Raw genomic sequence first — 56162 nt, forward strand, 5'->3', positions numbered from 1 at the left:
TACTAGGACACTCCGGCGCCTTGCGAGAGCACGCACCAGACGCCGCGGGCCCCGCCCAGAGGGCGGACGACGATACTTTGCGGACACTCCCTAGCGAGGGGCGGGGCCCCGGGGCTTGTCGGGCACGTTGTCGAAGGTTCCCGGCACCGGCAGGGTGCTCCAGCGGCCGGCCGGCCAGGCGATGACGACAGCCCTGCCGACGACCTCGTCGACCGGGACCATCCCCCGGTTCGGGTCGTCCTGGTGGTAGCGGGAGTCCGCGGAGGCCTGGCGGTGGTCCCCCATCACCCAGATCTTGCCTTCGGGCACGGTGACCTTGAACCGGCCGCCGTCCTCGTCGTCGCTGCAGGGGGTGTTGCCGGGGAGGACGTACGGTTCGTCCAGGGCGGTGCCGTTGACCTTCACCGGCCCGTCGCCCTCGCACTCCACGGTGTCGCCTCCGACGCCGATGACCCGCTTGATGAGGTCCTTCTCCTCGGCGGAGGGCATCACGCCGACGAAGCTCAGGACCTTCTGCACGGTGTTGGGCGGGTCCACGGGCACGTTGGCGAGCCAGTCCGAGGGGTCGTGGAAGACGATCACCTCACCGCGCTCCGGCTCCGATCCGAACCAGGGTGTCAGCTTGTCCACGAGGACCCGGTCGCCCTGCTGAAGGGTGTTCTGCATGGAGTCCGAGGGAATGGAGAAGGCCTGCACCAGGAACGTCTTGATGAGCAGCGCCAGCACCAGGGCGACGCCGATGAGGAGCGGCAGCTCCACCCAGAACGGCCGGTTCTTCCGTGTCCTCGGCCGCCGTGTGCCCGCCCGCCCCATGTGCACCGCTCCTCGCCCGTGTACCGCGCGCCCGTCCCTGGGGGAACGGATCCGGTGATCCACTCTATGGGGCGCGGTGAGCGGTGAGCGACGTCAGACAGGTCCCGCGCCGACCGGAGGGACCGTCGCGCCCTCGCCGGCGCGGACGGCTTCGACCACGCTCTGGTGAAAGGTGCGGCTCTCCTCCTCGGAGGGGCACGGCACGGGGCTGCCGGTGAGGGTGAACCAGTCCGACGACCCGCTGTACTGCACAGCCACCGACGCCTGTCCGTCGGACCAGGTCGTATGCACCGTGAGGTCGCCGCTCAGGATGCCCGCTTCTTCGGTGCGCACCCCGCCGGTTCCCGCGAAGACACCGCTGGTCGTCCAAGATGCCCAGCTCATGACGGTCACCTTTCGGACGATGGCAAGCCTGTCCAGCCGACTTCTTCCGAGTATGGCACCGCCGGTGGGACTGCGCACGGGTGTGCGCGGGCCCCGTCCCGCCACGTGTCCTGCCACCGGTCCTCAGGCGCGTTCCAGCATCCCTCGGACGAAGGCGGCCTGGCCCGCGTGCTGGAGATCCTCGGCGATGACGCTGATCAGCCGGACCCCGAGCGTCACCGGGGGTGACCAGCCCTCGTCGACGATCCGGTCGAGGGCGTGGCCCTCCAGCCCCGCGACGAATTCCAGGGTCCGCTCGTGCACGGCGTCGAAGTAGCCGAGGAGGGGTTCGGCGGAGTCCACGCGGACGGCGGCGACCTCGTCGGCGCTGTGCCCGTAGCCGGTCGCCGTCTCGTCGAACGGCAGTCCGAAGGTGTCCGCCCAGCCTTCGGTGAGCCAGATCTGTCCGGTTCCGGCGGCGTCGGCGATGTGGTCGTCCTGGACGCGGGTGAGATGCCAGACCAGCCAGGAGATGGAGTTAGCCCCCGCGTCGACGCGGGCGTTGAGGTCGTCGGGCGTGAGTCCTTCGACCGCCGCGTGGACCGCTTCCCCGACCCGGTCGAACGCTTCGGCCAGCATGCCTGCGGTGTTCATCCGTCCACCTTCGCCGGAGAAGCCCGTTGCTCCCGGGTGCGACACACCGCCGGGCCGACGGTGTGCCGCCGTACGATCCGCTCATGGTCCGAAGCAGCGCGCAGAACGTCGATCAGTACCTCGCCGAGGCCCCGGAGGCCCGCCGGGCGGCGCTCACGGCGCTGCGCGCGCTGTGCAGGGAGGAGCTGACGGGATTCCGCGAGGTGATGGCGTACGGGATGCCCGCCTACGAGCGGGACGGGACGGGCGAGATCGCCTTCGCCGACCAGAAGCAGTACATCTCGTTCTACCTGATGCGCACGGACGTCCGCGACGCGTTCACGGGCCGGCTGGCCCTCCACGACATGGGCAAGGGCTGCCTGCGCTTCCGCGATCCGCGGAAGATCGACTTCACGCTCGTCCGCGACCTGCTGCGGGCGACGGCGGCGACCCACGGCACGGCCTGCTGACCCGGGGGCACCGCCGGCCGAGCGTCGCTCAGCGCAGGCCGTGCAGCCAGTCGGTCAGCAGGCGGTTGACCTCGTCGGGGCGTTCCTGCTGGATCCAGTGGCCGCAGCCTTCGAGGATGTGGGCGGCGGACAGGCCGGGGAGGGTCCGCGGGTAGGCGTCGATGGCGTCGGACATCCAGGTGGTGGAGGCGTCCAGGGCGCCGCCGATGAAGATCGAGGGCTGGGTGACGGGTGTTCCGTCCCAGGCGGCGAGGTCCTCCCAGTCCCGGTCGACGTTGCGGTAGCGGTTGAGGGCGCCGGTCAGACCGGTGCGTTCGAACTCCTCGGCGTAGACGTCGAGGTCCCGTTCGTCGAGCCAGCCTGGGAGCGGGCCGGCGGGGAAGCGGTCGGCCATGCGCGCGCCCGGAGGTACGAAGAAGAGGCCGGGGTGGCCCGCGGGGGCGGGGGTGTCTCCGGAGAGTCCCGCGTAGAAGCCGGCGAGCCAGCCGCGTACGTCCGGTTCGATCTCCGCCTCGGCGCGGCCGGGGGTCTGGAAGTAGCTGACGTAGAACTCCTCCTCGCCTCCGATGCCCGCGAAGCCGTCGGTGGGGCGGGGGCCTCCCCGGGGCGTGTACGGGACGCTCAGCAGTGCGACCGCCGTGAAGACGTCCGGCCGGAGCAGGGCGCTGTTCGCGGCGATGGGCGAGCCCCAGTCGTGTCCGACGACCGTGGCGGTCTCCTCGCCGAGGGCGTGGACGACGGCGGTGTTGTCGGCGACGTGGGCGAGCATGCGGTAGGCGTCGGTGGCGGCGGGTGCGGAGGAACGCCCGTAGCCGCGTACGTCGATGGCGACGGCCCGGTGTCCGGCGGCGGCCAGGGCGGGGAGCTGGTGGCGCCAGGAGTACCAGGACTCGGGGAAGCCGTGGACGAGGAGCACGAGGGGGCCCGTGCCCTGTTCGACGCAGTGGATCCGGCCGCCGGGGACGTCGACCGTCCGGTGCGTCGCGCCCGGCAGGAGGGCGGAGGGGCGGGCGGCACCGTCTGCGGACGGCGTGGGTACGGGGGTGGGCTCCGGCATGGCTCCTCCTCGGGCGCCCGGTGCGGGCGGGGCGGTCGTGTCGCTTCGGCGGGCGGCCGGGCCGGGGCCCGGCCGCCCGCTCACGATCATTCGGCCGGTGCGACCGCCCGGACAAGGCTATTTGCCGTTCCGGCAAAACAACGGGTGCGCGGATCGGCTTCAGACGAGCAGGCTCAGCAGGTGCGCGCAGGCGGTGGCCTCGTCCGGGTGGCGGGCGACGACTTCGTATGTTCCGCGCTCGAAGGCCCCGGTCTCCCAGTCTCCGTCCCGGCCGCGCCGGACGAAGAGGAAGTCCGGCGGGGTGGGAACGGGCTCGTGGACGCCCTCGATCCGGTAGTAGCCGCCGGGGATCCGTGCCTCGACGAGTGCGGCCTGCAAGGCCCGGCGGTCCATGGCGGGTTACGCGCCCGCAGGCGTCAGGTAGGCGTTGTCCAGCAGCCACTTCACATTGAGCCGCTGTCCCTCGCCCGGGTCGAGGAACACGGCGTCGAGCTTGATCTGCTGGCCGCCGCCGGGCTGCTCGAACCACGGGGCGATGCCGCCCTGCCAGACCCAGAAGGGCTTGGTGACCTTGTAGACCCGGTAGTCGCAAGGGCTGGCCGCGTCACGGGTGTTCAGGTTCTGCGGGGGCAGGGCACGCTCGGCGTAGGCGTCACCCGCCGGGGCGAGGTAGCCGCCGTACTCCGAGCCGAAGCGGTCCAGGCGCTGGCCGGCGCGGAGCTTCACGGGCTCCTTGTCGATCTCGCCGTTCACCTCGGCGAAGCCGTCGTTGGGCGGGTACTTCCAGCTGCCGGTGTCCGCGGGCCCTTCCCAGTACTTCTTGAGGAAGTCGTTGGGCGTGAGGTCGCCGGTGCGCTGCCAGCCCTTCAGGAGCGGGCCGACCGGGGCGAGCCGCTTGTTCGGCAGCCACTTGGGACCGAGGCGGGCGTCGCCGCGGAACTCTCCGGTGCAGGGTTCGTGACGTTCGGCGGCGGGCGCGGGCCGGGCGGGCCCCGGTGCGGCGCTCGCCGCCGGGGCGGAGATCAGTCCGGCGGTGATGCCGAGCGCGGCGAGTACGGTACGCATGCGGTTCATTCAGGAGTCCCCTCGAGCACTGATGATCAATCAGGACAGCTGACGTAGGGTAACCGCTCGACTACCCGAGGCTGTCGCGCCATGCCGTTTTCCGGCCACCGCGAACAGCACCGCGCCCCGGCCGCGACGATGCGCGACCGGGGCATGGTGGAGACAGGGCGTGTGCACCGCCCGAAGCGGCGCCTCCTAGCCGACGTTGACGTCGATGCAGGCGTAGAAGGCGTTCGAGGTGTCCGCGATGTTCCAGACGGCGAGCACCTTCTGCTGGCCGGTCTTGTTGCCGAAGTCGACCTGGTGGGTCACGGTCGCGCCGGGCTGCGCGCCGCCGTCGTCGAATTCGGCGATCTTCTCGCCGCCCACGAAGTACTGCCAGGTGCTGGTCGAGTGGCGTGCGGTGAGCTTCCACTCGAACTGCTGGGAACGGTTCACCGGAGTGACCGACCAGCCCTTGGAGTCGTCGTCCAGCTCGGCGAAGCCGCTGTTTCCGCCGCTGCAGCTGGTGAGCCCCTTGGGGCCCTCGACGCTCTGCGGTTCGTACTTGATCGCACCGCAGCTGACCGTGCCGGCGGCACACTGCGCCTGCCTGCTCGGCGGGTTGGAGATGTAGCCATGGGCACTGGCGGAGCTCGCCGGAAGGCTCAGGGCGAGGACCGGGGCGAGCATGGCGCCGACGGCGAGCGCGGTCTTCCTTTTCGCGTGCATGTTTCTCCTTCACAGGAGACCGCACCGCGCGGTGGCGGGCCGTGGGGGGCCCGGCTTCGGCGGCGAGGCCTCGCGAGTGTGGGGCCAAGAGGCGCGAAGGGCTGCAAGTCCCTTGCCGGACAAGCCTGATGACAGGTGTCCGGAAAGGCCTTGCACTTGGACTAGACCATACCCATCGACGCGTTCACGTCAAGGGCGGTGCGCGGTGGGCGGCTCGCCCCTCCGAGCCGCGCGGGTGGCCGCGCGCATCCCGCGCGGCCACCCGTGTGACGCGATCACCCCTGGTCGTCGCCGTACCGGACCGTGACGCGCTCGAAGCCGAGGGAGCCGAGCAGCCCCTTCAGCATGTCGGCGGTGTTCTTCTCCGCGCGGGCGGTCAGTTCGCTCTCTTTCGCCGCTTCCGAGATGTGGTGGACGGCGAGCTTGTTGACCGCCTGCTCACTGCCGGGATTGTCGGAGAAGAGGTCGCCCAGCCGGTCGAGGAGACCGCGCTGTTTGGACACCGCGTAGGAACGGTCGGGATCGAGGGCCGGTTTGCCCAGCACCGCGTGCGGCAGCCGGAGTTCGGCGGTGGTGCGGTCCTCGTTCACCACGACTCCGCTCCCGGTGACCTTGCCCAGGTCGACGGAGGCGCCGACCGTACCCGCGCCGACGAACAGGGTGCGGGTACCGCGCAGGGCGTCGGGGACGAACTTCGCGTCCTTCTCCAGATCGACGACGACCTGGAAGTTGCCCGAGGCGGCCTCGTACGCGCTCATGTCCTGGATCGACTTGAGCACGGCGGGGCCCGACCGGTCGTGGGTCTCCTCGCCGAAGAGGTCGTCGAGACCCGGCAGCAGGCTGAGCCGGCTGCCCGCGAACAGCAGGACCAGCACGGCCGCCGCGATGCCGAGGACCTTCGGCCATGCCCGGGAAGGGCGGGCGTCGCGCTTTTCGTCGCCGTGCGGCGCGGGCTCTGTGGTTACGTCGCTGGACGTCATGTTCAGCGTGTGACCCGCGACCGCTGCTTTCAGTCCGGCTGCTCCCGAATCCCGACGGAACTACCTTACAAAATGGGCCTGTTCCGGTACGGCCGGGCAGACACGAGGGGGTCCGCCCGGCGGTCGGGTCCGTTCAGCGCGGCGCGGCGGCCACCCGTACGCGATCGCTCTCGCCCTCGGTCAGGAACGACGCCAGCTCCCTCCCCCGGTCGGCCACGGCATCGCGGTCGGCCCGGGAGAAGGACCGCAGGGGTTCCACCGCGACCACCCCGTCGGTGGCGCGCCAGGTGGCCGCCACGCGGCCGTCGACCAGCACGACACGCTCGCCGGCGACCGAGAGGCCGCGGTGGGCGTCGTCGATGATCCGGCCGCGGTCCTGATAGCCGAGGATCGCGTTGTCGAAGGCCGGCAGGAACCGCACCGGGGCGGGAGTGTCCGGGTCCGGGCGCGGCCCTTCGGGCAGGTCGAGCAGCTCCCGTCCCCGCTCGTCGCGGAAGCGGACCAGCTCGTCGCGTACGGCGGCCACCGCACCGGGCAGTCCGGCCAGGCCGGACCAGGCGCGCAGGTCGGCCGTCGCGGCGGGTCCGTGGGCGGCCAGATAACGCCGGACCAGTACCCGGCCGACCGGGTCGGCGCCGTCGGGGGCGGGCGGATCGACCGGACGGCACAGCCAGGAGGAGAGGGCGACGTTGCGCACCCCGCCCTTCGCCCGCCACAGCCCCCGGGGCGGCGCCTGCGCCATCGGGACGAGAGCGGCGACCACCATCTCGCCCAGGGGGCGGGGCCCCGGACCGGGCCAGCGCCCGGCGAGCGCGGCCACGATCTCGGCCGCTGTACGGGGTTCCCCGTCGGCCATCAGCTCCCGGGCGTCAGCGGCGAGTGCGTCGAGGTCGACCCCTTTCAGCTCGTCACGGTAGACCCCGAGCACGCGTTGGCGCAGCATCGCGTCGTGACGGGCCCGCCAGGCGAGGACGTCGTCGGCGGTGACGAGGTGGACCGTGCGTCGCATCAGATGGGTACGCACCACGCTCCGCCGGGTCAGCAGGTCCGAGAGGACCGCCGGATCGAAGGCGGTCAGCCGGGACCAGAGCCCGACGAAGGGCTCCTGCGGTTCCTGCGCCTGGAGGCCGCAGAGGTGGGCCACGGCGTCCACGACCGGCAGATCGGCCCGGTCGAGCAGCAACTGGCGGGCCAGCATGGCGCGGTTGAGCGCCCGGTTGTCGAGGACGGTCACCGTGTGGTCTCTCCTTCTCGGTCGCCTGCCGTCGGTTTCCGCGCCCCCGCGCGGTGCGCCGGTGGTCAGGTCGCCTGCCGCCCGTCGAGCGTCTCGCGCAGGATATCCGCGTGCCCGGCGTGCTGGGCGGTCTCGGTGAGGACATGGGTCAGCACCCGCCGTACGCTCCACTGGCCGCCGGGTTCGTTCCAGGGTGCCTCGGGGAGCGGGTGCGTCGCCGAGAGGTCGGGGACCGCGAGGATGATCTTCTCGCTGCGGGCGGCGACCTGCTCGTAGGCGCCAAGAACCCCCGCCGTCGTCTCGCCGGGCAGCATCCGGAACTCCTTCTCCCGCTCGATCGCCCACTTCGGGAACTCAACGGCGGTGCCGACCGCCAGGTCGTCCCAGGTGACTCCTTCGGGCAGCGCGAAGGACATCGCCGACGGGCCCTCGGTCACGAAGTTCAGCCAGCTCTCCTCCATGGCCGTGACGTGCTTGACGAGGCCGCCCAGGCACAGCGCGCTGACGGTCGGGCGCGCACCGGCCTGTTCGTCGCCGAGGTCCTCGACCGTGCGGATCAGGGCGGCCCGCGCGGTGGCGAGGGCGGCGATCAGGTCGGTGCGCTCGGCGTCGGGAGAGGTGGAGGCCGTGGTCATGGTGATCGGGTTCCTTCCGGTGTTCCTGTCGTGCGGTACGGGTCAACCCTCGCAAGGGAAGAGGCCAGGGTGTGGCCTCTTCTCGGGTCATACTGGCGTCATGCCGAAGACTTCAGCGCGACTGCTGGCGCTGCTCTCCCTGCTCCAGGCGCGCCGGGACTGGCCGGGCCCGTTGCTGGCCGAGCGGCTGGAGGTCAGCCCGCGCACGGTGCGGCGTGACGTCGACCGGCTGCGGGAGCTGGGGTATCCCATCGCGGCGTTCAAGGGACCCGAGGGCGGATACCGGCTGGACGCGGGCGCGCGGTTGCCGCCGTTGCTGTTCGACGACGACCAGGCCGTCGCGCTCGCCGTAGCGCTGCGGACGGCCGCCGCGACCGGCGCCGGGATCGGGGAGGCCGCGGCCCGCGCGCTCACCACCGTCCGGCAGGTCATGCCCGCCCGGCTGCGCCACCGCGTCGACGCCCTGCGGATCACCGCTGTCGAACGCACGGGAGGCCCGCCGCGGCCGCAGGCCGATCCGCGGGTGCTCGTGGCGTTGAGCACTGCCGTGCACGCCCGCGAGGTGCTGCGCTTCGACCACTCCCCCGCGTACGCGCCAGCCACCGCCGATGCCCCGCCCGCGGTGCGGCGGGTGGAGCCGCACCGCCTGGTCACCTGGGGCGGGCGCTGGTATCTCGTCGCCTGGGACCTGGACCGCGAGGACTGGCGGACCTTCCGCGCGGACCGGATCACCCCACGCACTCCCACGGGTCCCCGGTTCACGTCGCGCGAGGTGCCCGGAGGTGATGTGGCCGCCTTCGTCGCCGCCCGGTTCCAGGGCTCCGACGCCCCCGGCGCGTGGCCCTGCCGCGGCGAGGTGATCCTCGACGCGCCGGCCTCCGCGGTGGCCGGCCACGTCCGCGACGGGATCGTCGAGGAGCACGGCCCGGACCGCTGCCGCGTGGTCCTGGGCGCCTGGTCGTGGCCGGGGCTCGCCGCCGAACTGGGCAGGTTCGACGTGGACATCGAGGTCGTCGGGCCCGACGCACTCAGGGACGCCTTCGCTCAATTGGCCCGCCGCTGTGCCGACGCGGCGGGGGCCGGGCCGGGGCCCGCCGGCCCTCAGGAACCGACGAGACGCGTGTCGTAGGTGTCGTCGGTCGTCGAGGCGGTCACGGACGAGGCGATGTGACCCGCCAGGCCCAGCACCAGGAACAGCACCACGAGCCATTTCGCGGCGCTGCTCAGGACCAGCGGGCGGGTGGCGGAGCGCGACCGCTCCGGGGCCACGGCGAGGTCGTCGTCGCCGAACAGCCCCTTGGGGTAGGCGGGGGTGAGCATCATGACGTACGCGGAGAACCGCATCCGGTAGCGCAGGGTGGCCGCCGTCGCCTCGAACAGCGGCCGGGGCATCCGGCCGAGACACAGCGTGATCAGCCACCAGACGAAGGCCAGCGCCCACCACCCGTAGACGGCGAGGCTCTGCACGATCGCCGCCGGGATCATCAGGAAGACACGGAACAGCACCGCGAGGCGGTTGAGCGGGGTGGGCCGCACCTCGATCTGCACCGGATAGTCGGCCGGCGGGGTCAGGGCGAAGGGCGGGTAGCGGTCGATGAGCAGCATGTCGCTGGCCGAGACGCGCATGTCGTAGCCGAGGACGCCGGTCAGGAAGCGGAAGACAGGGGCGGGCAGCCGTCCCAGCAGCAGTGCCGCGAACCAGCCCACAATGACGGTGAAGAACGCCGCGATGTGCAGGACGAACAGCACGATGAAGTGCGGGACGAGCAGCAGCAGTCGCAGGAAGACGGTCAGCCGCCGCTGGCGGGCCGGTTCGACGATGTCCAGGACGGGCCGGAACTCGTCCGCGTCCGTCTCCTTGCGGCCCGGGCTCCACTGGCCTTCGGCCATGTCGCTTCTCCTCGGCAGGGAATCCGTACGGCATCCGCGCGCAGGACGTGTCCCCACCGTGCGTCCGCTCCGGGCCGCCCGCAAACGGCCCGGCCCGAACGGGTGCCCGGGCTCAGCGGCCGCGGAGGCGGTCGAGCAGGGAGCGGACGGAGCCGGACCCGGTGGCGCTGCGACCGGCGCCCGCCGGGCCGTCGGTCCTCCCGGTGCGGGAGCCGCGCTTCTTCGCCGGAGTCGCGGCCGCCGGCTTCGGTCGAGCCCGTTGTCCGGCCTTGCTGCGTGCGGCCTTCGTGGCAGCGGTCTTCGTACGGCTCGCCTTGGTAGCAGCGGTCCCCGTACGGTCGGAATTCCTGGCAGCGGTCTTCGTACGGCTCGCCTTGGTGCGCGCGGCGGGGCTCGGCGCGCGCACCGGCTCGGCCTCGGGCTTCTCCGCCGACGGGCCGGGAGAGCCCGAGTCGTCGGTGTAGACGTAGTAGCGGTGGCTGATCCGGCGGCCCAGCACGAAGTAGCCCAGCAGCGCGCCCGCCGTGTTGAGGATGACGTCGTCGATGTCGAAGGCTCGCCCCGCGACCAGGGCCCCCTGGATCAGTTCGACGACGGCCATGGCGACGGCGGTCAGCAGCGTCGTCCGGATCATGCGCAGGCGGCGTGGCACGAAGAACGGCAACAGGAGGCCGAACGGCACGCCGAGCAGCAGGTTTCCGCCCGCCTGCTTGACCGCGCCGAGGAAGGTGTAGTCCTCGGCGTACTGGCGCAGGGAGCGCCCGGGGCGGAGATTCGAGGTGACGAGGTCCTCGGAGGCAGGTGAGGGCGTGAGCGTCACCTTGGCCAGGAGGACGGAGAACGCCACCAGTCCCAGCAGCACCACCGTCAGGACCGCCCCGCGCACCAGCACACGTGCCCATGTCCCCTGGCGTGTACGGGGATTCGCCTCTGCTGTCATGGCCGACGGATGCCCCCGACCGGCCGGAACACACGCCGGACGGCCCCATGGAGCGGAAATCTCACGCGGCCGTCCACGCCCGCCTGCGACGATGTGCGCATGAGCGCACGTAAGAAGAGGGACCTGCTGGAAGAGGCCGACCGGTTGCGTACGGAGGGCCGGCCCGAGGAGGCGCGCGAACGGCTCCTCGCCCTGACCACCGAGTACCCCGACGACGCGGAAGTGGCCTACCGGACGGCGTGGATCCATGACGTACTGGGGCTGGAGTCGGAGGCGGTGCCCTATTACGAGCGCGCCCTGGCCAATCCGGAGCTGGCCGCGGAGGATCGGAGCGGGGCGCTCCTGGGGCTGGGCAGTACGTACCGGGTCCTCGGGCGGTACGGGCAGGCGGTGGAGACGCTGCGCCGGGGCGTCGAGGAGTTTCCGGACGACGGCTCGTTCCGGGCGTTCCTGGCGATGGCCCTGTACAACACCGACGAGCATCACGAGGCGATGCGGCTGTTGCTGGAGCTGACGGCCACGACGAGTAACGACCCGTACGTCCAGCGGTACCGGCGGGCGATCGAGCACTATGCGAAGGACCTCGACGAGACCGTGTGACCCGTACGGGGTCATGGCGGTCGTCCGCGGCGCGCCGCTACGCGGGGGACGCCCCGGTCCGGGAGCGGCGGGTGCCGAGAATGCTCGGGTGCCCACCGCTCCCCCGGCTCCTCCGCCGTCCCCGCCATCCGCCCCCTCCTCCGGTGTGCCCCGGGCGGTGGTGGCCTCGGGTGCTCTGGTGCTGGAGACGGTCCCGTGCCGGGGCGGCCGGCCGCGGCCGGGCAAGGGGAAGCCCCGGCCGGATCGGGGGAATCCAGCCGGGGCGGCTTGAGTGCGGGTGTGAAGGGCGTCGCCTCTCGGCGGAGCGCTCCATGGGGCTTCGGCGGTGCGATGTTCCCCATGGGCTACAGGTGAGGCCCGGGGACACGGTCCCCCTCACTTCCACGTATAGATGAACGATAAACCATCCTGGGCCGTTCCCGGGAATCCGCCCTCGCGGATGTGATCCACGGCACGGTTGTCCGGGCCTCTCCCCTGGTCAGCGCGGATGGTCAGCGCGGACTCGGTCAACTCGCGGACGTCTCGCCGGTGCCGTAGCGGCGCCGGAACTGTTCGACGCGGCCCGCCGTGTCGAGCACCTGGCGGCCGCCGGTGTAGAACGGATGGCTCGCCGACGAGGTCTCCACGTCGATGACGGGGTAGGTGTTGCCGTCCTCCCATGCCACGCGCTCGCCGGAGTCGGCGGTGGAGCGGGTCAGGAAGGCGACGTCGGCCGCGCGGTCGCGGAAGACCACCGGGCGGGACACGGGGTGGATACGGGACTTCATGGATGCGTTCCTTCCTCACCGCGGATTGCGGTGACGTACAGGGGGACGGACTTCTTCCGGACGGTCAGCGGACCTCGCGGAACAGAACGTGCCGACCGGCGGCGGAGTCGAACTTGCGCAGCTCCAGCCGGTCGGGGTTGTTACGGCGGTTCTTGCGCGTCACATAACTCCGGCCCGTTCCCACGGTGGACCGGAGGGTGACGACCGGCCTGGTCTCGCTGCGTGCCATAACGCCTCCCGACGCTTCTGCCGACCCCACCCCCCTATCGGGAATGGGATTCGTTTTCGTTCTGGTGAGGTAACGCGGGCCGCCCGCTCGGCATTCCCGGCCCTTCGCGCACCGTTTTTCAGAGACACACCCGCGCTGCTCTGCCGGCGGCAGAACACCGGCCGGACCGGGCTCGACGATCACTACAGTCCAGTCCCATGACGACGGTTACGACGCGTACGGTCGAGTATCCGGCCGACGGTTTGACGATGATCGGGCACCTCGCACTCCCGGCCGGTGACGACCGCCGGCCCGCGGTGCTGCTCGGACCAGAGGGCATGGGGCTCAGCGACGTCGAGCGCCGCCGGGCCGATGCTCTCGCCGAACTGGGATATGTAGCGCTGGCCTTCGACCTTCACGGCGGGCGCTATCTGGGCGACCCCGAGGAGATGCTGGCCCGTTGCCTGCCGCTGCTCGCCGATCCCGACCGGATGCGGGGCATCGGCCATGCGGCGCTGGACGTGTTGCGCACCGAACCGCGCACCGACCCCGACCGGATCGCCGCCGTCGGCTACGGCACCGGGGGCGCCGTCGGGCTGGAACTCGGGCGCGGCGGCGTCAGCCTGCGCGCGATCGGGACAGTCAACGCAACTACCACGGGCCGACCGGGCGAGTCGGCGCTCATTCGCTGCCCGGTGTGGGCCGGGGTCGGGTCGGAAGACCCCATCATGCCGCCCGCGCAACGGAACGCGTTCACCGCCGAGATGCAGGCCGCGGGCGTCGACTGGCGCCTCACGGTCTACGGCGGCGCCTTGCACGCCTTCCACCACCCGCCGGTCGACCATCCCGTGGTCCCCGGCGTCGGCTACCACCCACGGCACGCACAGCGAGCCTGGCGCGACGTCGTCGACCTGCTCGCCGAGTGCCTGCCCGTGAGATCTGGAGACGCCGGTGCGAGGGGCAGTCGTTCAGCTTGATCGGACTCCCGGGGCATCGATGCAGAGCGGCGGCGGCCGGCGGCGCCCGGGCCCACGAGGTGCTGTGCCTCAATGAGGAAGACCTCCACCCGGCGCGTACCTCGGTCAGGCCCCGACCCACACGGTCAACCGGCTTCAAACGCAAGCCTGTTCGGATGGCGGCCACCCCGGAGAGCCGCTGGCATATGCCAGAAGCAAGAACCCGTCGAGTGTTGCCAAAGCTCTTACGGGCCGCCGCGGCCTGTGCGACAGTCGGTAGCGATCCACCCTTCAGAACCGGCTAGGCCGCGCCTGTATCGGAGTACGAGATGCCGTCCCCCCTCTCCGCGGACCGCCCCGCACCACAGCTTCCCGCGTATGACGCCGTCGACGCCCTGATCCACCGGACGCGCCGGCTGCGCGGGGACGTGGACGCCGTACGGCGGGACGCCGTCGTGTTCGACGAGGACGACCCCCAGCTACGCTGGCAGCGCGCCCTGTGCGAGCTTGCCGTGCAGCACCTGGACGACCTCGGCGAGCACCTGGGCCAGCTCCGGGCGGGTCTGCCGGACCGCTGCTCCGCCGACACCCCCCGGGCTGTCGGGGCCCCGGACGACCCGGGCGCCGGTTCCCTGCTGAACCGGGTGGGCAGCGCCGAGTGGAACCTCCTCACCGACGAGTCCTGCTGGTCCGAGGAGCTGTACGAGATCTTCGGCAGGCCGCCCGGCTCCACCCCCCTCTCCCTCGACGACCTGCCGTCCGTACTGCTGCCCGAGGACCAGCCGGTGCTGACCGCCATGGTGACGGGCTGCCTCGTCGACGGCCGGCCGATGGACGGCGAGTTCCGCATCATGCGGCCCGACGGCCGCACGCGCACCCTCCACATGACGGGCGAACCCGTCCTGGACGCCGAGGGCTGCACCGCCTCCATGTGGGCGGTCCTGCGGGACGTCAGCGAGCTGCGGCGCAGCGAGCAGGCCGTGAGCAGAAACCGCGCGTCGGTGCGGCGCGAGGAGCACATCGAGCGCGCCGAGCACCGCATGGCCGTGGAGCTCCAGGAAACCGTCCTCCCTCCGTGGCGCGGATCTCTGCGACTCCCGACGCGGGGCCCCGGCGCCCTGGACATCGCCGCGCACTACCTCCCTTCCGAGTCGAGCAACCTCATCGGCGGCGACTGGTACGACGCCATGGAGCTGCCGGACGGGCGCACCCTCCTCACCGTCGGCGACCTCACCGGGCACGGCATCCCCGCCACCTCGGCGATGGCGATGATGCTGGGAGCGCTGCGCGGCATGGCCGTCGCCGGCATCGAGCCGGGCGCGCTGATGGAGCACCTCAACCAGGTGGTCGAAGCGTCGATACAGCCCGCGCTGGGCAGCGCCCTGTGCTGCCGCTTCGACCCCGACTCCTCCGTTCTGTCCTGGGCGCAGGCCGGACACCCCGCGCCGCTGCTCTTCCGCCACGGTTCGAGACGGCTCCTGCCCCCGCCGGACGGCATGCTGCTCGGCGCCGCGTCCAACGTCGTCTTCGAGCAGGACGAGGTACGGCTGTACCCCGGTGACGTGCTCGTACTGCACACCGACGGCCTGACGCGACGCGGCGACCGGGGTGCGGGCCCGGAGGCGTTGCTCGCCCTCGCCCCCCGGTTCGCGGACGCCCGTACGGCACAGGAGTGCGTACGGAGCGTCGTCGAGGAGTTCGGCGGGACCGAGCGCCTGGACGACGCGTGCGTGCTGGTCGCCCGCATCGGGGCGTGAGGAAGCGCGGACGTATCAGGGCGTGACGGAACGCGGAGTGGCGCCGCCGGCTCAGATCTGCGTGCCCTTGGCCTTCTTCTGGCTCGGCGGCATCGAGAGCTCGATCTCCTCACGCAGATCCTGGATACCCGCGTATCCGGCGAACTGCCCGGTGAGCCGGTACATTTCGCGGAGCCGGTCCCAGGTGCGGTGCGAGGAGGTCTCCCCCATCGACACCAGCGCGAGCCGGGCGTACCGGTCGGCCTGTTCGGGGTCGTTGGCGATGAAGCAGGCCGAGGCCAGCGAGATGTAGTCGAAGATCTTCGACCTCTGGCGCTCCTTGACCCGCAGCTCCAGCGCCTGCTTGGCATGGCGCTGGGCGATGACCGCGGCCCCCCGGTCGTGCTCGGCCAGGGTACGGAAGGCGAGCGCCTGCATCCCGTGCATATCGGCCTCGTCGAACATCTGCATCCAACTGGGCGGCGGCACATCGCTCTTGTCCGAGACGAAGAGCTCCTCGGCCTCACCGAGGGTGCGCCGCATGGCCTGCCCGTGCCCCATCGACGCCTGTGCCCAGGCCTCGATGGTGCGCAGCATCGCCTGCGTACGGGGCAGGGTCTCGTCGCCGGAGCCGGACTTGGCGAGCTTCATCAGGTCGAGTGCGTCGTCGGGGCGGCCCAGGTGCACCATCTGGCGTGCCGCCCGGGAGAGTGCCTCTCCGGCGCGCGGCCGGTCGCCGCCCTCGCGGGCCGCGTGGGCGGCGATGACGAAGTACTTCTGGGCGGTGGGTTCGAGGCCGACGTCGTGGGACATCCAGCCCGCCAGGACGGCGAGGTTGGCGGCGACGCCCCACAGGCGGCGCTGGAGATGGTCGGGGTGGCGGTAGGCGAGCATGCCGCCCACCTCGTTGAGCTGGCCCACGACCGCCTTGCGTTGGAGTCCGCCGCCCCGGGACGCGTCCCAGGCGCGGAACACCTCGACCGAATGCTCCAGGGCCTCGATCTCCTCGGAGCCGACCGGTGCGGCCTCGTACCGGTCGAAACCGGCGGGATCGGCGTGCAGGGGATCGTTGGTACGGGGAGCATCGGCCGCCAGAGCGGGGTCGCTGTGCAGCCAGTCGTACATGGGGCCGGCGATGGTTGAGCCGGCGGCGAGCGCGGCGCCCGCACCCACCAAGCCGCGACGGTTGAGCATGAGGTCCATTCCCGTGAATTCGGTGAGGACCGCTGCCGTCCGTTCGGGCGCCCACGGCAATTGATCGGGATCGTGTTCCGTCCCGGAGTCACGCCGCTTCCCCACACGCCCGCGTCGGCCGAACCCGAGGTCCTCGATGGTCACGACACGGCCGAGCCGCTCGGTGAACAGAGCCGCCAGCACTTCGGGCACGGGATCACGGGGGGACTCCCCCATGTCGATCCAGCGCCTGACACGCGAGGTGTCGGTGGCCAGCTGCGGGTGGCCCATGGCCGCCGCCTGCCGGTTCACCATTCTCGCGAGTTCGCCCTTGGACCAGCCGGCCAGGCCGAACAGGTCAGAAAGGCGGGTGTTGGGTTCTCCGGTCACTTCAAGCCCCCAGGTTCTCGGCTGACTTGACACTAACCCCCTGTCAGATGCGCTGTGACTATTCGCCAGGGTTCGCCAGGGTCCGCCAGATGGTCTGCCACCCGCGCTCCGGTGTCAGGTAGGAAAGCGCCACCCCGCCCGGCAGCCCTAGGTACTCCCCAGGGTGCCGAACGGCCGTCGGCCGGGTTGGCGCACGTACCTTGTCGGCGCACGAAGGGATCTGTCTCGCCCATGTACACAGCATCGTCCTCCGTGTCCGCCCCGCCCCGTCCGCTCCGCCCGATGGGCGCGGGCGGCGGGCCCTATCTCGCTCCTCACGCCGGCGCACCGGCGCAGGGTCCGGGCCGGGCCCGACGGGCCGCGGGACCGGGCGCCGGACCGCTCAGCGGAAGGATCGACCTGTCCGGGCCCCAGGGCGCGCAGGTAAGGATGGCCATCGCCTCCGTGCAGCGCATCTGCCCCGAGTTCAACCCGGTCCAGGTGCTGCGCCGCAGCGGCCGTTCGGTCCTGATCGTCGGAACGACCGGGCGGGCCACCGCCGTCGCGAAGTGTTTACTGGACCACTCGCCGGCGTGGACCGAGCGGTTCCGGCACGAAATAGCGGCATACCGCGCGTTCGTCCGGCACCGCCCCCCGGTTCGGGTGCCCCGGCTGATCGCGGCGGATCCGGAGAACTGCACGCTGGTGATCGAGCGGATGCCCGGCCGGGTCGCCGCCCTCACCCGGCACCCGGTGGAGGCACCGCCGAGGGCCGACATCCGGGCCGCGCTCGGGGCGATCGCCCGCGTGAACGCCTGGCGGCCGCCGCCCGGACTGTTCGAGGCGCCGCTCGACTACGCGTCGCGGATCGCGCGCTACCACGAGCTTGGTCTGTTCACCGACCGTGACCTCGGCGACCTGCAGAAGCTGCTGCACGGTCTGGCCCACGCGGGCGGCAAGCAGGGCATGGGGCAGTTCTGCCACGGGGACGCCCTGCTCTCCAACATCCTGCTGTCGCCGACCGGGCCGGTGCTCGTCGACTGGGAGCACGCCGGCTGGTATCTCCCGGGGTACGACCTGGCGACGCTGTGGGCGGTGCTGGGCGACGCCCCGGTGGCGCGACGCCAGATCAGTCAGCTGGCCCAGGCCAGGGGGCCGGCCGCGCGGGACGCGTTCCTGGTGAACCTGATGCTGGTGCTGACCCGCGAGATCCGCAATTACGAGACCGCGGTCCAGCGCACCATGCGCGAGGCGCCCGCGGCGGGTGCGGGGGCCGACCGGCCCGGCGCACTCTCCTCGGGCGAGGAGCAGCGGCTGCTGCTGCGCAGGCTGCACGACGACTGCGCCATGGCGCGGCGGGCGGTGCGGGCCGCGGTCGGCACACGCTGAGACCGGACGGCGAAGCGGGGATACGGCCCGCCTGCCGAGAACCACGGTGACCAGACCACTGTGAAGAAGAAGCGCGCTGCGGGACCGGTGCCGACACACCGGTCCCGCAGCGCGCTGTCGTGCGTTCCGGGGCCTTTACGCCCCTCCCGGTCGAGCTGATGCCGACGCTCCCGGGCCGAGTCGCCCGAGGCTCCGTACGGCGGCGACGAGAGCCCTTCCGGGCCGTATCTCCCCGTGACCGGGCGTTGACCCTGTGCCGCCCCGGGGTCCCCCGCGGGTGAGGCCCGCCACGAGACCCACGTCACCTACGGCCTCCGGTAGTAGGCGCGAGCCCTCCCGTGCGGCGTAACGAACCGCCCATATGGCTCATAAATTGGCATCTCACGATGAAGAGTAGTAAAGGCGGTCATTGCTTCCCATGTCGGTGCCCGCTAACCATGGATTCCGGCAAGCACCGAGTACGAGCCAGCGTCGATCGCCCACCGGCGAGCCCGCGGCCCGGACATCCCGGTTCCTGCCGACGCGGCGCGAAGGCCGCGAAGCCCGTCCCCCATAGGAAGAGCTCACGCATGCCCCGCATCTCCACCCTGCGCATCACCCGCTCGCACAAGATCGCCACCGCCGTGCTCGTCGCGGCCGGTTCCGTCAGCGCCATAGCCGCCACCGGCGGCCCGAGCGAAGCGCAGACCACGGCGACCCGGTCCTCCATCTCCGTGGAGCCGGTCGCCGCCGCAGGCATCCCCACGGCGAAGGACGCGGCGGCCAAGAAGGCCGCTCAGGAGACCGCCGCCAAGGAAGCCGCCGCGAAGAAGGCCGCGGCCGCCCGCAAGGCGACCGCGGAGAAGGACGCCGCAGAGGCGCGCTCCGAGAAGCAGGCCGCCAACCGCTCCACCGAGCGCAAGGCCCCCGCGCCCAAGAAGTTCGCGAACAACCTCGACGGCTGGATCCGCGAGTCGCTCGACATCATGAAGAAGAAGAACATCCCCGGCTCCTACGAGGGGCTGCACCGCAACATCATGCGCGAGTCCAGCGGCAACCCGAACGCCGTTAACGACTGGGACATCAACGCGCAGAACGGCATTCCCTCCAAGGGTCTCCTCCAGGTGATCCAGCCCACCTTCGACACCTACCACGTCAAGGGCACCCCGAAGAAGCTCACCGACCCGGTCGCCAACATCACCGCCGCCGCCAACTACGCCGCGGACCGGTACGGCTCGATCGACAACGTCGACTCCGCCTACTGAGCGACCGGCTCCCGAACGACCGACTGACGAACGACCGCCTTCCGAGCACGCACCAACGCTGCGATTATGTGACTATTCGCCGTCGTGCGTGCTCCGTATGGCCGAAGGGTAGTGCTGCGCGGACACCACCGGTCCGCGCGTTTCCCCGCGTGGAGGCTTCTGGAAAGGCCTGACGCACATGGCACAGCCCTTCTCACTGCCGGACTTCTATGTTCCGTATCCGGCGCGGCTCAACCCTCACGTGGAGGCGGCACGCACGCACACCCGGGCGTGGGCCCGCTCCATGGGGATGCTGGAGGGATCCGGCATCTGGGAGGAGAAGGACCTGGAGGCGCACGACTACGCCCTCCTGTGCGCCTACACCCACCCCGACTGCTCGGCCGAGGCGCTCTCCCTGGTCACCGACTGGTACGTGTGGGTCTTCTTCTTCGACGACCACTTCCTGGAACTGTTCAAGCGCACGCCCGACCGGGAGGGCGGCAAGCGGTATCTGGACCGTCTGCCCGCGTTCATGCCGATGGAGCGCGGCGCCCCGACGCCGGAGCCGGAGAATCCCGTCGAGGCAGGCCTCGCCGATCTGTGGGCGCGCACGGTCCCCTCGATGTCGGACGCCTGGCGGGCCCGGTTCGCGGAAGCGACGGAGAACCTCCTCAACGAGTCCCTGTGGGAGCTCGCCAACATCCACGAGGGCCGCATCGCGAACCCCGTCGAGTACATCGAGATGCGCCGCAAAGTGGGCGGCGCGCCCTGGTCGGCGGGTCTGGTGGAGTACGCGGCCAACGCCGAGGTGCCCGCTTCGGTGGCCGACGCCCGCCCGCTGCGGGTGCTGCGGGACGCGTTCTCCGACGGGGTGCACCTGCGCAACGACCTCTTCTCCTATCAGCGTGAGGTGGAGGACGAGGGGGAGAACAGCAACGGCGTGCTGGTGCTGGAGAAGTTCCTCGGCTGCTCCACGCAGGAGGCCGCCGAGGCGGTCAACGACCTGCTGACCTCACGGCTCCAGCAGTTCGAGAACACCGCGCTGACCGAACTCGGCCCGCTCTGCGCCGAGAAGGGCCTGGACCCGGCGCAGACCGCGGCCGTGCTGGCGTACGTCAAGGGTCTCCAGGACTGGCAGTCCGGCGGCCACGAGTGGCACATGCGCTCCAGCCGCTACATGAACGGGGGCGGCGCGGGCGAGGCCGTGGCCGGCTTCGGCATGTCCGCCGCCTCCATCAGGTTCACGCTCCGCTCGGAGACCGCCCGGGCCCGCAGCCAGAGTCATGTGCCGTACCAGCACGTGGGTCCCTCGCTCCTGCCGGACTTCGACCTGCCGTTCGGGACGACGCTGAGCCCGCATCTGGAGGGGGCCCGGGTCCGGATCGTCGACTGGGCGCGGCGGATGGGCATCCTGGAGGCCCAGCCGGGCGTGCCGGGTTCGCACATCTGGGACGAGCGGCGGATCGTCGCGATCGACCTGCCGCTGTGCGCGGCGGGGCTGGATCCGGACGCGACCCCGGACGAACTGGACCTGTCCTCGGGGTGGCTGGCCTGGGGTACGTACGGCGACGACTGGTTCCCGGTCGTGCACGGGCGGGCCCGGGACCTGGCCGGGGCGCGGCTGGCCAACGAGCGGCTGTCGCTGTTCATGCCGCTGGACGGCGGGGGGACGCCGGAGCCGGTGAACGCCCTGGAGCGGAGTCTGGGCGACCTGTGGCGCAGGACGGCCGCTCCGATGGACCTGAGCGGGCGGCGCACCTTCCGGACGGCGATCGAGTCGATGACCGAGAGCTGGCTGTGGGAGCTGGCGAACCAGGCGCAGAACCGTATCCCCGATCCGGTGGACTACGTGGAGATGCGGCGGGCGACGTTCGGTTCGGACCTGACGATGAGCCTGTGCCGGCTCGGGCACGGCAGGAAGGTTCCTGACGAGGTCTACCGCAGTGGTCCGATGCGTTCCCTGGAGAACGCGGCGGCGGACTACGCGTGCCTGATGAACGATCTGTTCTCGTACCAGAAGGAGATCGAGTACGAGGGCGAGGTCCACAACGGCGTCCTGGTCGTGCAGAACTTCTTCGGCGTGGACTATCCGACGGGCGTGGCGATCGTGCACGACCTGATGAACTCGCGGCTACGGCAGTTCCTGCATGTCGCCGAGGTCGAACTACCGGTGCTGTACGACGACTTCGGCCTCGACGCCGAGGCCCGGGAGATCCTGGCTGGCTATGTGCAGGAGCTCAAGCACTGGATCGCGGGGATCCTGATCTGGCACCGGGGCTGCCGCCGCTACCGCGAGGAGGACCTGCGACAGGGCAACGACACCCCCTGGCATCTGAGCGGCCCCACGGGTCTGGGCACCTCGGCAGCGCGGGTGACCCGGATGATGGCCCAACTCGCGGGCAGCCCGGCGTAGTCCTCCGGGACGCGGCCCGCCGTACGGAGGAACGGACGGCGGGCCGCGACCGGTGGCGGAACCGGTCGGGGCGACGGCTCAGAGCAGGACGTGCCGGAGCACCGCCTCGAACTCCGCCGCCGTCGGCGGGGTGTCGGTCAGCAGCCCCTGGAGCAGCAGGCCGTCGATGACGCCCTTGAGCACCCGTACCCGGACCGGGTCGCCGGTGTAGCGGCGGCCGTACGCGGCGATGGCCTCCAGCCAGTGCCGCGTGGAGCCGCGGAGCTCCGGGCGGCGGGCCGCGAGCAGGTACAGCTCGTACTCCGCGAGCAGCCGTCCGGGGCCGTTGACGACCTTGGCCAGCAGCTCCGCGAGCGCGGTGATGCCCTCGGGGCCGCCGTCGGTCTCCTCGGCCAGCCGGAGCATGCGGTCCGCGTCCTGTTCCATGCAGCGGGTGAGCGCGCCGGTGAGCAGGTCGTCGATGCTCGTGAAGTGGTAGGCCGCGGCGGTGGCGGGCAGGCCCGCCTCGCGCGCGACCGCCCGGTGGCTGACGCCCGCGACTCCTTCCCGGGCGACCACCTGGAGCGTGGCCTCGATGAGTTCCTCCTTCCGTCGCTCGCCTTTGAGCAGGCGTCCGTCGGTCTGCGGTGCGTGCACGGTGCCTCCGGGCGTCGTGGTGGACGGTACGGCGGGTGTGCGGCGGCACGGGCCCGTCAGTGCGCGGGCCTTCCCGGAGCCTCGGCCGGTTCCCCGGCGTCGCGGTCCGCACGCTCCTGGAGACTCCGCTCCAGCGGACGCCGGGCGCACAACGCCGTCAGCAGGGCGGCCGCGCCCGCGGCGACGGCGACGACGAAGCCGCCGCCGGGACCGAAGCGGTCGACGATCGCTCCCGACACCGCGGCGCCGGACGCGACGCCCACGCTGAGCCCGGTGATGGCCCAGGTCATGCCCTCGGTGAGTGCGGCCGGCGGCACCGTCCTCTCCACCAGCCCCATCACCACGATCATGGTAGGCGCGAAGAAGAGACCCGCGAGGAACACGGCGGCGGACAGCGAGACGATGTCCCCGACGAGCAGCAGGGGAAGGGCCGTGAGCGCCGTCCCGGCGGTGCCGATGACGAGCAGCCGTGGCAGCGGCGTCGTGAGCTTGAGCGTCCCGAAGACCAGCCCGGCGACGGCGGATCCGGCCGCGTAGACCGAGAGGACGATTCCCGCGCCGGCGGGTGAGCCCTGCTGTTCGGCGAACGAGACGCTCACGACGTCGACGGTGCCGACGATGGCGCCGCCGGCCGCGAGTGTGAGGGCCAGCAGGCGGAGCGCTCCGCCGCGGATCGCCGAGCCGCTTCGCGGGTGGCCGGCGGCCGGCCGGACCACCGGGGGCTCGGTGCTCTTCTGCGGGACGAACATGAGGACGCCGAGTATCAGCAGCACCCCGGCGACCAGCGGCCCGGCCTCGGGGAACAGTGCGGTGCACAGGGCCACCGAGAGTGCGGGGCCCACGACGAAGGTGAGTTCGTCGACGACCGATTCGAGCGAGTAGGCGGTGTGCAGCCGGTCGGGGGCCTTGAGTGCGTGGGTCCAGCGGGCACGCACCATCGCCGCCATGTTGGGCATCGCGCCGGCCACCGCCGCGCAGCCGAACAGGGTCCAGGAGGGGGCGTCGTACCGGGCGCAGAGCAGCAGCGCGCCGAGCGCGATCACGCTCAGTCCGGCGACGGGCGGCAGCACCCGGCTCTGGCCCCGGCGGTCGACCGCCCGGGAGATCCGCGGACCGCACAGGGCCATGGACAGGGTGAAGGTGGCGGAGACGGCTCCGGCGAGACCGTAGTCACCGCGCATCTGGGACACCATCGCGATGATGCCGATGCCCGCCATGGACAGGGGCATGCGGGCGACGAACCCGGCGACGGAGAAGGCCCTCGATCCGGGCGTCCGGAACAGGGCGCCGTAAGGGTTGGCCATGCGCGGACCTCCGTGGGCAGACGTAGGGGCGACCCTTCGCGATGAACGATCAATCAACTTGAACGATCGCTACAACTTGAACAGTCGTTTAGTTTTCTACCCTAGCCCCTTCTCCCGGACCGCCGCCCACCCGGGCGGGGGAATGGCCGGATACGCGCCCGGACAACGGAAAAGGCCGCCCGGACGAATCCGGGCGGCCTTGCGCAGGGACGTTTCAGCCCTGCTGGAACAGCTCTGCGGGCAGCGGCTTGAGCAGGGTGTACAGATCGTCGGTGATCGGCCGGTCCCAGCTGGCGATGGTCACGAGGACACCGTCGCTGCGGTCGAACTGGACGCAGGCGATACGGCTCTCGGAGAGCTTGACGCGGCGGACGATCAGCAGGTTGTCGCCCTGCATGACGGGGACGTCCTCGGAGCTGACGACTTCGATCGGCTCGTCGTTCTCCAGGGCGAGGAGCAGTTGGGCCACCTCGAAGGGAACCTGGCCCTCCTCGGTCTCGCGGGCGGGCGAGCCTTCCGGGAGATTGCCGATGATCATCGCCGGGCCCCGGCCGCCGTACAGGTCGTAACGGAGGAAGACGCCCTGACAGCTGCCGTCGGGGGCGGGGAGCAGACCGGCGCCGAGGTTGCCGGGCCAGTCCCCGGGGTCCATGGCCAGGACGTCGAAGTCCGGGCCCGCGGGTGTTGCGGCGCTACGGCGGCGGAGGAAGGACATGCTGCCATGTTACGTGTCCCGGCTCACGTTGCGGAGCCGGGCCCGGGCCGCGCGGGACCGGGCCCACCCGCTCCCCCTCAGCCGGGCGGGGGCTCCGATCCGACCAGCCACATGGCGAAGAACTGTGCCCCTCCGCCGTAGGCGTGGCCGAGCGCCCTGGTGGCCCCGTCGATCTGGTGCTCTCCGGCCCTCCCCCGCACCTGGAGGGCCGCCTCGGCGAAGCGGATCATGCCGGACGCGCCGATGGGATTGGTGGACAGCACACCGCCCGAAGGGTTGACCGGGAGGTCGCCGTCGAGTTCGGTGACGCCCGCCTCGGTGAGCTTCCAGCCCTCGCCCTCCTCGGCGAATCCCAGGTTCTCCAGCCACATCGGCTCGTACCAGGAGAACGGCACGTACATCTCGACGGCGTCGATCTCCCGGCGCGGGTCGGTGATCCGGGCCTGCCGGTAGACGTCGGCGGCACAGTCCTTGCCGGCCTGCGGGGAGACGAAGTCCTTGCCCGCGAACAGGGTCGGTTCGCTGCGCATCGCCCCGCCGTGCACCCAGGCGGGCGGGTGGGGCGAGCGGGCCGCGCCGTCGCGGTCGGTGAGGATCATGGCGCAGGCCCCGTCGGAGGAGGGGCAGGTCTCGGAGTAGCGGATCGGGTCCCAGAGCATGGGGGCGGCCCGGACCTTCTCCAGGGTGATGTCGTGGTCGTGGAGGTGCGCGTAGGGGTTCTTCAGCGCGTTGCGCCGGTCCTTGTACGCGACGAGCGATCCGACCTCGTCGGGCGCTCCGGTACGCCGCATGTAGGCCCGCACGTGCGGGGCGAAGAAGCCGCCCGCGCCGGCCAGCAGCGGCTGTTGGAAGGGGACGGGCAGGGAGAGGCCCCACATGGCGTTGGACTCGGACTGCTTCTCGAAGGCGAGGGTGAGGACGGTGCGGTGCACGCGGGCGGCGACGAGGTTGGCGGCGACCAGTGCGGTGGAGCCGCCGACCGAGCCGGCCGTGTGGACGCGGAGCATGGGCTTGCCGACGGCGCCCAGCGCGTCGGCGAGGTAGAGCTCCGGCATCATGACGCCCTCGAAGAAGTCGGGGGCCTTGCCGATCACGACGGCGTCGATGTCGCTCCAGGTCAGCCCGGCGTCCTCCAGCGCCCGGACGGCGGCCTCGCGGACCAGTCCGGCGATGGACACGTCGTGCCGGGCGGCGACGTGCTTGGTCTGGCCGATGCCGACGACGGCGACGGGCTCCTTAGGCATGAGCGCTCTCCCCTTCCAGGACGGCGACCAGGTTCTGTTGCAGGCAGGGGCCGGAGGTGGCGTGCGCGAGCGCCCGGTCGGACTCGCCGCGGTGGATGCGGGCGGCGGCCTCGCCGAGCCGGATCAGCCCTGCGGCCATCACGGGGTTGGCGGCGAGCGCGCCGCCGGAGGGGTTGACGCGGACGTCGTCGCCGAGCCCGAGGGCCTTGCGCAGGACGACCTCCTGCGAGGTGAACGGGGCGTGCAACTCGGCTGTGTCGACCGGCCGTTCGAAGACTCCGGCGTGCTGGGCGGCGAGCCGTGCGGAGGGGCTGTCGGTCAGGTCGCGGACGCCGAGGCCGTGCGCCTCGATGCGGTGGTCGATGCCCCGGATCCAGGCAGGCCGGGCACACAGGGCGCGGGCGGTGTCCCCGGCGGCGAGGATCACGGCTGCGGCCCCGTCGCCGATGGGCGGGCAGTCGCCGGTGCGCAGCGGCTGGACGAGGTAGTCACCGGCGGGGACGTCGCCGGTGAGCTGGGCGTACGGATTGTCGGCGGCGGCGGTGCGGTTGCGGGCGGCGACCTCGGCGAGGGCGGGTTCGTCGGTGACGCCCGCGTCGATGAGGGCCTGCGCCTGGAGGGCGGCGAGGGCGACAGAGTCCGGCCAGAGCGGGGCGAGGTAGTAGGGGTCGAGCTGGCGGGTGAGGACGTCGCGGACCCGGCCGGGTGAGGACTTGCCGTAGGAGTAGACGAGCGCGGTGTCCGCCTCGCCGGTCTGGATCTTCACCCAGGCCTCGTACAGCGCCCAGGCCCCGTCCATCTCGACGTGGGACTCGGAGATGGGCGGATGCGCGCCGACGCCGTCGAGCGCCATGGTGAAGGAGAAGGCCCGCCCGGCGAGGTAGTCGGCGGAGCCGGAGCAGGTGAACCCGATCTCGTTCGCCTTGAGGCCGGTCGCGCCGAGCACCTCGTGGAGGACGGGCATCAGCAGGTCGACCTCGGAGAGTTCGTCGGTGTGCCGCCGGTGTGCGGTCTGGGCGAAGGCGACGATGGCTACGTCCCGCATCTACACCAGCTCCTTGTACGTGTCGTAGTCGGCGTCGGGCTCCCCGGTGGGCCGGTAGTGGTCCGGGTGGCGGGACCCCTCACCAGCACCGGTCCAGACGGGCTCGACGCGCAGCCCCATGCGCACCTGGTCGTACGGGATTCCGGCGATGCGCCCGTGCAGGGCCAGGTCCGCGCCGTCGAGGGCGATGTGGGCGTAGACGTACGGGACTTCGATGTCGAGATTCTTCGCTTTGATGTTGACGATGCAGAACGTGGTGACCGTGCCGCGCGGGCCGACCTCGACCTGTTCGGCGGTGGCGACCCCGCAGGTGGGGCAGGCTCCGCGCGGCGGGACGTAGACCTTGCGGCAGGCGGGGCAGCGTTCGCCGACGGTGCGGTGGCCTTCGAGGGCGGTGAGGTAGGCGCTCTGGGCGCGTCCCGGGGTGTGGACGTAGTCGAGGCGGGCCGGGGTGACGATGCCGGTGACGGGGTCGGCGAACTCCCCTGCGTGCTGGGTGGGTTCGGTGCTGACGGGCTCGCCGTCGTACGGTTCGAAGCAGGCGATGTCGGTGATGGCTCCGGTGCGCGTCGCGGCCCAGCGGATGCGGACGCGCATCCCGGTGCGCACGGCGTCCGGGCCCGGAGCGTCGAGTGCGTGCAGGAGCGCGGTGCCGGCCCCGTCGAGGCGGACGAGCACCCAGGCGAAGGGCGTGCCGAGCGGCTGGCCACGGCGCGGGTCCGGGTTCCAGGCCCAGGTGGTGACGGTGCCGGTGGGGGCGACCTCGACGAGGTCGCTGATCTCGTTCGCGGTGACGGGGTCGTACTCCACGGGCGGCACGAGCACCGTGCCGTCCTCCGTGCGGACGCCGAGGACGGTGCGTTCGCGCAGTCCGGTGAGGAAGGCGCTCTGGACGGGCCCGAGCGATCGGGTGAAGGGGAACTCGACCACCAGCGGGGCGCTGAGGACGTCGGACATGGCTACTGCCTCCTTGGCGAGAGGGACTAGGGCCTTTCGTTTGGATCAGGTCGGATGGGGGAGCGGGGTCCGGTGCGTGCAACTGCAAGGCGGCGGAGGGAGTCGCCGCGGAGCACGGGCGACCGACGACAACGGCGCAGGTGCGCGTGCCGGACCCCGCGAGCCCGACCTGATCCGGACGAGAGGCCCTGGGGCGGGGAGCCGAGTGCCCACCGCTCAGGCGCGCCGGTAGACGGGCGGCCGCTTCTCGGCGAATGCGCGAGCGCCTTCCTTGGCGTCCTCGGTGGCGAACACGGGCCAGCCACGCTTGAGTTCGGCGGCCAGCGCCTCGGTCTCGGTCAGCTCCGCGCCCTCGTAGACCGAGGCCTTGACGGCCTCGACGGCGAGCGGCCCGCAGGCGTTGACCTGTTCAGCGACGGCGAGGGCCTCCTCCAGCGCCGTTCCGTCGGGCACGACCCTGCCGATGAGTCCGATGGCGGCGGCCTCGTCGGCGGTGTACGCGCGGCCGGTGAGGAGCATTTCGAGGGCGTGGGTGCGGGGGATCTGGCGGGGCAGCCGGACCGTGGAGCCGCCGATCGGGAAGAGGCCCCGGCGGACCTCGAAGAGCCCGAAGGTGGCTCCCGCTCCGGCGATGCGGATGTCGGTGCCCTGGAGGATTTCGGTGCCGCCCGCGACACAAGGACCCTCCACCGCGGCGATCACCGGCTTGCGCGGGCGGTGGTGGCGCAGCATCGCCTTCCAGTGGAGGTCCGGGTCGGCGGTCATCCGCTCCCGGTACTCCTCCCCCTCCATTCCGCCGCCCGCCAGGGCCTTGAGGTCCATGCCGGCGCAGAACGCGCCGCCCGCTCCGGTCAGGACGACGGAGCGGACCGTGTCATCCGCGTCGGCCGCGAGCCAGCCGTCGTACAGGCCGACGAGCATCGGCAACGAGAGCGCGTTCTTGGCCTGTGGTCTGTTCAAGGTGAGCACCAGCGTGGCGCCTTCGCGCCGCACGGTGAGGTGTTCCGTACCGCCCATGACCGACTCCTGTTCTCCAGACCTGGAACAGGTTGCAGGAGGAGGGGACGCAGTTCAATAGATTTCTGACAGCTCGTCAGATTCTTTCGACGCCACCTCTTCCCAGTTGTGCCGCCCGGCGCTCTAATGACGGCCGAGTCGCCAGTCACCCCCGGGGTCAGGAGGAACGGTGGAGTACAACCTTGCCGACCTGTTCGAATCGGTCGTCGACGCGGTGCCCGACCGCGAGGCGCTCCTGTACGTCGACCATCCCGGTACGGGCGCCGAGCGGCGGCTCACGTACGCGGAGCTGGACGCCGCCGCCAACCGGATCGCCCACCACCTGATCGACGCGGGGATCCGGCCGGGCGAGCACCTGGGGCTGCACCTCTACAACGGGGTCGAATACCTCCAGACGGTACTGGGAGCCCTCAAGGCGCGGATCGTTCCCGTGAACGTCAACTACCGTTACGTCGAGGAGGAGTTGGCCTACCTCTACCGGGATGCGGACCTGGCGGCGCTGGTCTTCGACGGCGAGTTCGACGAGCGGGTCGCGGCGGCCGCGCCGCAGGCCCCGGGCCTGCGCCACCTCGTCCGGGTGGGGCACACCCCCGCCGCTCCCCCGGCCGTGCCGGTCGTGCCGTTCACCGAGGCGGAGGCGTCGGGCGCGGCCGGGCGCGGCTTCGCACCCCGCTCGGCCGACGACCAGTTCATCATCTACACCGGCGGCACGACCGGGATGCCGAAGGGTGTGATGTGGCGTCAGGAGGACCTGTTCTTCTCGGGCCTGGGCGGCGGCGCCCCGACCGGCGACCCGGTGAAGAGCCCGCAGGAGCTGGCGGAGCGGGTCGCCGCGGGCGGCGACGGGATCACCTTCTTCCCCACCCCGCCACTGATGCACGGGACCTCCACGCTGACCGCGTTCATCGGCTTCAACTTCGGCCAACGCGTCGTCGTGCACCGCAAGTTCGTTCCCGCCGAGGTGCTGCGGACGATCGAGAAGGAGAAGGTCACCAGTGTCTCACTGGTCGGCGACGCGATGCTGCGCCCACTGATCGACTGTCTGAAGGGGCAGTTGCGCGGAACGGACTGCTCGTCACTGTTCTCCGTCTCCAGCTCCGGGGCGATCATGTCGGACTCGGTGCGGGCGGAGTTCCAGGCGCTCGTGCCGACCGTGATGCTGCTGAACAACTTCGGTTCCTCGGAGTCCGGTTTCAACGGCACGGCCACCGCCGACTCGGGACCGGAGAAGGGTTTCCGGGTGCAGGTCAACGCCCGTACGGCCGTGGTCGATCCGGTGACGTACGAGCCGGTCGCCCCGGGCGAGCCGGGCCGCATCGCCCAGCGCGGGCATGTCCCGCTCGGCTACTACAACGACCCGGCCAAGACCGCCGACACCTTCTTCCGCAGGGGCGAGGAGCGGTGGGTGCTGCTGGGCGACATGGCGACCGTGGACGCGGACGGCATCGTCACCGTGCTCGGCCGGGGCTCCCAGTGCATCAACACCGGGGGCGAGAAGGTGTATCCGGAGGAGGTCGAGCAGGCACTCAAGTCCCATCCGGACGTGTACGACGCGCTCGTCGCGGGCGTACCCGACGAACGCTGGGGCAACCGGGTCGCCGCCGTGGTCCAACTACGCGAGGAAGCGCGCGCGTTGACCCTGGACGAGATACAGGTGCACTGCCGTACCCGGCTCGCCGGCTACAAGATCCCCCGCGCGCTGGTGCTCGCCGACCGGATCCAGCGCTCGCCCAGCGGCAAGGCGGACTACCGCTGGGCGAAAGCGGTGGCGGCGGGGGCCGACCGGCCCTGAGGGGCCGCTGTCGGCATCGCTCGCGACTGGGGGCGGGCACAGCGGTTGCGGTCCGGGCGCTGATGGTCAACGCCCGGTCGCCGATCGTCAAGGACAGAGCGGGTGGTGATCCGCAGACTGGTGAGTGTCGGGACGCTCGGCGCCACGGGGGTGCGCCGTGCGCCCGACCCCACACTGCCCGAGGTAGCCGAGGTGTTCGCACCTCCCGCGGACTCCACCGCCTGCACCCGCCGGGCTCGGGGCGCAGTCCGCCCCACAGCTCCGCCCCGCGCCGGGCCGGGGGCCGCCCCTCCGGCGACCGTTTGCTGCTCCTGTGTCCCGCCCCCTCCAGCCCTTGCCCGCTCTGTCCGGAACAGCGAAGCTGGGGCTGGTGATCTTCCCCCTCATCGTTGATCGGATCTTCGCTGACCGTTCCCGCGCCGAGATCGGCCGGTCCATCCTCACCGTCCCGGCTCCCGGCGGCACGCACGTTGTCATGGGCGGCCAGGATCGGACCGGCTCGGAGGCCGGGTACCCGATCGGGGTCTATGCCACGCCCGCCGGAGAAGCCCATGTCCTCGACCCGGCCGACGAGGTTCCGGCCCTGGGATGGCTTCGAACGGCCCGGCCGTTGCGAGCGGCGGCCTTCCACCCCGTCCTGCCGCTGCTAGGGCGTGTTTCGAAAGTCCCGCCTGCTCGGCGACGCCTGGCACGCACGCTCGCCGCGTTGTCGGGATCACCCCGATACATCCAGTATCGGGGCGACCCTCCGCCTTGCGATCGCACGCACCAGACGCCGCCGAGCCCGCCCTCCGGGCGGACGGCGCTACTTTCGAAACACGCCCTAGCCCTCGGCACGGGCTCGTACGACGGCGGCTACTTCTTCGAGGGCGCGCTGATTCTCCTCGACCTCGCGTCGGGCGAACACCGTGACCTCTTCGCGGACGACTGCCGGCGGGAGGTCCGCTCCCTGCAGTGGCTGGACGCCCACACCCTCCGGCTGCTGCTCGCCCCGCCCGACGACTGGGAGGACCGGGCCGCCTGGTCCGAAGGCCACCACGTAGACCTCACCCGCTCCGACTGAGGACCTGTACGGCCCTCGCGTCCCGGCTCTCCCGCCCCAGCCCACCCCGCCCGTCGCGACACCCGACCCGAACAGACGGTCCTGGAGTCTGTTCCGGCACGGCCACCACGCGGTCTTCCGGGACATGCCGCGCCCCGTCTGTACCTGCGACTGCCCCTGGGACGACGACGCGGACTGCGCGTGCGCCTGTGCCTGCCCCTTGTGCTCCGTCGACAGCGAGGTCGAGGACGAGGAGGTGTGGTTGACGGTGGTCGAAGCCGAGCCCACCGCCGATCCGACACGCCTCGCGTTCCCGGGCGCCGAACGCTGCCGGCGCCTCTTCCCCTGGTCCTGGGAGCCAGGAGAGACCCACTTCGGCGGCCCCGGAGTGTGGATCGGGGAGACGGACCTGGTGATGGCCACCGTTCGGTACGACGGCAGCGTGGGCGTACCGAAGCAAGGGTTCGTGACCTGCCGTCCGATCGGCCAGGACCCCTCGGGCACCCCCCGGTGGGTGTTCCGCGTCGACCGCACCGCGACCGCGCTCGACATCGACCCTTCCACCGACACCGTCCTCGTGGCCCTGAGCAACGGTGAGCTGATAGCCCTGGACGCGACGACCGGCACGCTCCGCGCCCGAGGACACGTCCATGTTCGCGGGGTCCCCGTCATTCCCACCGCCGTGACCGTCACCGGCCCCGGCCGCCTCCTCCTGGGCACCGGCGACGGCCGCGTCCTGACCTGTCGCCCGGGACCGAGCTGACGCCCGAGCGTCCTGCTCGCACGTCTCGCGCTGCGGCGGCGTGCGCGGGCCCGCGGTCCTTTCGGCGCGGGATGGCACGGGTGAGGGCCCGCTCCCGTGGTGGAGCGGGCCCTCACCCGTTCTGGAACAGCTGCTGCCAGGTGCGCCCGGCTGCCGGGTCAGCGGACGAAGTAGCCGCGCTCGGCGTCGAAGTAGGCCTTCTGGCCCTTGATGTAGGTGATCCCGTACGGGCCGCCGAGGTTGCGGTACTCGCCGCTGGCCCAGCCACCCTCGATCTCCGCGTGGCCGCCACCGGCCGGGCCCTCCCAGCCGTTCGTCCCCAGCGCGGAAGCCGGGCCCGCCGCGACAAACCCGGCCGCGGCGACAGCCGCCAGCGTGATCGCGATACGACGCATCATGACCGCTCTCCTTCATGTCTTCGGTACGTGCAGTGCGACCACACTGACCGATGAAACAACCGATGGCATATGCGGCACGCGGGTACTCCGACAAGGAGCACCTGTTCGGCCCCAGCAGCGGATCGCCCGTCGTAGGCGTACTCCTCCCGAGCTCACAGGACAATCGCCCATCTCAACTCGCCCATCTCATCGGGTGCCGAGGTTGAACGGCTGCCTCAGTGGTGTCGCAACGGGGGCGGGCCGGCGTGCGCCCGTTCACGTGGGCCAAACGGGCGTGGTGGCCGCCGTCATGACGTGTCCGGGGTGTTTCTCCGCCGGGAGTGCGCGGCCGGCGTGATCGTCTCTGTATCAGTGCCTGCCTTCGCGCGGCGCGAACTCCCGATCGGCAGTGCACGAAGGCACGTACCGGGGTACGCGCGTGGGCGGAGTGACGAGTCGTTCGTCATCACCACTGATCTCGGAAGGCGTGAGATGGGCCGTCCCCAGCCTGAGGAACACTCGTTCGGCGAGTCTTCGCGCCCGGCCCACAAGATGGGCGGGCACCGCCACCACGCCCCGTCGTCCGAGGACGCCCGGGTCGTGGACTCGGACGTGGTCGATGCTGTCCTGCGCACCGCGCGGGCAGTGCTGGCGGAGCGGATCGACGAGGCGATGCGGAGCGACGCCTTGTTCTGCGAGGAGTTGGCGCGGCGGGTCGCCGACTTCACGCTGGAGGGCGGTAAGCGGATGCGGCCCCGCCTCCTGTGGTGGGGGATGCGCTCCTGCGGTGCGGCGGAGACCCCGGCGGCGCTGCGGCTCGGGGTGGCGCTGGAGCTGATCCAGAGCTGCGCGCTGATCCATGACGATGTGATGGACCGCTCCCGGCTCCGCCGGGGGAAGCCTGCCGTGCACATCGGTCTGGCAGAGCGTGCGGGTCTCTCGCCGGATTCCGAGCGGGGTTCCGTCTTCGGCACCTCGGCCGCCGTGCTGGCGGGTGACCTCGCACTGGCCTGGGCCGACGACACGGTGGCAGAGACCGTACTGTCCGCCGTCCAGCGTCGTCGGATCGGCACCTTGTGGCGAGCCATGCGAACCGAGATGGTCGCCGGACAGTACCTGGATCTGCGCGGCCAGGTCAGTGGTGGGTCATCAGTGGAGCAAGCCTTACGGACCGCCTGTCTCAAGAGCGCTTCGTACTCCGTCGAGCGGCCCCTGGCTCTCGGTGCCGCCCTGGCGGGCGCCGATGAACGGACCACCGAAGCTCTGCGCTCCGCCGGCCGGTGTGCCGGTATCGCCTTTCAGCTGCGGGACGATCTGCTCGGGGTCTTCGGGGACCCGGCGCTGACCGGGAAGCCGTCCGGCGACGATATCCGCGAGGGCAAGTCGACCTATCTGCTGGCTGTCGCCCGGGGGCGGGCCGAAGCGGCGGGCGACGAACAAGCACTGGCGGTACTCGGCCGCGTCCCGGGCAACGCCGACCTCACCGAGGAGGATCTCGCGGACGTACGCGGCGTGCTCGAGGTGACGGGGGCGCGCGCCCATGTGGAGCGGAAGGCGGAGCGCCTCAGCGACCACGCCTTACATCGTCTGGGGCAGGCCGTCGACGTGGATTCGCACGGCGGCCGCCAGTTGCTCGGTCTGCTCCGCACGGTCTCCGGGGAGCGGACCGGCCACTCCCCCACCGCCGGCGAGACGCACGGTCCCGGCACCGGTTCGGCAGTTACCGCCCGGGTCCTGAGCGGCCGAAGGAGGTACACCAGGTGATCACGGTCAAGGGGCCCGTCGACCACGTCGTGGTGGTCGGTGCCGGTCTGGCAGGACTGGCCTCCGCACTGCACCTGCTGGGCGCGGGCCGCCGCGTGACGGTCGTCGAGCGGGAAGGCGTGCCCGGGGGCCGGGCCGGGCTGCTGGAGTCGGGAGGCTTCCGTATCGACACCGGGCCGACCGTGCTGACGATGCCGGACCTCGTGGAGGAGGCCTTCGCCGCGGTCGGGGAGCGGATGGCCGACCGGCTGGAGCTGATCAGGCTGGCCCCCGCCTACCGGGCCCGGTTCGCCGACGGTTCCCAGCTCGACGTGCACACCGACGGTGCTGCGATGGAGGCCGCCGTCGAGGAGTTCGCGGGGGCCCGGCAGGCGGTCGGCTACCGGCGGCTGCGGATCTGGCTGGAGCGCCTCTACCGGGTGCAGATGCGCCGTTTCATCGACACCAACTTCGACTCACCGCTCCAGCTCGCCCATCCCGACCTGGCCCGCCTCGCGGCGCTCGGCGGTTTCGGCCGGCTCGACGCGCGGATCGGGCACTTCGTCTCGGACGAACGGCTGCGCCGGGTCTTCTCCTTCCAGGCGCTGTACGCGGGCGTGCCGCCGGCCCGGGCGCTGGCCGCGTACGCGGTGATCGCCTATATGGACACGGTGGCCGGTGTGTACTTCCCCCGGGGCGGCATGCACGCGTTGCCCCGGGCGATGGCGGACGCGGCCGCCGACGCGGGAGCCGCCCTCCGCTTCGGGCAGAGGGTGACCCGGCTGGAGCGCTCGGGCGACCGGGTCACCGCTGTCGTCACCGACCAGGAGCGCATTCCGTGCGACGCGGTCGTCCTGACCCCTGATCTCCCCATCAGCTACCGACTGCTCGGCCGCAGCCCGCACCGCCCCCTGCCCTTACGGCATTCGCCGTCCGCGGTGATCCTGCACGCGGGCACGGACCGCACCTGGCCGGACCTGGCGCACCACACCATCTCCTTCGGCGCGGCCTGGAAGAGCACCTTCCACGAACTCACCCGCACCGGGAAGCTGATGTCGGACCCCTCGCTCCTCATCACCCGGCCCACGGCGAGCGACCCCTCTCTCGCCCCGCCGGGCAAGCACCTCCACTACGTGCTGGCTCCCTGCCCGAACACCGAGGTCGGGCCCGGCGTACGGGAATGGCGGGAGCTGGGACCCCGCTACCGGGACGAGCTGGTGGCCGAGCTGGAGCGCCGCGAGATGCCCGGTCTAGGCGCGGCGATCGAGGAGGAGGGGCTGGTCACACCGGTCGACTGGACCGCACAGGGGCATGCGGCGGGCACCCCCTTCTCCGTGGCCCACACCTTCCCCCAGACCGGACCCTTTCGGCCGCGCAACCTGGTGCGGGGCACGGTCAACGCCGTCCTCGCCGGTTGCGGCACCACGCCCGGTGTCGGCGTGCCGACCGTCCTGATCTCCGGGAAGCTGGCGGCGGAGAGGATTACCGGCCCCCGTATCGCCCGAACCCCGCGCCCTGCCCCGGGAGGTTCCAGCGCATGACCGTCCACGAACTCGACGCAGCAGGCATCCACGACCCCGCGCTCCGGGCCGCGTACACCCGCTGCCGCGGGCTCAACGCACGTCACGGCAAGACCTACTTCCTCGCGACGCGGCTCCTGCCCGTCGACCGGCGGCCGGCCGTCCACGCCCTGTACGGCTTCGCCCGCCGGGCCGACGACATCGTCGACGATCTCGACAGCGCAGCCACACCAGGGGAGCGCGCCCGCGCCCTGCTCGCCCTGGAGGCCCAGCTGGAGGCGGGGCTGCGGGGGGCCCGGGCCGCCGAGCCGGTGATCCGTGCCCTGGCCGACACGGCGGGCCGGTACGACATCGACCATCGGCACTTCACCGACTTCCTGTCCTCCATGCGCAGCGACCTGACGGTCGGCGGCTACGCCTCGTACGAGGAACTCGGCCGGTACATGCACGGCTCGGCCGCGGTGATCGGCCTTCAGATGCTGCCGGTGCTCGGGACGGTGGTGGCGCGCGAGGATGCGGCACCGCACGCGGCCGCGCTCGGTGTCGCCTTCCAGTTGACCAACTTCCTGCGGGACGTGGGTGAGGACCTGGACCGGGGACGGCTCTATCTGCCGGCCGAGCTGCTGGCCGCGCACGGGGTGGACCGGGACCGCTTCGAGTGGAGCCGGAGCACGGGGATGCCGGACAGCCGGATCACCGACGTCATGCGGGCTGCCGCAGCCCACAACCGGGCCGTCTACCGGGCCGCTCTGCCCGGCATCGCGATGCTCGCCCCGGTGTCCCGGCCCTGCATCCGTACGGCGTTCGTGCTGTACAGCGGCATCCTCGACGCCATTGAGGCGGACGGGTACGCGGTCCTGCACCGCCGTGCGGTCGTCCCGCGCCGACGGCGTGCCGCCGTGGCGCTGGACGGTCTGGTGCGGGCGGTCGCCGTACGCACGGCGCGCCGGGGCCGGGCGGACGCGGCCGCGGCGGTCCGGTCCGCCGAGCTGTCCCGGCGGCGGGCGGTCGGCGGACCGGCCCCGGTGCGGAGGGAGGCCGTATGAGCCCGGCGGCAGGACGCCCACGATCCGGCCGTCTTCCCTTGCGGCTGCGGCGCGCGCCCGTCCCGTGGGAGCGTCAGGCACCCACGTGGCGCGAAGCGAAACCCTGGCTCATCACGGAGGCCCTGAAGCGTGCGCAGAGCAGGCCTTCCGGCAATTGGTACGTCATCGGCGCCTCGCGCGCCCTTCCTCCCGGCAAGGCCCTCGGGGTCACGGTCGGCTCCACCGAGGTGGTGGCATGGCGCGACGGCGAGGGAAAGCTCCGCTCCGGTCCGGGTGCGTGCCCGCATCTGGGGGCGCCGCTGCGCGACAGCCCCGTCCGCTGCGGCACGCTGGTCTGCCACTGGCACGGACTCGCACTGAACGGCGGGCCGTTCGCCGGATGGGAGCCCTATCCCGCCTTCGACGACGGAGTCCTTCTCTGGGTGCGGCTCGACCGCCTGGGGGGCGAGCCCCCTTCGGAACGTCCCCACGTACCCTCCCGGCCGAGGGTGCGCGACGCCGTGGAGGCGGTCTACTCCGGCGTAGGCCGCTGCGAGCCGGAAGACGTGGTGGCCAACCGCCTCGATCCGTGGCACGGCGCGTGGTTCCATCCGTACTCCTTCGTGGACCTGACGGTGACGGGAACGCCCGCCGACAGCCCGGCGGACGACGACGGGTTCACCGTCGACGTGTCCTTCAAGGTGGCCGGGCGACTGGTGGTGCCGGTGCGGGCCCGGTTCACGGCGCCCGAGCCCCGTACGGTCGTCATGCACATCGTCGAGGGCGAGGGCGCGGGGTCCGTCGTGGAGACCCACGCCACGCCCCTCGCTCCGGACGAGCGGGGCGAGCCCCGCACGGCCGTGACGGAGGCACTGGTCGCGGCGTCGGACCGTCGTGGGTTCGCCGTGGCCCGGGCGGCCGCCCCGCTGCTGCGCCCCCTGATGCGTGCCTCGGCCGGCCGGTTGTGGCGGGACGACCTGGCGTACGCGGAGAGGCGCTGGGAACTCCGCGACAGGGGGACGTTCCCGGCCTGACGAGCGGCCCCTTTCGTGAAGCTCCGCGCACGGCTCCTCCGTCAGTCGGCCAGCGCGGCGAGCCGGCGCAGAACGGCCGACCGTCCCGCGCGCGGGACGGTCCAGAGCGTCTGACCCCGTACGCCCCACCGTTCCAGCAGGGCGTTCGCGGCGAGGAATCCGCTGGTGGCCGCGCGTTCCATCAGGGCCACGGGCAGCTCGGTGCGGACCATGTCCCCGGCCACGGTGACCGCGGGGTCGGGGCTGCGCACGCCTGGCCGGTCCCGGTAGCCGTCCACCGGGAACATGGGGCAGTCCGCCCGCCATTCGTGGCGCTCGTCCACGAGGCGGGCGCTCCGGGTCTCCGGGTAGACGCGGTGCAGTTGCCTGAGCGTCTCGTCCTGTACGGCGGACCGGTCGGCGTCCGGTGCGACGGCGTAGGCGTGCAGCTCGACGACCGAGCCCCTCGTGCGCCGGGCCCAGCGGGCGGCCTCTCCCTCCCAGCGGTCGAGGACGCTCACGTTGTCCAGCGGACCGTAGCCGCTGGTGCCCAGGAATCCCTGCCGGTCGTGTGCCACGGGCCGGTCGAGCCAGAGCCGTGAGACCAGGAACGGCGGGGCGGTGCGCAACCGTGCGATCCGTGCGCGCCAGTCGGTGTCGCCCAACTCGTCAGACGCGGCGACGAGGCGGCGCAGGCCGCCGCTGTCCAGGGCCAGGACGAGGGCGTCGTACCGGGTGGTGCGGTCGTCTGTCGTGAGGTCCAGCCCACCGTCGGGCAGGGGGCGAACCTCCCGGACCGGTGTCCGTGTCCGTACGTCGACGCCGTGGACTTCCAGGTAGCGGTGCAGCGGGTCCCACAGGGCTGTGGGGAATGGTTCGCCGGGCACGTCGAAGAGCAGGCCCTCGCTGGAGCCAAGGAAGTAGATGTGGAACATCAGCGCCAGTTCGGCCGCGGACAGTTCACGCGGGTCGGCGAAGAAGCTGCGGGAGAAGACCTCGAACGCCAGGTGGTGGGCGGCTTCCGGGAAGCGGATGCGGTGGAGGAAGTCGGTGGCGCTGATCCCGTCGAGCCGTTCGTAGACCTCGGGCACCCGCACGTCCAGCAGCCCCAGAGCCGCCCCCGGTTTCATCCGGATGAGGTCCCCCAGGCCGAAGGTGGGGCTGAGGGCGACGAACCCCATGGCGCTGAGCGGAGGCGTGCGCGGCACCCGGGCGAAGCTGTCCCGCAGACCGGAGCTGTGCCGCAGCGGATAGTCGGGCAGCCGGGTCAGGGAACCGAGGTCCGGGTCGACCCGACGCAGAAGTCCGCGCAGGTTGTAGTACTGCCGGAAGAACGCGTGGAACCCGCGGCTCATCGTCACCGTGGTGCCGTCGGCGAGCTCGGTGGGCCACCCCGCCAGCCTCCCGCCGAGGCCCGGTTCGCGCTCGTGGAGAGTGACGCGTGCTCCGCGTTCGGCCAGGAGGGTGGCCGCCGCGATCCCCGCGATGCCGCCGCCCACGACCGCCACCACGGGCGCGTGCCCCGTGAACCGGGCGCGGCCGGCCGGTGCCGGCACGACTGCCGCCCGCCGGTCCCGGCCGTGCCGGTGCCCCCTGCCGCTGTCCCGCGGGAACATCACGCCTGTACCCCCGGGCCGACGGTGGTGCGACCGACGAAGGTGTGGGTGATGCCGGTCTGCCAGCCGGGCAGCGGGAGGACGCGTACGTCGGTGAAGCCGACCCGGCGCAACCGCTGGGCGAACGCGGGAGCCGTGTCGAACCGGGTGACACTGTCCCGGAGGTGTTGGTAGAGGTCGGCGTCGCCGGCGAGCCGGCCGGCAGGCTGGATGATCAGCGAGCAGACCGCTTTCCACACGGCCCGGTGGACGGGGGATCCGCTGAGCGTGTACTCGTGGACGGCGAGGCGGCCGCCCGGTACGAGCAGACCGCGCACGATGCCGAGGGCCTCGCCGGGGTCGGCGATGTTGCGGAAGAGGTAACCGGCGAACACCGCGTCGAAGGAACCGGATTCCAGCCGTCCGGCCAGCTCCTCGACCGGGTGATGCGCGAAGTCGACGCCTTGCGGCCAGTTCTTGGCCGTCGCGCGGTCCAGCATGCCTGCGGACGCGTCGACTCCGGTGATCCGGGCGCGGGGAGCGGCAGCGAGGAGCGCGGCCGTGGAAGCGCCCGTGCCGCATCCCAGGTCGAGCACGCGCAGCCCGCGTCCCCCCTCCGGCAGGCCCAGTCGGTGTGCGGAGCGGCGCAGGTGCGCGTGGTAGCCGGGGCTGGCCGCGACAAGGCGGTCGTAGGCGGCGGAGCCGTGGTCGAAGGCCTCGGACAGCGCGTCACCGCGCAACAGGGTCATGGGGTGCTCTCTTCGGTGTCGGTCGGTGAGGGGGAAGGCGGAGCCGCCGGGTGTTCACGTCGGGTTCTGAAAGGGAGTTCGAAGACGGTCCGCAGCATGGGGGCCATCGGTGTCCGCAGGCCGATGAGCAGGTCCTCGTGCAACTGCGAACTGCCGTCCATGAAGCTCAGCAGCCGCTCGCCGGGAACGCCGCTGAAGAGGCGGCTGAAGAAGTCCGCACCGTCCACCCTGCCGCTGTCCAGGGCCCGCAGCAGCACGGCGTCCATCATCCGCGCCCGCCGCCCGTACGGGGCGGGCATGCGCAGGGGGCGTCCGGAGCGCAACTGACCGGCGATGGCCCGGCTCTGTCGCTGGACGGCCGCGAAGGTGTAGCCGGTAGACGGGCGGGTCGCGCCTCCGGCGGTGCCGATGCGATACACCGAACGCCCCTGCTTGTGCGGGAAGCGGCCGTCCGTCATGGGGATGACGCCGTGCTCCTGTGCCGTGACGTCGAACGGCCCGAGCCCCAACACGTCGTGGGTGTAGTGGCGCAGGGCTCGCCGGTAGCCGTCGGTGTCCAGCGGGGCAGGCGAGAACTCGGTGTACTCGACCAGCGCGGTGTGCGGGTCCAGCGGCAGGACATAGCCGAACGAGAGCCCGCGAGCGGGCTGCGGCGTGCGGAAGTCCATCAGGTCCGCGGTCTCCGGATCGAACACGGGACGCTCGGTGCGGACGAACCAGCCGGTGAAATGCTGGAGCAGCGTCGTGCGAGCGGGCGGCAAGCGGAGGGACGGCCGGGAGTCGAACACGAGACGGCCACTCACGAGGACTCGTTCACCGCACGCGACCTGGGTCAGCACCTCACCGCCGGCACCGGACGGGACGTCGCGTACGGCACTCACCGTCGCCTCCATCCGGCACAGGGCCGGTGCACGGGACAACCGTTGCTCGACCAGTGCTTCGAAAGCGTCCGAGCACAGCATCTTGTAGTGCAGCCGCGAGAGCTGGGCCACCGTGGAGGCCCCGTCGGCCGCCCGGACCCGCAGCCGAGGCCAGGAAGCGGCCAGACTCGGATCGTAGGGCCCGCCCGGCGGCTCCCAGAAGCACCAGGTCCGCGGGGGCGCTCTCAAAGGCCCCGGCGGGGCGTCGACGAGGGCGACCGACAAAGGTACGTCGCTGCCCGGTGCGCAGAGGTGGTACGCCAGGCTCATCCCGGCCGCACCCGCGCCCACGATGACAACGTCGAAGTCAGCGGGCACGGCATTCCTCTCGGTCGGACAGGCACGAACCCTCGCAGTGCGAGCGAAGCCGACGCCCTTCACATCGAAACGCCGGCGGGCCGGGTGCCAGGCGACCGTATCCCGCCGTGCCGTCTCCCACCCGGCATGCTCGGCCGCTCACACCTGAGTGGCCGCACCGATGGGCCGCTTCCCCACCGATGCGGGCTTCTCCTTCCGGCTCGAACTCGGTTGCCGCGGGAACCCGGGCGGGGGTCACTGTTCGGGGCCGCGGTGCCTCGCGACCGAGCCGAAGCAGTACTTCCCCTACGTGTGGTGAGCCGCCGACAGGGTAGGCGCGCCCGTGCACGGGGGCCGACGGCATTTACGGAGGACAGCATCATGTCGACACCCACGGAAACTGTGGTTTCCCATGCGACCGCCCCCGCTGCCGGTGCCACCCGCGCTCCGGAACTGCCGCAGATCGATGATCCCCGAAAGGTCGCGCCGAAGGACGCCCGGGCACTGGGTGCCCTGTTCTTCGAGCAGTTGCAGGTCCTGGAAGAGGGCACGCAGGAGTACCAGTACGCGCGGAACACATTGATCGAGATGAACCTCTCCCTGGTGCGTTTCGCCGCGAAGCGGTTCCGCAACCGCGGCAGCGGCGAGATGGAGGACATAGTCCAGGTCGGTACGATCGGCCTGATCAAGGCGATCGACCGCTTCGAACTCAGCCGCGAAGTCGAGTTCACCTCCTTCGCGATCCCCTACATCGTCGGCGAGATCAAACGGTTCTTCCGCGACTCCACCTGGGCCGTCCACGTACCCCGCCGACTGCAGGAACTCCGGGTGACTCTGGCCAGGGCGAAAGAAGACCTCGCCGGCCGGCTCGACCGTGACCCCACAGTCACCGAACTCGCCGCGCACCTGGACCTCACCGACGAAGAGGTCATCGAGGGCCTCATCGCCTCCAACGGCTACACCGCCGGCTCCCTCGACCTGCCCATCGGCACCGAACAGAACAGCGCCGAGACCATCACCTACGGAGACATCAAGGGCGATCTCGACCCGGCCATGGAGCTCTTCGAGGACCTCCACGCCCTGGCCCCGCTCCTGGAAGACCTTGACGACCGCGACCGCGAGATCGTAGCCATGCGCTTCGGACAGGAAATGACCCAGGCCCGGATCGGCGAACAACTCGGCATCTCCCAGATGCACGTCTCCCGGCTCCTGACCCGCATCCTCACCCAGCTCCGCAAGAACATGCTCGCCCCGAACTGACACACCACGAGCCCCCACCCGCACCAGCCACTTCGCAGCACTGTGCCCCGCCGAGCTGACGCTCGGCGGGGCACAGCAAGGGCCGAATCGACCAACAGCGTCCGCGCCGGAACGGCCCCCGGGATGGCCCCGATCAGCTGTAGACGCCGAACTCGTGCAGTGAGTAGCCCCAGCCCGTGCCGCGGGCGGTGAGCTGGAGCCGCACGTGGCGGGCCGTTTCGGTCAGGGCGATGGTGTCGATGTCACCGTTGCCGGACGTCGTGGTGTGGACCGTGCGCCAGGCATTGCCGTCGTCCGAGACCTGGACCTCGTAGGACTTGGCGTAGGCCGGGTCCCACACCAGCTGCAGGGTGCGGACAGGCATCCGCGCACCGAGGTCGACCGCTATCCACTGCGGGTCGCTCCAGTCGCTGGCCCAGCGGGTGTCGGTCCTGCCGTCCGTGGCGCGCTCCGGCGGGCAGGGGCAGTCACCGTACGAGGCCTGGGAGCTTGAGGCGGTGGTGGCCTTGCCCAGGGCGACATTGGTGCCGGTCACCGGCGGGGCGACGACCTTGACCGACTTCGTCTCGATGCCGGCGTTGCCCTTTCCGTCCTCGGACTGGATGTAGACCTTCCACACTCCGAGCTTCTCGGGAGCGGTGACCGCGAACGTGCCGTTGCCCGTGGACCTGAACTGCGCCGGAACGAGCCGCTTGTCGCCGTTGGCGTAGTTGCCGCTGAGGAAGATCTTGTTGGTGAGCTGGTCGCCCTCGGGGTCGCGGATGTCCGCGCGGACGGTGAACTCCTTGCCCGCAGGGGCCGACCCGGCCGGCGTCACCGTCATGTCGGTGATGACCGGCGGCAGGTTGTCACCGGCGTTGGAGCCCGTGTACGCCTTCTTCACCGAGTAGTACGACAGCCGCTTGAGACCGTCGGGGATCAGGTTGAACCACACCCCGCCGAAGTCGTGCTCCAGGCCGTAGTGGAAGAGGGTCGCGCCCAGGGCCACGCCCCGGTGGCCGGTGATGCAGTCCCAGGCCTTGGTGTAGCCGTCGCGCTTCTGCACGTCGGTCGGCTCGTCGGGAACACCGTTGGCGTCGTCGGGCACCTCCCACTCACCCGCGGGGCCGCTCTCGGTGATGAGGTAGGGCTTGGTGTAGCCCCCCTCCTCCCAGTCCTGCTGGACACCGCACGTGTCGCCGTAGGCGTTCATCGAGTACAGGTCGAGGTCGGGGGCGTTGCGCTTGTAGTACGGCCAGGCGCCGGTCCACGCGTCGGTGGAGGTCACCGGGTGGTCGGCGTCGATGGAGTGGATCTTCTTGGCCGCGTCGTTGACGAACGTCGTGTAGGCGTTGCGCTGGGCTTCCAGCTCTGCGCCGCTGTAGCAGTTCTGGAGGCCGAGGACGGACTCGTTGCCGACGTTCCACATGAGGGTCGCGGGGTGGTTCTTGTAGGTCTCGACCCACTTGGCGATCTCGGTGAGCATGGTCGACTTGTACGCGGTGTCGGTGACGTAGTTGGCGCAGCCGCCGCTGCCGGGGCCGCCGCCGGGCTGGAGCCAGAAGCCGTTCATGACCCGCAGGCCGTTCGCGGCGGCCGCGTCGAGAAGCGGCTTGGTGCTGGCGTCCGTGCCCCAGGTGCGGACGGTGTTGACGCCCATCGACTTCAGGTCGGGCATGTACTTCGAAGCGTCCGCCATCGACGGGCCCCAGGTCAGGCCTTTGACGGTGTACGGCTGTCCGCCGACGGTGAGCTGCCACGCGCCCTGACCGCCGGTGACCTTGACGGCGCCGCCGGGCGGGGGCTCGGTGGTGCCCTGGGAGCCGTAGACCTGGAACTCCCAGAGGGAGTAGCCGTATCCACCGGGGCGTGCGGTGCCGAGCATCCGAACGTACCGGCCGGAGCCTGCGAGGGCGAGGTCGTCGGTGCCGCCGTCGCCGTCGGTGACCTTCTTCAGGGTGGTCCAGTCGGTGCCGTTGTCGCTGGCCTGGATCTCGTAGGCCTTCCCGTAGGCGCCCTCCCAGGTCAGTACGGCCCGGCTCAGGTCGGACCTCTTGCCGAGGTCGATCCGGATCCACTGCGGGTCGGACCACTGGCTGGCCCAGCGGGTGCCGGTGAGATTGCCGTCGACGGCCTGGGCGGCGGAGAGGCCGTCGCCCTCGTTCGAGGAGGCGGTGGCGGTCTTGCCCTGGGAGATCAGGGGGTCGGCGGCCCGTGCCTCGGTCGGCGCGGTGATGAGCGTGAGGGAGGAGGCGAACAGCGCGCCGAGGGTCAGGGTGAGAGCGGGTCTGCGCAGGGAGAGCATGGCGGCTCCTGAGGAGGATGAGGGAACACGGACGGCCGCCGTCGGGGAGGACGGCGGCCGTCCGTAGGAGAGAGGGTCGGCGGGTGAGCCCTCGCCGCGAGGGGGGTCCCCCCGGGCCGACAGTCAGGATCGGCCCGGGGGTCGTCCACCGCGGGTGGTTTCACCGCGGGGGACGGATCAGGGGAAGGAGACCAGGGTGGACGGCACGGTCGAGGTGCCGGCCGGGACCGTGGAGGCTCCGGTGTTGTTGATGACGTGGTTGTAGTGGCCCATTCCGCCGAGTGAGACGACGAGGAGGCTGTGGAACTTCACGCCCGGCTTCACCGGGGCCTTGAAGCCGTGGTCCTGGCGGATGGTGGAATCGACGTTGTAGTTGCAGTAGCTGCCCATTCCCCAGCCCTCGTGGACGTCGACCGAGTCGTCGACGCGGTAGGCGGCGAAGCCCTTCGTGTCTCCGTTCTGGATTGCGGCCTGGTTGGGTGCGTCGTACGCCTTCTCGTTCTGGTAGAAGATCGTCCGGCCGCGCTCGCCGTACCATTCGACGTCGTACTTGTTGAAGTGCTCCACGAAGAGGCCGGTGGCGAGCACGTCGTCGCCGTACACCTGGACCCCGTAGTCGGCGCGGTTGGTCTCCCAGCCGACGCCTTCACCGTGGTCGGCGCGCCACACCCACGTGTGGTCGATGATCACGTCGTCGCTGTGGACGGCGATGGAGGTGGTGGCCTTGCCGGCGCCCGCGCCGCCGATGCGGACGTAGACGTCCTGCACGGTGGTGGGGTTGGTGGCGTGGTCCGCGGAGGAGTTCTGCGGGCCGACCTCCAGCAGGGTCGGGGAGTTGACCGTACCGGCGTCGATGAGGAAGCCAGCGAGCTTGACGCCGTCGACGTCGGCGACCTTCATCGCGGTCACCCCGTTGTCCGGGATGATCGTCGCGAGGCCGAGGCCGAGAACGACCGTGTTCGCGCGGTTGACGTTGATGGTCTGGTCGACGTGGTAGATGCCCGGGGTGAAGAGCAGGTTGAGCCCCTGGGACAGCGCCTGGTTGATGGTGGCCGCGGTAGCGCCCTCCTTGACGACGTAGAACTTGTCCAGGCCGATCGAGGTGCCCTGCGGGGTGCCGTTCCAGGAGACGCCGCGGGCGTTGGTGCGCTTCTCGGGGACGAAGACCTTGTACGTGTTGCCGTCCAGGTAGAGGAACGGCTTCTCCCGGGAGATCGGGGTGTTCTGGAGAGTGGTGTAGCGGGGTTCGGGGAACGAGTTGGCGGGTGCGCCCTCGACCCCCGAGAAGGTCTGGTTCCAGACGGAGTTGGACCAGCCGCCGATCGCGCTGTCGCGGGTGTACCACTGCTGCTGCGAGTAGTTGCCGATCTGGCCGTCCACCTTGGAGTCGGCGATGTAGCCGCCGCTGGCCCAGCCGTACCCGTTCGGGGCGAGGTTGAGGCCGCCCTTGACGTGCATGCGGCGGAAGGAGGCCGCCTGCGAGACTGCCCAGCGGTTGGTGCCGCTGACCGGGTTCACGGCGAGGTTCTCTGCCGAGCGCCAGAAGTTCTGCGTCGCGTTGCCGTTGAACCAGCCGGCGTCGACGGTCACGTCACCGTTGATCGTGGTGTCGTCGGGCTTGAGGCCGAGGCCGGAGATCGAGGTGTAGAAGCCGATCTCCGCGTTGAGGTTGTTGTAGGTGCCGGGCTTGAAGAGGAACTGGTGGCGGCCGTTGCCGAAGTGCGCCGCCTCCTGCTCGTCGAACACCTGGTCCAGTTTGGCTTGGATGTTCGGCGTGGAGGGATCGAATACGTGCACGTTCGGGCCGAGGTCGCCGCCACCGGGCAGCTGCGGGCCGTCGGTGCCGCCGGACTCGCCGTAGACCTTGAACTCCCAGAGTGAGAAGCCGTATCCGGTGGCGCGGGCGGTGCCGTACACCCGGACGTAGCGGGCCTCACCGCTGATGTTCAGGGTGTCCGTGCCACCGTCGCCGTTGGTGGTCTGGTAGGCGGTCGACCAGTCGGAGCCGTTGGTCGAGAGTTCGACGCGGTAGCCCTTGCCGTAGGCCGTCTCCCAGTCCAGGACCACCTGGCTGAGCTTCGTGGTCGCGCCGAGGTCGACGCGGATCCACTGCGGGTCGGAGGCGGCGCTGGACCAACGGGTGGTGGCGTTCCCGTCGACGGCCGAAGTGGCCGGGGTGCCGTAGTTCTCCTCGCTGGAGGCGGTGACCGGCTTGCCCTGGGACAGCAGGACGGGTGCGGCCTCGGCCCTCGCGGCGGGGACGAAGGCAAGAAGGGTGGCGGCCAGGGCGGTGACCATCGCGGCGACGACGCCGCGGGAGACCGGTCTGGGGGTACGGCGGCGGCCGGGGCCGTAGGGCACCGGGGTCGCTGGGGATAGGCCGACTGCGGGCATGCGGGGGCTCCTCGAGATGAAAACCTATGCGGGAGAGCGCTCTCCCGGAACCTTGCCCGTCGCTTCAGTCGCGGTCAAGAATTCTGACGCGACTTTCCTTTCGACTTGTATTAAGTCACCGCCTCCGCGGAGGCCCTGACGTCCGGTCAAACCGCCCACGGAGGAGGCGACCGGCCGGCCGCGGAGTCGGACCGACAGGAGAGGCGTCTGCCGGAGCCGCACCGCGCGTAGTCCGGGCTGAAACACCGTCTCCGGACTCCCGCGCTCGGGTCCTGTCTGAAATGAGCGGCGGCGGGTAGGCGGGAGAGGTCCCACTCGCAGTGAACGCGGGTGGTTGTGGACGGGGGCCCGCTTCATGGAGCAGTTGATGATGTACGGCAGGACCGAGCAGGAGCGTCGGGAGGCGGCCGGCACGAGCACCATGCAAGGCAGCGCCGCATACGAGATGGCCTCGGGTGAGGTCGCGCGCGCCCGAGGATTCGTGCGGGACTTTCTCTCCCGGGCTCGGGCCCTGCACGGGGAGTCCGTGTCCCAGCGGGCGGTGGACGTGGCGCAGCTGGTGGTGAGCGAGCTTGCCACGAACGTGTGCAAGTACGCGCCGGGTCCGTGCCTGCTGGACCTCGAGACCGACGGCAGCATGCTGAGCATCACCATGTGGGACTCCGGCGCCGTACTTCCCACAGCTTCGCCCGCCGATCCGACCCGAGTGGGCCGGCACGGGTTGGAGCTGGTGCTCAAGGTCTGCCAGAGCTTCGAGATCCGCCGGGAGCCCGTCGGCAAACGCGTCCGCGTCCAGCTCTCCCTCCACGACAGCCCCAGCGGAAACCCGGCCGGCCAGACGACTTGGTAAAACCCCCTCGTCAGTGCCGCCGGAGCGCGATGCAGTCGCGCCGTGAAGCGCCTGGTCGGGGGCGGGGGCGAGTGCGATGTCGGCGTGGGCGTGATAGCGGGCGACGATCAGAGCGGTGAGGCCGCTGGAGGCTCAGCGCACCGGGTCTGTTCGCTCCCGGAGCCTGGCCTCGCGGTAGTCACGGGGAGACATGCCCTGGGCGGCTCTGAACACCCGGCTGAAGTGGGCGGGGACACCGAAGCCGCAACGCGCGGCGATCGTGTGCACCGGGGTGCCGACGAGGCGGGGGTCGGCGAGGTCCAGGAGGGCCCGTTCGAGGCGGCGTCGCCGGATGAGGGCGGCCACCGTGGTGCCCTCCCGGTGGAACAGCCGGTGCAGCTGCCGGGTGGAGATGTAGTGCGCGGCGGCGACGGCCCCCGGGGTGAGCCGGGGGTCGTGGAAATTACTGCCGATGAAGGAGCGGATGGCCAGGACGAGGTTGCGGGTGCGGGCCTCCGGCGACAGGGCCGTCTCCCGGTCGAGCTCGCCGGCGAGCAGTCCGGCCGCCAGGTCGAGCAGGACCCGGTGCAGCCGGGCCGCGTCGGCGGGACCGTAGTCGTCCGCCTGGTCCACCAGATGTGTGACGAACTGGGTGAGCAGCGCGCCGAAGCCGTGGCGGCCGGACAGGCACCGGCCCAGCACCTCGTCCAGGGACGTGTTCATCGGAAGGGGCAGCAGCGACCGGGGTATGTCCACGCCCACCCCGACGATCGGCTCGTCGTCGGTCCTGACGCCGCTGGGTCTGGACGTGTCGAGAAAGTAGAGGTCGTGCGCTTCGACCGCGCTGCGCACCCCGCCCTGTTCGACGTGCATGGCCCCGCTGCCGGGCAGCACCAACGTCATGTGGAGCAGCCCCGGGTCGGACTGCCGGATCAGCCGGGGCGTGCGCCGGAAGCGGGACGCGTGCAGGCGGGCGGGCCACAGGAGGGTGTCCTCGATGCGCAGGAGCCGGTGGTCGGCCCAGAAGTCGTCGGCGTGGGAACTGGTGATCTCCATGGGCGCGATCACGTTGTTCATGTACTGCTGCCAGCCGGCGAACCGGTCGCTCGGCTGAAGGGCATCGGTCCGGAATAACGCTTCGGTCAGCACGCGCCGTCCCTTCTTTCGTTCCGCGCGGTCTCTTCCCTTACCGCCGTGCTCCTCAGGATCATTCATCGGAAGCCGCTCAACAACCACCGCCGCCCGTGGACTTGGCCGCGCCCGGCCGGGTCAGGAGAGCCCGAACGACCGGATCGCCGCGAGGAACTCCTCCGGCCGTTCCGTGTGGATGAGGTGCCCGGCGTCAATGGTGACCAGCTCGGCGTCCGGTATCGCCCGGACCAGTTGCGCGAGATCCGCCTGGTCGATGTGGCTGGTGGGGCCGCCCCCGATGACGAGGGTGGGCGCGGTGATCTCCGGGAACCGCCTCCGGACCGCCGGGTCGGGGTCGTTCAGCTGGACGTCGATGTCGGGGACGACGGGCCAGTCGAAGTCGAGCGCGCCCTCCGGGCGGACGGAGGGCGGCCGGGGCGGGTCGAGCGGGTGGAGGGGCGGCGCGTCCTCGATGACCAGCCGTCCGATCAGGCCCGGTTCCCGCTGGGCCAGGAGGTAGGCGGCCACCCCGCCCATGGAGTGCCCGACGACGGTCGCGCCGGCCAGGTTGCGGGCCTCCAGGAAGGCGTGCAGGTCGTCGCGGAACATCTCGAAGGAGTAGCGGCCGGGCCAGTCGCTCAGCCCGTGGCCCCGGAAATCGGGGGCGTACACACGGTGGTCGGCGGCCAGGTCCTCCGCGATCCGGGTCCAGGTCCCGCTGGAGCCCGCCCGGCCGTGCAGGAGGACGACGGGCGGGGACGGCTCCTCGCCCCACACCCGGTACGCCAGCCGGGCCCCGCCCGCCTGCACCGTACGGATGTCGGGGTCGAGGAAGGCCTCCACCGTACGGGCGAAGGCTCCCGGGTCGTCCAGCCACGGGAAGTGCCCGGCGCCCCGCTGGACGACGAACTCGGCGCCCGGGAAGAGCGCGGCGAGCTCCGTGGCCCGGTCCGGGCTCGGGTGGCCGTCGTACTCCCCGGCGAGAACGAGAACCGGCACGGCCAGGGCGCGCAGGGCCCCGGCGGTGGTGGCGGGATCGAAAGCCCCTGCCCCGGCGTAGAGGCCGCGCGCCTCCGCGTTGGTCTGCCCGGCGGAGGCCTCGGCGTGGGCGCGAGCAGCCGCGTCCCAGCGGCCGTAGGTGAGGGGTCGGACGGCGGGCCACAGCTCGGCGAACGGTCCGCCGGCGAGCAACGCTTCCTGGGCGGCCCTGGCCTCGGGGTACCAGGGCTCGTCGCGCCGCAGCTCGGCGGCCTCGCGGAGGTCCTGGTCGCTGATCTCGATGCCCACGGACCGGGTGCTGGGCGTGATGAGGGTCAGGGTGCGCAGCCGGTCCGGGTGGCGGGCCGCGTACAGCAGGGCCAGGTCGGCCCCGGCGGAATGCGCCAGTACGTCGATCCGGTCGAGGCGAAGGTGTTCGCGCAGCGCCTCCACGTCGTCCACGAGGCGGTCGCAGCGGTACGTCGAGGGGTCCTCGGGCACACCGGAGTCGCCGGTGCCGCGGAGGTCCAGCGACACGAGCCGGCGCCGGGCGGCGAGCCCTCCGAGGTCACCGAGATATGCGCTCGCCCGCATCGGCCCGCCGGGCAGGCAGATCAGCGGCTCCCCCTCCCCCACCAGGTGATAGGCGAGCGGGGTCGTGTCGTGCGCGGAGAAGATCGGCATGCTCCCCATCCAAACAGGAAGCCGTGAGCGGGCGCACCGGACTTCGCCGCGGGCTGATCCGCCGCGAACCCCGCGTACCTCTTGCCAGCACCCCCGGCCGCCTGAATTACTGCTCCCAGGAAGATCGACCGAATGATCGGTCGCCGCCTTGCGGCCTGTTTGTCATGTGTTGGCCGCCTGTTTCGGAGGGAAGGGCCCTGATGACGGCCATGCTGGACGCGGCGGAACGGCTCGGTCGTGGCGAACTGGCGACCCTGCAACTGGAGCGGCTCCGAACCACGCTGCGCCACGCGTACGACAACGTCCCCTTCTACCGGCACGCCTTCGACAGCGCGGGGCTTCGGCCCGACGACTGCCGGGCGCTCGCCGATCTGGCCCGGTTCCCGTTCACCGTGAAGGCGGATCTGCGGGACAACTACCCGTTCGGGATGTTCGCGGTGCCGGAGCACGAGGTGCGCAGGATCCACGCCTCCAGCGGCACGACCGGACGTCCGACGGTCGTCGGTTACACCGAACGGGACCTGGACATCTGGGCGGACGTGGTGGCCCGTTCGATCCGGGCGGCGGGCGGGCGGCCCGGCCACAAGGTACATGTGGCGTACGGATACGGGCTGTTCACCGGCGGGCTCGGGGCGCACTACGGGGCGGAGCGGCTCGGCTGCACGGTGATCCCGGCGTCCGGGGGCATGACCGCGCGCCAGGTCCGGTTGATCCAGGACTTCCGGCCCGAGATCATCATGATCACGCCGTCGTACATGCTGACGCTGCTGGACGAGTTCGAGCGGCAGGGCGTCGATCCGCGTTCCACGTCGCTCAAGGTGGGGATCTTCGGCGCGGAGCCGTGGACCGAGGGGATGCGCCGGGAGATCGAGGACCGGTTCTCCATCGACGCGGTCGACATATACGGGCTCTCCGAGGTGATGGGCCCGGGGGTCGCGCAGGAGTGCGTGGAGACGAAGGACGGGCTGCACATCTGGGAGGACCACTTCTATCCGGAGGTCGTGGACCCGTTCACCGGTGAGCTGTTGCCGGACGGCGAGGAGGGGGAGCTGGTCTTCACCTCGCTGACCAAGGAGGCGATGCCGGTGATCCGCTATCGCACCCGGGATCTGACGCGGCTGCTGCCGGGGACGGCGCGGACGTTCCGCCGGATGGAGAAGGTCACCGGCCGCAGCGACGACATGGTGATCCTGCGCGGGGTGAACCTCTTCCCCACCCAGATCGAGGAGATCGTGCTGCGTACGCCGGCCGTCGCCCCGCACTTCCAGCTGCGGCTGACCCGGCGCGGGCGGCTGGACGCGCTGACGGTCTTCGCGGAGGCACGGGCGGACGCGACGACCGACGAACGGGAGAAGGCGGCGCGGGCCATCGCGGCGGCGGTGAAGGACGGCATCGGGGTGTCGGTGAGCGTCGAGATCGTGGATCCGGAGTCACTGGAACGCTCGGTGGGCAAGATCCGGCGGATCGTGGATCTGCGGGAGTCCGGCACGGGCTGAGACAGCGCCGGTGACCGGCCTGTTCACACCACCGCAACACCCGTTCCCACTATGCGGACAGCTGCCGGGAAGTCTCGACAGGGAGGGCCGGGCACTGCCAGTCTCCCGCTATGCGTCTCGCCAACCGGTCCCTGGTCACCGCCCTCTGCTCCGCCGTCGCCCTCTCCGCCGCCCTCACGGGCTGTGCCCCGCAAGCGGAGGAGAAGGCACCGGACCGGGCCGCCGGTGCGACGGCGTCCTGCGCGCCCGGCCGGCTCGCCACCCAGGTGTCCGGCAAGCTGACGGTGGGCACCGACAAGCCCGCGTACGCCCCCTGGTTCTCCGACGACGAGCCGTCCAACGGGAAGGGCTTCGAGTCGGCGGTGGCGTACGCCGTGGCGAAGCGGCTCGGCTACGGGAGCGACGCGGTGGTGTGGCAGCACACACCGTTCAACAGCGCGTTCGCGCCCGGCGCGAAGAAGTTCGACTTCGACATCAACCAGGTCTCCATCAGTGAGGAGCGGAAGAGGGCCGTCGCCTTCTCCTCCGGCTACTACGACGTGCGCCAGGCGGTCGTCGCGCTGAAGTCGTCGAAGGCCGCGAAGGCGACGCGGGTGACCGACCTCAAGGACGTGAAGCTCGGCGCACAGGTGGGCACCACCAGTCTCGACTTCATCACCGACCTGGTGAAGCCGAGCGAGAAGCCCGCCGTCTACCAGCGCAACGACTTCGCCAAATCGGCGCTGAAGACCGGTCAGGTGGACGCCATCGTCGTGGACCTGCCGACCGCCTTCTACATCACCGGGGCCGAGGTGCCGGAAGCCGAGGTGGTGGGCCAGTTCGCCGCGCCCGCCGGAGATGCTGAGCAGTTCGGTCTGGTCCTGGACCGGGAGAGCACGCTCACCGCCTGTGTCAGCGGTGCGGTGGACGCCCTGCGGGAGGACGGCACGCTCGCGGACCTGGAGAAGAAGTGGCTCTCCGAGGCCGTCGACGCGCCGGTGCTCAAGTGACCCTGTACAAGACGCCGGCCGTCCAGGAGGACGGCTACGTCCCCTCCGAGCGCCGGATCGCCCGCGAGCGGTACCGGCGGGCCCGCACCCGGCGGGCCACCGCGATCGCCGCGACCAGCACCCTGGTGACGGGCGCGGTGTTGTTCCTGCTGATCACGGGCTCACCCGGCTGGACCCGTACCAAGGAGACGTTCTTCAGCGCGCATTACGCGCGCGTCGCCTTCCCGCAGGTCATGGAGGGGCTGTGGCTGAACCTCCGGCTGCTGGCCGTGTGCGGTGCGGCCGTCCTGGTGTTCGGCCTGCTGCTGGCGGTGGCGCGTACCCTGCGCGGGCCGGTCTTCTTCCCCGTGCGGGCCCTGGCCACCGCGTACACCGACTTCTTCCGGGGGCTGCCGCTCATCATCTGCCTGTTGATGGTGGTGTTCGGGGTGCCCGCCCTGCGGCTGGAGGGGGTGACCACCGATCCGGTGCTGCTGGGCGGCGGCGCGCTGGTGCTGACGTATTCGGCGTACGTCGCCGAGGTCTTCCGGGCCGGCATCGAATCCGTGCATCCCTCGCAGCGGGCGGCGGCGCGTTCACTGGGGCTGAGCGGCGGTCAGGCGCTGCGCTTCGTGGTGCTGCCGCAGGCGGTGCGGCGGGTGGTGCCGCCGCTGCTGAACGACCTGGTGTCGCTCCAGAAGGACACCGGGCTCGTCTCCATCGCCGGGGCGGTGGACGCCGTGTACGCGGCGCAGATCATCGCGAGCAAGGACTTCAACTACACCCCGTACGTCGTCGCGGGTCTGGTCTTCGTGGCGTTGACCATCCCGATGACCCGGCTCACCGACTGGGTGACGGCCCGGATGGACCGGCGGCGGGCCCAGGGAGGGATCGTATGAGCGTGACACCGGCCCCGGAAGCGGCCTCTCCGGTACTGCGGATGGAGGCGGTCCGCAAGTCGTTCGGGGCGTCGCCGGTGCTGCGGGACGTCGACCTGGAGGTCGCCCCGCATACGGTGACCGCCCTGATCGGCGCCTCGGGGTCCGGGAAGTCGACCCTGCTGCGCTGCGCCAATCTCCTGGAGGAGATCGACGACGGGGCGATCTGGCTGGAGGGCGAGGAGATCACGGACCCCCGGGCCGACGCGGACGCGGTGCGCCGCCGGATCGGCGTGGTGTTCCAGGCGTACAACCTCTTCCCGCATCTGACCGTCCTGCAGAACATCACCCTGGCCCCGCGCCGCGTCCACGGGCTGACCCGGCCCCGGGCCGAGGCGGAGGCCCGGGAGCTGCTGGAGCGGCTGGGGCTCGGGGCGAAGGCGGACGAGTACCCGGACCGGCTCAGCGGCGGTCAGCAGCAGCGGGCCGCGATCGTCCGGGCGCTGGCGGTACGCCCCCGGCTGCTGCTCCTGGACGAGGTCACGGCCGCCCTGGACCCGGAACTGGTGGGCGAGGTGCTGGGTCTCGTACGGGAGGTGAAGGAGGACGGCATGACGATGGTCATCGCCACCCACGAGATGGCGTTCGCGCGCGAGGTCGCCGACCAGGTGTGCTTCCTGGACGCCGGGGTGGTGCTGGAACGCGGCACGCCCGAGGAGGTGTTCGGCGCGCCCCGCCAGGAGCGCACGCAGCGGTTCCTGCGGCGGATCGTGGAGGCGGGGCGGCTGTAGCGGCCGGTTGGGGAAATCGCCGGCTTCAGGAAGTGGTCGGTCTCGGAAAGCGGTCGGTCTCAGGAAGCGGCCGATCTCAGGGAGCGGCCGGTCTCGGGAAGCGGCCGGTCGCGGAAGCGGCCGATCTCAGGAAGCGGCCGGTCTCAGGCCAGCTCGTCCCGCAGTTGCCGCTTGAGGATCTTTCCGCTGGCGTTGCGCGGGAGCGCCGCCACGAACACGACGCGCTTGGGCGCCTTGAAGGCGGTGAGCTTCTGGCGGGCGTGGGCGATGAGTTCGCTCTCGTCCGCCTCGCCGCGCAGGACGACGACGGCGGTGACGGCCTCGATCCAGCGGTCGTCGGGGAGGCCGATGACGGCGGTCTCGGCGACGGCGGGATGAGTGTAGAGGGCGTCCTCGACCTGGCGGGAGGCGACCAGGACGCCGCCGGAGTTGATGACGTCCTTGACCCGGTCGACGACGGTGAGGAAGCCCTCGGCGTCGCGGACCGCGAGGTCGCCGGAGTGGAACCAGCCGTCGCGGAAGGCGTCCGCCGTCTCCTCGGGCTTGTCCCAGTAGCCGGAGCACAGTTGGGGCGAGCGGTAGACGACCTCGCCGGCGGTGCCGTCGGGGACGTCCTCGCCCTTCTCGTCGACGACCCGGGCCTCCACGAAGAGGACCGGCCGGCCGCAGGACTCCATCCGGCCCTCGTGCTCGTCGGGGCCCAGCACGGTGGCCAGGGGGCCGATCTCGCTCTGGCCGAAGCAGTTGAAGAAGGCCAGGTGCGGGAGGCGTGTCCGCAGTCGCTCAAGGACGGGCACGGGCATGATCGAGGCCCCGTAGAACGCCTTGCGCAGACCGGCGAGGTCGCGGGCGGCGAACTCCGGGTGGTTGGCGAGGCCGATCCAGACCGTGGGCGGGGCGAACAGGCTGTCGGCCTCCCCCGCTTCCACGAGGTCGAAGATCGTGGCGGCGTCCGGCGCGTCCAGGATGGTGTTCTCCGCGCCGACCGCCAGATACGGCAGCAGGAACACATGCATCTGGGCCGAGTGGTAGAGCGGCAGGGAGTGCACGGGCCGGTCTGCGGCGTCGAGGCCGAGCGCGGTGATCGCGC

General features: G+C 71.3%; 52 protein-coding genes (1 of these 52 running past the window's edge). 21 read left to right on the forward strand and 31 right to left on the reverse strand.

Annotation, left to right across the window (positions count from 1 at the left end; genetic code table 11):
- Positions 1 to 90: 90 nt before the first annotated feature.
- The 3 genes from lepB to ACIQRW_RS13170 form a co-directional block, all read right to left on the reverse strand.
- Entirely contained in the window at positions 91 to 813 is a 723-nt protein-coding gene (gene lepB / locus ACIQRW_RS13160) for a signal peptidase I (protein WP_403758465.1), read from the reverse strand.
- 93 nt (positions 814 to 906) lie between these two features.
- Positions 907 to 1197: a hypothetical protein gene (locus ACIQRW_RS13165; protein ID WP_026290270.1), complete on the reverse strand. Its 291-nt coding sequence runs from the start codon at positions 1195 to 1197 to the stop codon at positions 907 to 909.
- Positions 1198 to 1320: 123 nt separating this feature from the next.
- On the reverse strand, positions 1321 to 1830 hold the full coding sequence (locus ACIQRW_RS13170) for a DUF664 domain-containing protein (RefSeq protein WP_403758468.1): 510 nt from the start codon (positions 1828 to 1830) through the stop codon (positions 1321 to 1323).
- 83 nt (positions 1831 to 1913) lie between these two features.
- Here ACIQRW_RS13170 and ACIQRW_RS13175 point away from each other — a divergent pair, with 83 nt between their 5' ends.
- A complete protein-coding gene (locus ACIQRW_RS13175; RefSeq protein WP_403758470.1) occupies positions 1914 to 2279 on the forward strand; it encodes a DUF1801 domain-containing protein in 366 nt (121 codons plus the stop codon).
- 28 nt (positions 2280 to 2307) lie between these two features.
- Here ACIQRW_RS13175 and ACIQRW_RS13180 read toward each other — a convergent pair whose 3' ends face one another.
- The 7 genes from ACIQRW_RS13180 to ACIQRW_RS13210 form a co-directional block, all read right to left on the reverse strand.
- Complete coding sequence (locus ACIQRW_RS13180) at positions 2308 to 3336, reverse strand: alpha/beta fold hydrolase (protein ID WP_403758473.1); 1029 nt, start codon at positions 3334 to 3336, stop codon at positions 2308 to 2310.
- 159 nt (positions 3337 to 3495) lie between these two features.
- Positions 3496 to 3729 (reverse strand): hypothetical protein, encoded by a 234-nt coding sequence (locus ACIQRW_RS13185; protein WP_403758476.1) that lies wholly within the window; start codon positions 3727 to 3729, stop codon positions 3496 to 3498.
- Between the two features lie 6 nt (positions 3730 to 3735).
- A complete protein-coding gene (locus tag ACIQRW_RS13190) occupies positions 3736 to 4410 on the reverse strand; it encodes a TNT domain-containing protein (protein ID WP_403758479.1) in 675 nt (224 codons plus the stop codon).
- Positions 4411 to 4596: 186 nt separating this feature from the next.
- The gene (locus ACIQRW_RS13195) at positions 4597 to 5112 is read right to left on the reverse strand and encodes a lytic polysaccharide monooxygenase auxiliary activity family 9 protein (protein ID WP_073743736.1); all 516 of its coding nucleotides are present in this window, start codon (positions 5110 to 5112) and stop codon (positions 4597 to 4599) included.
- Between the two features lie 275 nt (positions 5113 to 5387).
- A complete protein-coding gene (locus tag ACIQRW_RS13200; protein ID WP_403758482.1) occupies positions 5388 to 6092 on the reverse strand; it encodes a DUF4230 domain-containing protein in 705 nt (234 codons plus the stop codon).
- Between the two features lie 133 nt (positions 6093 to 6225).
- Positions 6226 to 7326, reverse strand: coding sequence for a winged helix DNA-binding domain-containing protein (locus ACIQRW_RS13205; RefSeq protein WP_403758485.1), 1101 nt, complete (start codon positions 7324 to 7326; stop codon positions 6226 to 6228).
- 65 nt (positions 7327 to 7391) lie between these two features.
- Positions 7392 to 7961, reverse strand: coding sequence for a DinB family protein (locus ACIQRW_RS13210; protein ID WP_403758488.1), 570 nt, complete (start codon positions 7959 to 7961; stop codon positions 7392 to 7394).
- Between the two features lie 100 nt (positions 7962 to 8061).
- Here ACIQRW_RS13210 and ACIQRW_RS13215 point away from each other — a divergent pair, with 100 nt between their 5' ends.
- Entirely contained in the window at positions 8062 to 9090 is a 1029-nt protein-coding gene (locus ACIQRW_RS13215; RefSeq protein WP_403758491.1) for a helix-turn-helix transcriptional regulator, read from the forward strand.
- Here the strand turns inward: ACIQRW_RS13215 and ACIQRW_RS13220 are convergent.
- Positions 9063 to 9851: a DUF4389 domain-containing protein gene (locus ACIQRW_RS13220; RefSeq protein ID WP_403758494.1), complete on the reverse strand. Its 789-nt coding sequence runs from the start codon at positions 9849 to 9851 to the stop codon at positions 9063 to 9065. The two genes, ACIQRW_RS13215 and ACIQRW_RS13220, sit on opposite strands and share 28 nt — an antisense overlap.
- 112 nt (positions 9852 to 9963) lie before the next feature.
- On the reverse strand, positions 9964 to 10743 hold the full coding sequence (locus ACIQRW_RS13225; protein ID WP_403759421.1) for a VanZ family protein: 780 nt from the start codon (positions 10741 to 10743) through the stop codon (positions 9964 to 9966).
- Positions 10744 to 10890: 147 nt separating this feature from the next.
- Here ACIQRW_RS13225 and ACIQRW_RS13230 point away from each other — a divergent pair, with 147 nt between their 5' ends.
- Positions 10891 to 11391, forward strand: coding sequence for a tetratricopeptide repeat protein (locus ACIQRW_RS13230; RefSeq protein WP_403758497.1), 501 nt, complete (start codon positions 10891 to 10893; stop codon positions 11389 to 11391).
- Between the two features lie 506 nt (positions 11392 to 11897).
- Here the strand turns inward: ACIQRW_RS13230 and ACIQRW_RS13235 are convergent.
- Positions 11898 to 12158, reverse strand: coding sequence for a type B 50S ribosomal protein L31 (locus tag ACIQRW_RS13235; RefSeq protein ID WP_398067659.1), 261 nt, complete (start codon positions 12156 to 12158; stop codon positions 11898 to 11900).
- 64 nt (positions 12159 to 12222) lie between these two features.
- On the reverse strand, positions 12223 to 12387 hold the full coding sequence (gene rpmG, locus ACIQRW_RS13240; RefSeq protein ID WP_032794160.1) for a 50S ribosomal protein L33: 165 nt from the start codon (positions 12385 to 12387) through the stop codon (positions 12223 to 12225).
- Between the two features lie 197 nt (positions 12388 to 12584).
- Between rpmG and ACIQRW_RS13245 the strand changes: the two genes are divergently transcribed.
- Positions 12585 to 13343 (forward strand): dienelactone hydrolase family protein, encoded by a 759-nt coding sequence (locus tag ACIQRW_RS13245; protein WP_403758502.1) that lies wholly within the window; start codon positions 12585 to 12587, stop codon positions 13341 to 13343.
- Between the two features lie 308 nt (positions 13344 to 13651).
- The gene (locus tag ACIQRW_RS13250; RefSeq protein ID WP_403758503.1) at positions 13652 to 15079 is read left to right on the forward strand and encodes a SpoIIE family protein phosphatase; all 1428 of its coding nucleotides are present in this window, start codon (positions 13652 to 13654) and stop codon (positions 15077 to 15079) included.
- 51 nt (positions 15080 to 15130) lie between these two features.
- Here ACIQRW_RS13250 and ACIQRW_RS13255 read toward each other — a convergent pair whose 3' ends face one another.
- Positions 15131 to 16621 (reverse strand): hypothetical protein, encoded by a 1491-nt coding sequence (locus ACIQRW_RS13255; RefSeq protein WP_403758506.1) that lies wholly within the window; start codon positions 16619 to 16621, stop codon positions 15131 to 15133.
- Between the two features lie 231 nt (positions 16622 to 16852).
- Between ACIQRW_RS13255 and ACIQRW_RS13260 the strand changes: the two genes are divergently transcribed.
- From ACIQRW_RS13260 to ACIQRW_RS13270, 3 genes are all read left to right on the forward strand, one after another.
- Positions 16853 to 17989: an aminoglycoside phosphotransferase family protein gene (locus tag ACIQRW_RS13260; protein ID WP_403758509.1), complete on the forward strand. Its 1137-nt coding sequence runs from the start codon at positions 16853 to 16855 to the stop codon at positions 17987 to 17989.
- 569 nt (positions 17990 to 18558) lie between these two features.
- Positions 18559 to 19233 (forward strand): transglycosylase SLT domain-containing protein, encoded by a 675-nt coding sequence (locus ACIQRW_RS13265; protein WP_403758512.1) that lies wholly within the window; start codon positions 18559 to 18561, stop codon positions 19231 to 19233.
- 178 nt (positions 19234 to 19411) lie between these two features.
- Complete coding sequence (locus ACIQRW_RS13270; protein WP_403758515.1) at positions 19412 to 21625, forward strand: germacradienol/geosmin synthase; 2214 nt, start codon at positions 19412 to 19414, stop codon at positions 21623 to 21625.
- Positions 21626 to 21703: 78 nt separating this feature from the next.
- Here ACIQRW_RS13270 and ACIQRW_RS13275 read toward each other — a convergent pair whose 3' ends face one another.
- From ACIQRW_RS13275 to ACIQRW_RS13305, 7 genes are all read right to left on the reverse strand, one after another.
- A complete protein-coding gene (locus tag ACIQRW_RS13275; protein ID WP_403758518.1) occupies positions 21704 to 22261 on the reverse strand; it encodes a TetR/AcrR family transcriptional regulator in 558 nt (185 codons plus the stop codon).
- 56 nt (positions 22262 to 22317) lie between these two features.
- Complete coding sequence (locus ACIQRW_RS13280; protein ID WP_403758521.1) at positions 22318 to 23565, reverse strand: MFS transporter; 1248 nt, start codon at positions 23563 to 23565, stop codon at positions 22318 to 22320.
- 214 nt (positions 23566 to 23779) lie between these two features.
- Positions 23780 to 24280: a hypothetical protein gene (locus ACIQRW_RS13285; RefSeq protein WP_003971159.1), complete on the reverse strand. Its 501-nt coding sequence runs from the start codon at positions 24278 to 24280 to the stop codon at positions 23780 to 23782.
- Positions 24281 to 24357: 77 nt separating this feature from the next.
- On the reverse strand, positions 24358 to 25524 hold the full coding sequence (locus tag ACIQRW_RS13290; RefSeq protein WP_403758524.1) for a thiolase domain-containing protein: 1167 nt from the start codon (positions 25522 to 25524) through the stop codon (positions 24358 to 24360).
- Entirely contained in the window at positions 25517 to 26569 is a 1053-nt protein-coding gene (locus tag ACIQRW_RS13295; protein ID WP_403758528.1) for a thiolase domain-containing protein, read from the reverse strand. Before ACIQRW_RS13295 ends, ACIQRW_RS13290 begins: the two co-directional genes overlap by 8 nt.
- Positions 26570 to 27526 carry a Zn-ribbon domain-containing OB-fold protein gene (locus ACIQRW_RS13300; protein ID WP_403758531.1) on the reverse strand — a complete coding sequence of 319 codons (957 nt, stop codon included), beginning with the start codon at positions 27524 to 27526 and terminating at the stop codon, positions 26570 to 26572.
- Positions 27527 to 27742: 216 nt separating this feature from the next.
- Positions 27743 to 28543: a crotonase/enoyl-CoA hydratase family protein gene (locus ACIQRW_RS13305; protein ID WP_403758534.1), complete on the reverse strand. Its 801-nt coding sequence runs from the start codon at positions 28541 to 28543 to the stop codon at positions 27743 to 27745.
- Between the two features lie 169 nt (positions 28544 to 28712).
- Between ACIQRW_RS13305 and ACIQRW_RS13310 the strand changes: the two genes are divergently transcribed.
- From ACIQRW_RS13310 to ACIQRW_RS13320, 3 genes are all read left to right on the forward strand, one after another.
- Positions 28713 to 30335, forward strand: a complete 1623-nt coding sequence (locus tag ACIQRW_RS13310; protein ID WP_403758537.1) for an acyl-CoA synthetase — start codon at positions 28713 to 28715, stop codon at positions 30333 to 30335.
- Positions 30336 to 30648: 313 nt separating this feature from the next.
- On the forward strand, positions 30649 to 31398 hold the full coding sequence (locus tag ACIQRW_RS13315) for a hypothetical protein (protein WP_403758540.1): 750 nt from the start codon (positions 30649 to 30651) through the stop codon (positions 31396 to 31398).
- A gap of 124 nt (positions 31399 to 31522) precedes the next feature.
- A complete protein-coding gene (locus ACIQRW_RS13320; protein WP_403758543.1) occupies positions 31523 to 32140 on the forward strand; it encodes a hypothetical protein in 618 nt (205 codons plus the stop codon).
- 158 nt (positions 32141 to 32298) lie between these two features.
- On the opposite strand, the gene ACIQRW_RS13325 is transcribed toward ACIQRW_RS13320, so the two are convergent.
- Positions 32299 to 32538, reverse strand: coding sequence for a hypothetical protein (locus ACIQRW_RS13325; protein ID WP_403758546.1), 240 nt, complete (start codon positions 32536 to 32538; stop codon positions 32299 to 32301).
- A 471-nt stretch (positions 32539 to 33009) separates the two neighbouring features.
- Here ACIQRW_RS13325 and ACIQRW_RS13330 point away from each other — a divergent pair, with 471 nt between their 5' ends.
- From ACIQRW_RS13330 to ACIQRW_RS13345, 4 genes are read left to right on the forward strand one after another with little or no spacing between them, the layout of a single operon-like run.
- Positions 33010 to 34281: a polyprenyl synthetase family protein gene (locus ACIQRW_RS13330; protein ID WP_403758549.1), complete on the forward strand. Its 1272-nt coding sequence runs from the start codon at positions 33010 to 33012 to the stop codon at positions 34279 to 34281.
- Positions 34278 to 35801: a phytoene desaturase gene (locus tag ACIQRW_RS13335; RefSeq protein WP_403758552.1), complete on the forward strand. Its 1524-nt coding sequence runs from the start codon at positions 34278 to 34280 to the stop codon at positions 35799 to 35801. The genes ACIQRW_RS13330 and ACIQRW_RS13335 overlap by 4 nt, the downstream gene beginning before the upstream one ends.
- Positions 35798 to 36826, forward strand: a complete 1029-nt coding sequence (locus tag ACIQRW_RS13340) for a phytoene/squalene synthase family protein (RefSeq protein ID WP_403758555.1) — start codon at positions 35798 to 35800, stop codon at positions 36824 to 36826. Before ACIQRW_RS13335 ends, ACIQRW_RS13340 begins: the two co-directional genes overlap by 4 nt.
- Positions 36823 to 37839: a DUF5914 domain-containing protein gene (locus tag ACIQRW_RS13345; protein WP_403758558.1), complete on the forward strand. Its 1017-nt coding sequence runs from the start codon at positions 36823 to 36825 to the stop codon at positions 37837 to 37839. The genes ACIQRW_RS13340 and ACIQRW_RS13345 overlap by 4 nt, the downstream gene beginning before the upstream one ends.
- A gap of 41 nt (positions 37840 to 37880) precedes the next feature.
- On the opposite strand, the gene ACIQRW_RS13350 is transcribed toward ACIQRW_RS13345, so the two are convergent.
- The 3 genes from ACIQRW_RS13350 to ACIQRW_RS13360 are packed head-to-tail and all read right to left on the reverse strand — an operon-like array spanning position 37881 to position 41400.
- Positions 37881 to 39434 carry an FAD-dependent oxidoreductase gene (locus ACIQRW_RS13350; RefSeq protein ID WP_403759424.1) on the reverse strand — a complete coding sequence of 518 codons (1554 nt, stop codon included), beginning with the start codon at positions 39432 to 39434 and terminating at the stop codon, positions 37881 to 37883.
- Positions 39434 to 40162 (reverse strand): class I SAM-dependent methyltransferase, encoded by a 729-nt coding sequence (locus ACIQRW_RS13355; RefSeq protein WP_403758561.1) that lies wholly within the window; start codon positions 40160 to 40162, stop codon positions 39434 to 39436. The genes ACIQRW_RS13350 and ACIQRW_RS13355 overlap by 1 nt, the downstream gene beginning before the upstream one ends.
- Complete coding sequence (locus tag ACIQRW_RS13360; RefSeq protein WP_403758564.1) at positions 40159 to 41400, reverse strand: lycopene cyclase family protein; 1242 nt, start codon at positions 41398 to 41400, stop codon at positions 40159 to 40161. The genes ACIQRW_RS13355 and ACIQRW_RS13360 overlap by 4 nt, the downstream gene beginning before the upstream one ends.
- Positions 41401 to 41760: 360 nt before the next feature.
- On the opposite strand from ACIQRW_RS13360, the gene ACIQRW_RS13365 reads away from it, so the two are divergent.
- Positions 41761 to 42639, forward strand: a complete 879-nt coding sequence (locus tag ACIQRW_RS13365; protein WP_403758567.1) for an RNA polymerase sigma factor SigF — start codon at positions 41761 to 41763, stop codon at positions 42637 to 42639.
- A 133-nt stretch (positions 42640 to 42772) separates the two neighbouring features.
- Here the strand turns inward: ACIQRW_RS13365 and ACIQRW_RS13370 are convergent, their stop codons facing one another.
- Positions 42773 to 44923: a discoidin domain-containing protein gene (locus tag ACIQRW_RS13370; protein ID WP_403758569.1), complete on the reverse strand. Its 2151-nt coding sequence runs from the start codon at positions 44921 to 44923 to the stop codon at positions 42773 to 42775.
- Between the two features lie 177 nt (positions 44924 to 45100).
- Complete coding sequence (locus tag ACIQRW_RS13375; protein WP_403758572.1) at positions 45101 to 47317, reverse strand: discoidin domain-containing protein; 2217 nt, start codon at positions 47315 to 47317, stop codon at positions 45101 to 45103.
- A 355-nt stretch (positions 47318 to 47672) separates the two neighbouring features.
- On the opposite strand from ACIQRW_RS13375, the gene ACIQRW_RS13380 reads away from it, so the two are divergent.
- Entirely contained in the window at positions 47673 to 48167 is a 495-nt protein-coding gene (locus tag ACIQRW_RS13380) for an ATP-binding protein (RefSeq protein ID WP_403758575.1), read from the forward strand.
- Positions 48168 to 48299: 132 nt separating this feature from the next.
- Here the strand turns inward: ACIQRW_RS13380 and ACIQRW_RS13385 are convergent, their stop codons facing one another.
- Positions 48300 to 49295, reverse strand: a complete 996-nt coding sequence (locus ACIQRW_RS13385) for a helix-turn-helix domain-containing protein (protein WP_403758578.1) — start codon at positions 49293 to 49295, stop codon at positions 48300 to 48302.
- Positions 49296 to 49415: 120 nt separating this feature from the next.
- Positions 49416 to 50939 carry an alpha/beta fold hydrolase gene (locus tag ACIQRW_RS13390; protein ID WP_403758581.1) on the reverse strand — a complete coding sequence of 508 codons (1524 nt, stop codon included), beginning with the start codon at positions 50937 to 50939 and terminating at the stop codon, positions 49416 to 49418.
- A gap of 200 nt (positions 50940 to 51139) precedes the next feature.
- Between ACIQRW_RS13390 and paaK the strand changes: the two genes are divergently transcribed.
- From paaK to ACIQRW_RS13410, 4 genes are all read left to right on the forward strand, one after another.
- Positions 51140 to 52435: a phenylacetate--CoA ligase PaaK gene (paaK, locus tag ACIQRW_RS13395; protein ID WP_403758584.1), complete on the forward strand. Its 1296-nt coding sequence runs from the start codon at positions 51140 to 51142 to the stop codon at positions 52433 to 52435.
- A 110-nt stretch (positions 52436 to 52545) separates the two neighbouring features.
- A complete protein-coding gene (locus ACIQRW_RS13400) occupies positions 52546 to 53424 on the forward strand; it encodes an ABC transporter substrate-binding protein (RefSeq protein WP_403758587.1) in 879 nt (292 codons plus the stop codon).
- Complete coding sequence (locus ACIQRW_RS13405) at positions 53421 to 54302, forward strand: amino acid ABC transporter permease (protein ID WP_403758590.1); 882 nt, start codon at positions 53421 to 53423, stop codon at positions 54300 to 54302. Before ACIQRW_RS13400 ends, ACIQRW_RS13405 begins: the two co-directional genes overlap by 4 nt.
- On the forward strand, positions 54299 to 55072 hold the full coding sequence (locus ACIQRW_RS13410; RefSeq protein ID WP_403758594.1) for an amino acid ABC transporter ATP-binding protein: 774 nt from the start codon (positions 54299 to 54301) through the stop codon (positions 55070 to 55072). The genes ACIQRW_RS13405 and ACIQRW_RS13410 overlap by 4 nt, the downstream gene beginning before the upstream one ends.
- 143 nt (positions 55073 to 55215) lie before the next feature.
- Here the strand turns inward: ACIQRW_RS13410 and ACIQRW_RS13415 are convergent, their stop codons facing one another.
- Positions 55216 to 56162, reverse strand: partial view of an acyl-CoA synthetase gene (locus ACIQRW_RS13415; RefSeq protein WP_403758597.1) — the 3' portion only. The gene runs 553 nt beyond the window's last position; the window shows 947 of its 1500 coding nt (coding positions 554-1500); its start codon lies off the right edge, out of view; it ends in the stop codon at positions 55216 to 55218.

It is taken from the genome of Streptomyces sp. NPDC091287 (assembly GCF_044768525.1).
Taxonomy (GTDB): Bacteria; Actinomycetota; Actinomycetes; order Streptomycetales; family Streptomycetaceae; genus Streptomyces.

Coding starts and splice junctions, on each gene's coding strand:
- lepB (WP_403758465.1), bottom strand. CDS start 813: ATGGGGCGGGCGGGCACACGGCGGCCGAGGACACGGAAGAACCGGCCG.
- ACIQRW_RS13165 (WP_026290270.1), bottom strand. CDS start 1,197: ATGAGCTGGGCATCTTGGACGACCAGCGGTGTCTTCGCGGGAACCGGC.
- ACIQRW_RS13170 (WP_403758468.1), bottom strand. CDS start 1,830: ATGAACACCGCAGGCATGCTGGCCGAAGCGTTCGACCGGGTCGGGGAA.
- ACIQRW_RS13175 (WP_403758470.1), top strand. CDS start 1,914: ATGGTCCGAAGCAGCGCGCAGAACGTCGATCAGTACCTCGCCGAGGCC.
- ACIQRW_RS13180 (WP_403758473.1), bottom strand. CDS start 3,336: ATGCCGGAGCCCACCCCCGTACCCACGCCGTCCGCAGACGGTGCCGCC.
- ACIQRW_RS13185 (WP_403758476.1), bottom strand. CDS start 3,729: ATGGACCGCCGGGCCTTGCAGGCCGCACTCGTCGAGGCACGGATCCCC.
- ACIQRW_RS13190 (WP_403758479.1), bottom strand. CDS start 4,410: ATGAACCGCATGCGTACCGTACTCGCCGCGCTCGGCATCACCGCCGGA.
- ACIQRW_RS13195 (WP_073743736.1), bottom strand. CDS start 5,112: ATGCACGCGAAAAGGAAGACCGCGCTCGCCGTCGGCGCCATGCTCGCC.
- ACIQRW_RS13200 (WP_403758482.1), bottom strand. CDS start 6,092: ATGACGTCCAGCGACGTAACCACAGAGCCCGCGCCGCACGGCGACGAA.
- ACIQRW_RS13210 (WP_403758488.1), bottom strand. CDS start 7,961: ATGACCACGGCCTCCACCTCTCCCGACGCCGAGCGCACCGACCTGATC.
- ACIQRW_RS13215 (WP_403758491.1), top strand. CDS start 8,062: ATGCCGAAGACTTCAGCGCGACTGCTGGCGCTGCTCTCCCTGCTCCAG.
- ACIQRW_RS13220 (WP_403758494.1), bottom strand. CDS start 9,851: ATGGCCGAAGGCCAGTGGAGCCCGGGCCGCAAGGAGACGGACGCGGAC.
- ACIQRW_RS13230 (WP_403758497.1), top strand. CDS start 10,891: ATGAGCGCACGTAAGAAGAGGGACCTGCTGGAAGAGGCCGACCGGTTG.
- ACIQRW_RS13235 (WP_398067659.1), bottom strand. CDS start 12,158: ATGAAGTCCCGTATCCACCCCGTGTCCCGCCCGGTGGTCTTCCGCGAC.
- rpmG (WP_032794160.1), bottom strand. CDS start 12,387: ATGGCACGCAGCGAGACCAGGCCGGTCGTCACCCTCCGGTCCACCGTG.
- ACIQRW_RS13245 (WP_403758502.1), top strand. CDS start 12,585: ATGACGACGGTTACGACGCGTACGGTCGAGTATCCGGCCGACGGTTTG.
- ACIQRW_RS13250 (WP_403758503.1), top strand. CDS start 13,652: ATGCCGTCCCCCCTCTCCGCGGACCGCCCCGCACCACAGCTTCCCGCG.
- ACIQRW_RS13260 (WP_403758509.1), top strand. CDS start 16,853: ATGTACACAGCATCGTCCTCCGTGTCCGCCCCGCCCCGTCCGCTCCGC.
- ACIQRW_RS13265 (WP_403758512.1), top strand. CDS start 18,559: ATGCCCCGCATCTCCACCCTGCGCATCACCCGCTCGCACAAGATCGCC.
- ACIQRW_RS13270 (WP_403758515.1), top strand. CDS start 19,412: ATGGCACAGCCCTTCTCACTGCCGGACTTCTATGTTCCGTATCCGGCG.
- ACIQRW_RS13280 (WP_403758521.1), bottom strand. CDS start 23,565: ATGGCCAACCCTTACGGCGCCCTGTTCCGGACGCCCGGATCGAGGGCC.
- ACIQRW_RS13285 (WP_003971159.1), bottom strand. CDS start 24,280: ATGTCCTTCCTCCGCCGCCGTAGCGCCGCAACACCCGCGGGCCCGGAC.
- ACIQRW_RS13290 (WP_403758524.1), bottom strand. CDS start 25,524: ATGCCTAAGGAGCCCGTCGCCGTCGTCGGCATCGGCCAGACCAAGCAC.
- ACIQRW_RS13295 (WP_403758528.1), bottom strand. CDS start 26,569: ATGCGGGACGTAGCCATCGTCGCCTTCGCCCAGACCGCACACCGGCGG.
- ACIQRW_RS13300 (WP_403758531.1), bottom strand. CDS start 27,526: ATGTCCGACGTCCTCAGCGCCCCGCTGGTGGTCGAGTTCCCCTTCACC.
- ACIQRW_RS13305 (WP_403758534.1), bottom strand. CDS start 28,543: ATGGGCGGTACGGAACACCTCACCGTGCGGCGCGAAGGCGCCACGCTG.
- ACIQRW_RS13320 (WP_403758543.1), top strand. CDS start 31,523: ATGCCGCGCCCCGTCTGTACCTGCGACTGCCCCTGGGACGACGACGCG.
- ACIQRW_RS13325 (WP_403758546.1), bottom strand. CDS start 32,538: ATGATGCGTCGTATCGCGATCACGCTGGCGGCTGTCGCCGCGGCCGGG.
- ACIQRW_RS13330 (WP_403758549.1), top strand. CDS start 33,010: ATGGGCCGTCCCCAGCCTGAGGAACACTCGTTCGGCGAGTCTTCGCGC.
- ACIQRW_RS13340 (WP_403758555.1), top strand. CDS start 35,798: ATGACCGTCCACGAACTCGACGCAGCAGGCATCCACGACCCCGCGCTC.
- ACIQRW_RS13345 (WP_403758558.1), top strand. CDS start 36,823: ATGAGCCCGGCGGCAGGACGCCCACGATCCGGCCGTCTTCCCTTGCGG.
- ACIQRW_RS13350 (WP_403759424.1), bottom strand. CDS start 39,434: ATGTTCCCGCGGGACAGCGGCAGGGGGCACCGGCACGGCCGGGACCGG.
- ACIQRW_RS13355 (WP_403758561.1), bottom strand. CDS start 40,162: ATGACCCTGTTGCGCGGTGACGCGCTGTCCGAGGCCTTCGACCACGGC.
- ACIQRW_RS13365 (WP_403758567.1), top strand. CDS start 41,761: ATGTCGACACCCACGGAAACTGTGGTTTCCCATGCGACCGCCCCCGCT.
- ACIQRW_RS13370 (WP_403758569.1), bottom strand. CDS start 44,923: ATGCTCTCCCTGCGCAGACCCGCTCTCACCCTGACCCTCGGCGCGCTG.
- ACIQRW_RS13375 (WP_403758572.1), bottom strand. CDS start 47,317: ATGCCCGCAGTCGGCCTATCCCCAGCGACCCCGGTGCCCTACGGCCCC.
- ACIQRW_RS13380 (WP_403758575.1), top strand. CDS start 47,673: ATGGAGCAGTTGATGATGTACGGCAGGACCGAGCAGGAGCGTCGGGAG.
- ACIQRW_RS13390 (WP_403758581.1), bottom strand. CDS start 50,939: ATGCCGATCTTCTCCGCGCACGACACGACCCCGCTCGCCTATCACCTG.
- paaK (WP_403758584.1), top strand. CDS start 51,140: ATGACGGCCATGCTGGACGCGGCGGAACGGCTCGGTCGTGGCGAACTG.
- ACIQRW_RS13400 (WP_403758587.1), top strand. CDS start 52,546: ATGCGTCTCGCCAACCGGTCCCTGGTCACCGCCCTCTGCTCCGCCGTC.
- ACIQRW_RS13410 (WP_403758594.1), top strand. CDS start 54,299: ATGAGCGTGACACCGGCCCCGGAAGCGGCCTCTCCGGTACTGCGGATG.